Raw genomic sequence first — 57,671 nt, 5'->3', positions numbered from 1 at the left:
TATAAATTTGCGTTGAACCAGACCTGAATCCCATCCAAGGTTGTCATGCCCGTTAGATTAGAAAGTTTTGGATTGAAATCAAATTTACACGGTTTTTCATGAAGTAAAGTCCACTTATTTTGGATGAAAAGCTCCAGTAGCTCCCCTTCGATTTTTCGACTATGGGTTGCTATAAGCATAAAACGAACTTTTTTATTTATTGATTCAATTGAATGTTTTAGTGATTTAAATTCACCACCTTGAATATCCATATGGACATAATCAACTTGGTTCAAATCATTTAATATGTCTTCTATTGTATAAGATGGAACCCGACTCTTGGCGAGCTCATATCCACGATAATCCATTGCAGAGGAATCATTCGAGACAGCCCCGCCCCAATCACCAATTCCACTAGCTCCATAAAATAAAGGCCCATTACTTTCAGTAACTCCACCATAAATGCAAAGTGTAGTGATCTGGTTTTCAATTTTAATTTCATCATGTTCGGAGATAGGAAGCCCATTTTTAATAAAATGGGCTCTCATCAGCGCAAGGCGTTCTTTATCTGCCTCTACACCGATAAGAGTAATGTCATTTATTCCATTTTGTTGCGCAATTTTTGCGGCAAATACCAACCAAGGACCATAGCCTGCACCCAATTCGATGCATACGAATCGATTTCTAGCAGATTCTACTGCCTTGATGGTGCCAATATACTCAAGAGCCTCAGCATGAAGTGTATCGCAAGGAAAAGGGAGTCTACCAATAGATTGGTCATGGTGTGTATTATTAATAGAAAAAAAAGATAAATCGGTTTTAATGCCAAAATAGTCTGTATAAAATCCTTTTTCCTCTTCTGATTGTATCTGATATTTTTCAAGTCGTTTTAAATCTTCAAATGTATACCCCAAATAAATTTGATTTTCTGTCAACTCCGTTTTCCAACAGGAGGTATTTTCTAACATAGTGCAATCCTTTATTAACATCTGGTTCAAATGATTTGGCAAAGTTAATCTTTTGACGCTTATTTTTAGCAAGCACCAACGTCAAGGCATTTTTTAAATTGATAAAAAACATGACGCTCATGTTCCGATAAATGATCTAATTCAAACTCCACTTTACTCGTATTGTTTGGGAACAATATCTGTTGCCTGATTTTACTATTTTGCTTTTCATAAACTGTTCTGAAATATGGTCCAATCACAGGCCAATTTCGTCTTTTATAAAAGAACCAAGCCTTATTGAATCCCTTGACTCGAGTTTTTTTACTTCGTCCTTCAGGAGAGTTTATTAAATCTCTTAATATCAATATTTTATCGCGTCCTGCAACAAGTTGTTCAAGAAAATACTGCATTCCTTCCGGATCAGGTTCTCTATTCAATCCATAAAGATAAGCATGGTAAATAAAATCCTCTCCTTGACGATACAAAAGCGATTTGATGTGGGTTGGATTTTTTGTTGAAACATGAGCCATATGATTTTGCTGCGAAGTCTGAATATGTTTCTGTTCTTTTCTACGACGTTCTTTTTCCTCAATAAGCTCATCATTTAAGGAGTCTAATTTTTGGTTGGCACTATTTAATTCATTTTGTAATTTTTGAATATGTGCTTGTTCTTTTCTACGCTGTTCTTTTTCCTCAATAAGCTCATCACTTAAAGAAGCTAATTTTTGGTTGGCGCTATTTAATTCATTTTGTAAGTTTTGAGTATGTGCTTGCTCTTTTCTACGATATTCTTTTTCGGCTATGAGCCCATCACTCAGGGCACCTAATTTTTGGTTGGCCCTATTTACTTCACTTTGTAAATTCTGAGCACGTACTTGTTCTTCCCTATGATGTTCTTTTGTTGCGATAAGCTCTTCGTTTAAAGAACCTAATTTTTGATTAACGCTATTTAATTCGTTTTGCAAATTTTGAACGAATACTTGATGGTGGGCCAGGTATTCTTTTTGTATTCCTATCTCCTGGACTAAAGCATCCTTTTCCTGCTGTAAACTTTGAGTATGGTTTTGTAGTTGTGCCTGATATTCCTTTGCGAAATTAAGTTCGTTTGTTGTTTGCTCCAACAAAGTATTAATTTTTACTTTATAAGCAGACACCAATTCATGACAAAGCGATGAATTCTCAGTGAGCTGCCATTGATCAAAGATATTAGGCGGACTAATAAAAGCATCCATGAGTTCAGGGTGTTCTTTGGCAACATAAAAACGGTTGAGTCCATCAAAATAAGCAAATAGGTAGTCGGCTGCAATAAGCAACGGCTCCCAATGGGCAAAATTTATTTTAGATGAATGGGGAACTGTCGCTTCAATTACTATTATCCAGGGACGTAAGCTCGTATAATCCCAACCGCTCAGAACTTGTTTTTCAAATCCCTCAACATCAATTTTCATCCAATGAACATCATTCTCAACTAAAGTACTCATAGCTGATTGCAATGTGAGTGTAGGCACCTGCACTTTCTGAGAGTGAAATCCTAATTCATTGAAGTGAGACTCTGCTATCCAGTCGATAGCTGTACTTAAGCCTGTTCCGGGAATAATATGAAAGTCAAGTAATCCATTATGGTCAGATAATGCGATCTGCAAAACTGTTTCGTCGGGTCGCGCATTTCGCAAAAGCGCGACAAATTCAGGAACAGGTTCAATGTGAATACCATGCCATCCCTTATCGTAAAACGCTTTACTAACAGAATCTATGACTGGATGCTGAGCACCAATATCAATATAAAATCCGTTCTGCACATGCTTTAGTGCTCGCCACAACATGACGTCTTCAAAATTTTGTGCGAAAGACACGAAGCTCATAAAAATCCTTAATTCAATGCCAAGCAGTTAAATTGACCTCTTCCACTTATACGTATAAGCCGTTTCAATGGGGCTTAAAGGTATAAGTCTTGTCCTGTTTTTGTGAATCAATTATACTTTTTCAATTATAAATAACAATTGTTCTAGCTCAAAGATAAAGACTCTATCCCAATTCGATTTTCTCTATTTATCATTTAGAAAACGCCATTAAATAAATAGGATTTTTTATGTCGCTGGAAAAGGACTCCTTACTCAAAATACAAGCTCGGGTAATAGGCGCGCTGCTTATGCGAGAAATCTTAATTCGCTATGGCCGACACAATATAGGCTTTCTATGGATCATCGTAGAGCCGATGTTATTCACCTTGGGGGTAACTACTTTATGGACATTAACGAGGCTCACTCACGGCTCCAGTTTACCCATTACGGCCTTCGCGCTCACCGGATATTCATCGGTTCTTGTGTGGCGAAATACAGTAACTCGATGCACCATGGCGGTACGTTCAAATCGCAGTTTGTTGCATCACCGTTACATTAAAGTGCTGCACTTGTTTTTAGCACGCATAACCCTTGAAATTAGTAGCGTGACGATGTCCTTTTTGATTTTATCCATAGCATTTATCAGCATGGGGTTAATGGATTTCCCGGATAATATTTTAACAATTTTATTCGGTTGGTTATTACTTATGTGGTTTGCTGTTGCCCTGGCATTGATGATTGGTGCGATTAGCGAACACTTTGAAACGGTTGAACGATTATGGCATACCGTAGCGTACTTACTTTTTCCAATGTCTGGTGCAGCATTCATGGTCGACTGGCTGCCCCAAAAAGCACAGGAAATTGTTTTATGGTTGCCGATGATTCATGGCGTTGAATTAGTGCGTGAAGGATTTTTTGGAACCACGGTTCATACTCATTATTCAATTCAATATCTGTCTTCTTTTTGCTTGGTCTTAAGTCTATTGAGTCTTGCCATGGTAAAAGACGCGAGTAGACGCATAGGTTCAGAATGATTCATATCCATAATCTCAGCAAGGTTTATCCTATTCGCCAAGGCGTACGTACCGTTCTTGATAAGATTAATTTAACCATTGACCAAGGTCAAAAAATAGGGATTTTAGGACGCAATGGTTCTGGGAAGTCGACCTTGATTCGTCTCATTAGTGGCGCCGAACAGCCAAGTTCAGGAAAAATACACCGGGGTATGAGTGTTTCATGGCCTCTCGCTTTTGGTGATGCATTTCAAGACAATCAAACAGGACTCGATTGTCTTCGTTTTATATGCAGAATTTATGGTATTAAGAAACAACTCATGATCGACAAAATCGAATTTGTAAATGATTTTGCCGAGCTGGGTATCTATTTTCATGAGCCCATTAAATCCTATTCATCTGGAATGCGAGCGCGTTTGAGTTTCGCCATTTCAATGGCCGTGGAGTTTGATTGTTTCTTAATTGATGAAGTGATTGCTGTAGGCGATGACCGATTTCACAAAAAGTGTTATGAAGAATTATTTGAAAAAAGAAAAGACCGTGCGCTTGTAATTGTGTCTCATGATCCAACTTATATAAAAACACATTGTGAATCAGCAGCTGTCCTCAGCAAAGGCCGACTCTATTCCTTCGATAAAATAAATGATGCATACGATTTTTATCAATCAACACGAATCAATGCCCCAACCAGAGAGCATGTCATTGCTGCTTATCGTTTTATACTCGGACGCGAGCCCGAAAATGAATTTGCGATCCAATTTCAACAATCGGCCTGTGACACCGTAGAAAAATTAAGAAAATGCTTATTTTCTTCCGAGGAATTTAAAAATCAATTATTTCACGATAAGTTCGATGTGTTTTCAGACACGCTTCGTTCTATTACGCCCCAGGAAGAGGATATTACTCTTGCATTTAACCTCATTCTTGCTCGCGATCCTGAACCGAATGAGCTGAAAAAAATGAAAAAATCATATGGTTCATTTGAGCGATTACGAGCTCGTCTCCTGGAATCCAAAGAATTTCAGCTCAAGTTTAAACGGCTGCTCTTTTAAGAAGCCGCTATGGTGGTTGCATATAAAAATGGATTCAGTGGTGCTGTAGCTGTCGCTAATACTCCAAGGAATTTTTGCAGTTCCGCAACCGGAGCATTGGATACATAAAGAATATCATGATCCTTAATCGGGAAACTTTGAGCCACAAAAAAACTACGTGGATTTTTTAAATCCAGCCTATAAATAACCGGTACTTTTCCATCCGGAGTGATAAATCCAGGTTTTCGTGGCCAATGAATCGCTGAAGCCTGTTCAAAACGAAAAACGAACACCCCACTAATGTCCGCTCGGTGATCCTGAAGACCGCCCGATCGTCCTAAAGCTTGAGCTAAATTAATTCCTTGAGCTTCAAAATTAATTTCTTCACTTTTCCCAGTTGCACCCAATACAGTAAAGCTTTTAGATTGAAATAAGGCGGTAATTACATCGCCAGCCTGCAATACAATATTTTGTTTGGGATCACGAATGATAATATCCAGTGGTAAGGAGTATACTTTCTGTCCCCGGGTTACTTGAATCATGGTTTTATTCACTGGGGGTTTTACACCTTTTGCGGCAGCTAATGCATCCAGCAATCGCTCTTTACTGGGAGTTAATGGCAAGCGCAAACTCGAAACAACCTCCCCTACAATAGTCACCGCCGAGGTAGTATTTTTAGCGAGACGAACTAACACTTGGGGTTTATTTGCCTTGCCTTGTAATGCTCGTCTTATTTTATCCTGAATTTGTTGTACATTAAGCCCGGCAACATGAATCTTGCCGGCAAAAGGAAAACTGATTGTCCCCTCCTGAGAAATCACTTGTGATGGCAATGAGTTCATAGGATTTGATGTCTTCCCAGAAAGACCAACAATTGTAGGAGTAGTAAACAATGTTGCAGGGGGGATTTCCCAGATTGAAAAATCCAGCACATCTCCAGGCCCCACACTATAGCGATTTGAGCGATTCTGTTTAAATGCATCAGAAAATAAATAACTTTTATTGTTTATTGCTAATTGATGCGCAATGTCCGGGGTTATATCAAGCAACTGAACATCGCTATTTACTGGTTCAGCTGCTTGCTTGACTACTCTTGCACTAGGCCCACTCGACATCATGGTACAACCCGAAGAGATTATTGAGAGAACAACTAACGCCAAGTAAGATGGTTTAATCTTATATTTATCAATACTGCAATGCATACACTCATAATCCTAACAATTAAATTTATTCCAGATGCTCTTTAACATTTGCAATCAGAAGGGATATAACTCCCCAAGTAATAAGGCCCAAGATGAATACCGAAAAAATATTCCTGATACGATAAGGTTCAAATGAATTATCAGGCTCATTAGGATGAGCAATCATCTCTAAATATAATTGCTTGCGTTGTGCTTCGATTTGCGCTTTTTTTAATGTGGATAAAGCAAATACAAGCTGTTTATAGGCAAATTTTTTATCTAAAACCAATCGTTCATATCGTCGCAATTTATTCGTAAGCGAAGTCAGATTTCCAGTAACCTTGCTTTTTTCAGTATTGATTGAGAACCGTAGCGTTTGAATATTTTTGCGCAGCGAAGAAATATGGGGGTTATGCGGTGCCAAACTCTGAATTTGCGCTAATTGACCTTTTGCTGCAATCAATTCGGCCTCCATCTTTGATACATGCTGAAGCCTCATCGCAGACTCACGATTAGGATCAAAAACACCTTTCAAACCTCGATAGTCCGACAAAGCAAGACTGGCTTCTTTAGCTTTTTGAATCGCCAAATCCACCTCTGCTTTTGCAAAATCAACATAATCTTTTCTTGATTGAATATTAAACCGATTAATAAATTGTTCGGCCAATTCCAGCAAATTTTGATTGATTTGATATGCATCCTTGGCAGTAAAAGCACGCACTTGCAAGGTCGAAATGGAAGAGGAAGAATCAATGACAATATGGATTCGATTTTTATAATAACGATAAAGTGATTCAAAACTGGAATCCAATCCGAGTAATGCAAAACGATGAAACAAATCAATATTTCCGTCGCTATAAAGAGTTTTCAAATTAAGTCGTTTGTTCAGTTCAGACAACGCATCACGAGACAATATATAATCATGAATACTATAATCAGCATCTTCTGCCTTGGAAAGAGGAGTAGAAGCCAATAAAGCAGATAAACCAGAATTTACTGGAGGTTGCCCTGCTCTGCGCACAATAAAACGCGACTCAGACACATACACATCTGAAGCAAGGAAGCCAAAATAAAAGATAGCCAATAACGTAGGAATAATGACTGTGAGTACGAATAACTTATTTATTTTGGTTAAAAAAAGAGAAGCGCTTTGAATAGATGATTTCCAGGGTAATGCATTGACAGATAATAATCGATTAAATTGCTTCAAACTAACTCCTTTTAGTTAGGCTCGATTCCAGATAAAAACTGTTTAAATTATAATTGGGACATTCTACTGTCCTTGGCTAAAAATAACAATGACAGGCCAATTAAATGCAAGCCAAACTAGCTCTGCTTATTATCAACTTTTAAAAAAAATGCATTATATTTTTGAACAATCAATCCAGCAAATGATGTCTCCTTTTTAAACTTTTTATAAAAGCTGCCATTTAATTGGGTTTTGGTAATTATAAAATTAAGAAATTTTTTGTATAAATCGCGATCCACAGCCGTATGCGATGCTGATATCCAAAAATCATCAAGTGTACCTTGATAGGTAAGCCCTGGAATATTGTAAAAACAATCACCACACACAAAGGTAGGTACATTATGGTGTAACGCAGAAATGCCAACTGAACTATTAATAACTACGACTCCAAGTGCATTCTCGAGTAATGAAGGTAAGTGCTGATCATGAATGTACATCACTCGTTCTTTTATTTGTGCTTTAATTGCCAAACGCCTGATTACATCGGTGTAATTTACATATCCTCTGTCCATAGGATGATGTTTAAATACGAGAAAGGTATCGTTCATTGATCCCTGGGCAAAAGAATCGATGATAAGCTCTATAAATTGTTCAACTTCTTTGAACCCCGAGTGAGCGGTTACCTGGTAATCAGAAAACACTTGCAACGGAACTAAAAAATAGCGCTTACGTAATACCCCCAATAACTGTTGTTCAATATCCGCTTCTCGCCATTTATACCAATACTTTCTCCACGCAGAACGCAGCCACACCCCCGCCTCTAAAATTGTAAGTGGTCTATGGTGAACATTATTTTTAAAAAGAAACTTTCCTATCCCCCCTACAGTAAAATAGCAGAAGCCATACCAGACCATCTGCCAATATGCGCGTCCTATTTGTTGTTCCTGATATTGAAACTCTTGGTATTGCTCCTCAGTTGGATGAAAATGGGTAATCGCATGAGAGTTTGCATTCACCCCCATATACTCCAAAGTAACAAAATTAGGTCTAATATAACCCTCTTCAAAAACTGCTACTTCTATCCCGTGTCGTGCAGCGATTTCTGTCGCGATACGATGAATAGGGCGACAATCTCCATATTGAAAAATAATATCGATATCAAAACGTTGTAAAAAATCTTCCAGCCATAAAGGCCATTCTTCGATACTTTGCCTATAGGTCACTGCTCCAAACAAGAAAAAAAAGCAATCACCAGCATTGAAATTAATTTTATATACTCGGGCTCCTTGAGCTTTCAAGCTTGCGGCCAAATGAGCAAAAAAAGGTCCTACTGGTCCTTGAAGTAATAATATGTTCTTACCTTGAAAAATAGAGTTACAACTGTTCTTATACATATTTGGTTTTCCCTAATACAAGCACGTAATATACAGAAAAAACTCAAGTAATAACAACTAAAACATGACCTGAACCTAACTCATACTCTGGAATAAACTTAACGAAACCTAATCATAAATATTGCATCGCGGAATCTTCCTCTTGATATTCGTTCATGATATAAATGCCATTAATTGCAGGATACAGAGCAGCACCAATGGATCACATTGCTCAATTGGCATTGGATGTCATTGCAATCAAAGCACAAGCAATTTCCTCATTAAGCAATCTCTTATTTCTTTAGCCTTAATTGATCCATTAGGTGTTATTTCCATTCACCATTTGCAAGCTGGAATTATCTAGTATGGTTAAAACACATGTCTTATTCGCTTTATATTGACGTTACTCGTTTAATTCGAAGACAGCTTCAACAACTAAAACCAACTGGAATTGATCGGGTGATGCTGGCCTATTTAAAACATTATCAGGATTCTGCTCGTGGAGTTATTTATTATTTTGGGCGACTTTGGATTTTATCTGAACAACAATCAAAATATCTTTTCCATTCGTTGTTAGCTGGCAATTTAAGTCGTATTAGCCTGTATGCCTTTATTACTCGAGTTGCAATTCATCATTCTCTTGAGAAAAAACATGATGGCATTTTACTTCTTTTAGGACATAGCGATTTAGAACGAACCCGTTATGCCGAAGAGATTAAAAGAATACGATTGACGCCTATTTTTTTCATTCATGATTTAATTCCAATAAGCCATCCTGAGTATTGCCGCGCAGGTGAAAAGGAAAAACATACTCGACGAATGATTCATGCACTGACCTTGGGGAAAGGCATTATTGTAAACTCTAAAGATACATATAATGCTTTATTTAAGTTTGCGCTCTCCCTGGAAAAAAAATTGCCTGCCGTATGCATCGCGCCACTTGGAGTGGATTTGCCACAATCACGTTTGTATTCTCGAACGATGGATTCACCCTATTTTGTTGTGATTGGTACGATTGAACCCCGTAAAAATCATATTATGTTACTTTATGTATGGCAAAACTTAATTAAACAACTGGGTAGTAAGGCACCCAAACTGATTATTATTGGACGGAGAGGATGGGAGTGTGAGCATATTACTCGTATGCTCGATCGTTGCTCAAAACTGCGTGGCTTTGTCTTTGAATGGAATCGATGTTCCGATGAGGAGTTATCGTCTTGCTTGCAACATGCTCAAGCGCTCTTATTTCCTTCATTTGTTGAAGGATATGGCTTACCATTGATTGAAGCTTTAAATGCCGGTGTTCCGGTTATTGCCAGCACAACACCTGCTCTAGTAGAGATTGGCGACAATATTCCCGAGTATGTTGACCCCCTAGATACTGTGCAATGGATAAACATCATTACGAATTATGCACAACCAGACAGCAGGTTAAGACAAGCACAAAAAAAACGATTAACTGACTATAAAGCACCAAGCTGGAGGAAGCATTTTTTGATTTCAGAACATCTTATACAATCTATTGCGAACCAGAACATCGTACCCTCTATACCTAATAATTGTTCCGCTTTTGCTATTTCTACGGGTCCCAAGGACATCCATAGCAGCAGGCAAAATCTCACTCATTCAATGATTTATGCTTGGCGCATGCCATATTGGAAAAGACCAATTATTCGACGATTTCTAGCAGCTCATACCGTCCGCTTTGTTCGGAGAACACGCTCCATTAAACCTGGGAGCGTCCTTTTGCTTTGGGGGTCGCGCCCAACTCCACCTAAGCTACGAGGGGATGTTTCAGTTGCTCGACTGGAAGATGGCTTTCTACGCTCGGTTGGCCTAGGTGCCGCTCTGACACGCCCTTTATCGTGGGTTATTGATACCCAAGGAATCTATTATAATGGAACCAAAACCTCTGATTTAGAAAATATTTTACAATACTCCACGTTCACAGAGCCATTATTGGAACGCGCAGCTTCTTTTCATCAACGTATAGTCGCACATGGGGTAACAAAATATAATCTAAAGGGACAAGCATGGAAACCACCTGCTAATGAAAAACGTATCATTCTGGTTCCAGGCCAAGTTGAAACAGATGCTTCAATTGCATTTGGAACTGGAGTTATTAAAACAAATATAGAATTGCTTCGAGCCGTACGTGCAAAGAATCCTGACGCATGGATAATATATAAACCCCATCCAGACATTGTTGCGGGTCTGCGAGCAAAAGGAATTGATGAGCATAAAACGCATCAATATTGTGACGAATATCTTGATGATGTATCGATAGAACATCTATTAAAATACATCGATGAAGTACATGTCATGACCTCCTTGGCTGGATTTGAAGCGCTTCTTAGAGGTAAAGCCGTTACATGTTATGGATTGCCCTTTTATGCAGGCTGGGGATTAACAACAGACATGATGAGTACGCCTCGACGCACTCGAAAACTAAAGCTAGACGAATTAATTGCCGGGGCTTTATTGCTTTATCCAATGTACATTAGTTGGGATAAAGGAACACGAGTTGCTCCTGAAGAGGCCTTGGAGGAGTTAATCTCGGGAAAACAACTAATAAAAACAGGAAAAGTTCATACATTATTCAGAGTTGCTTATCGAACAGTACGTAAGTTGACGCGTTTCTATAATTAATTTTATCCTTAGTATTGGAATATTATCGGTGCTCAGAAAACCTAGAATAAGATTATTTAGATTGATGCAATAAACGATTTGCCAAAATCAAAAAGTCATCTTTATATGTAGCTATCCGGCGTTCGGCATCGTTTCCTATCCTACATTCGCTCAGGTTTAAAGGATTAAAACTCTATCAAAAATAATAATGAACTTACCTATTAACCCATCGTCAATTTGCTCTCATCCTGACTGCTATTTTTAAGTTTCGTATATAAAAGATCAGCCTTATCATGCAATTGCTTGTCGGCTTGTGAAGGAGCTTGTAAAGAAGCCGTTTTCTTTTGAACCGCAGAAAGAACCGATGTGAGCTTATCAACAACAACCGGATTATTCCGAACGCCAATAGAAAAATGATCTTGCAAGGGATGTTCTTCTAAAACATCGATGATGCGACTGATAGATTTGGCATCAAAATGAGGACGTTCCAATAACGCTTCAATAGCAAAGCTTAATGCTGTAGTTGAGTAAGAGTAGCAATTGGAGCGATACATGTTGCACATCTGTTGTTGATTAATGAGTTGATCTGCAGAATCAAGAAATTTATTAATTTCTTGCTGGCTAAAAGAAACTCCTGTTGGATAGCCAACAAAGTTATATCCCTTACTTAAGTATTTTTTTTCATTATCTTTTTGGGTATGAAATGTTACTCCATTTCGCAACCACTGTGAGAAATCCCACGGACTTTGGCGTCCATATATAGAAAAAGAACCATCCTTACTGTTTTTTAAAGCAATAGCAGAATGGCTGATCGGCATGTAAGGAAGCGGTAGCCCGGGTTTGGTCGCAAACATTAATTCAAAGGTATCGCCTTTAGATGAATCATCCAATGAGCGCATTTTATCGGGCTCTATGGATTCAGGGCGTAATGAAATTGTTTTTTCTGCATGAGCCCCTTCATCTTTAGTCAATAATTTTGGAGATTTATTTCTCATCTGAAACATAGCATACCGGCTCCATGCAGATCCATTCTTCGTATATTCTTGAGGACTTATTATCTTTGCTAACTTTGCACGCATAATTCCAACTCCATTTAATGCCAATTCAACACAGAGTGTACTTTATTTAGTATCTTTAACACAGTAATCAGTTATCGTCAACAGCACGCAATGCAAAATTAAATTCCATGGTGATCTATAATAATACAAAGCATCATTAAAAATGGATTATTGCGGAGATAATTATGTTTGGACTAATAAGTCGACATTCTGGCAAATTAATCGGCTCAGCTGGAGCTGGTACTCTTTTTCTTGCATATGATGCATACAAGTATAAACAATTACAGGAAGACATGACGGCATTGCAAACTATGATCAATGATACTTCTGATATTGTCGATGCAGATCAAAAAAATTGGCTCATATTAGGTAGGCAAAGTCCCGGTTACGTTCGAGATACTGAAAAAACCCCCAAGGAGCATCTACAGCACAAAATACATTCGAGCTCTATCTGGTTTAAGTCATTAGGAACCCAGCTAGATAACGAGAAACATTTTGATTTGTTTGCTGGCAGTGATTTTGTAGTAGAAATGTTTGCAAAAAAAGGGCAAACGCCCAAAGTACGTGTTCAACCAGAAAAGATGCTCAGTGATGACTTAGATACGATTAACGATGATGAACTGTTTGAAGTGGGTTTTGCACGTAAACAGGGTTTTGCAGATATCACACAAAAATCTCCTTTTTTTCACTCATCTATCGCATTAAGAAAAATTAATAAAGAGGATGTTGCTCATTCAGAATTTGTGGTAATTCGGGGGCAGGAAATAAAAGAGGTCATAGCGAGGACAAATAAAGCGATTTGTGATGAGCAATCGTGTAATCTTTTTCGCTCCAATTGCTATTCAGCCTCGATCTATGCCGGCGGGGAACTCATCAAAGTCATCGCTGAACGAGGTTCAAAAACAGAAGATACAAAAGAATCCATGCAGGCGATTATTGGTCTAATTTCAGTACGAGCATTCGATAATTTTGCTCGAGGTGTTAGCAATAATTCAGTGGTATTAGAACAGTTGACTACTGCAGTACCTCAAGTATTAGAACAATACGGGCTGGGAAAAACAAACATTCCCGCAAACGCAGAAGGACCCAAGTTATAAAGAACTTCGCATAAATTTTGATTTAACACATTAAGCATACCTATATAGGAGGTAGAATAATGAAATCCGCAAATATGTTTACAGTCGATGAGGATATGTTGAAAAGCCTTGGAGCCGGTACTTTGAAAGTAATTAGGGCCAAAGGAATCCAGATGGAAGCAGAAATCGCCGCAAAATTGGAGGAATTAGAGTCATTGGTTGTTGAAGGCTCTTCCAGTAATGGACTTGCTAAAGCAAAGGTGAATGGTACTCACCAAATTATAGAACTTTCCTTGGATCCCGCCTATTCAGAATTGGATAATAAAACAAAAACATGTGGGCTGATGACAGAGGCAATTAATGATGCGATCTATAAAGTTAATTTAACAATAGAAAATGAAATATCTAACATAAAATATAGATATACAGGGGAAGTTATTAAAAGCTTATCCTAAAACTCATTTACCGTGCATTTTAATTGTGTTCATTTGCCCCCTAAATGAAGATTGCTCCTGGATCCAACAATAATCTAAATTAATGCATATAATTAATTCATATGAAACTGCAACAAGGATGTTTTTATGTATGACGATCTCAGCACTCCTTATCAAACACCTAAAAGTATCGCATCCTTACAAATGGGAGGTATTCTTGTTCAAGATAAATTATTAAAAGATACCCCCGTTAATCTCGTACTCAAATCATTTAATCGCCATGGATTAATTGCTGGAGCTACAGGTAGTGGGAAAACCAAAACCATGCAAGTGCTTTCTGAGCAATTGTCTTTGGCTGGGGTTCCTTGTCTGGTCATGGATATTAAAGGGGATATTTCCGGTTTGGCAATGCCAGGCGAGGTCAATTCAGGTATTGATAAACGATGCAAATCGCTTCAATTATCGTTTAATCCACGCGGATATCCCGTAGAATTATTTACCCTAAGCAGGGTCTCTGGAATTCCTTTACGTGCAATTGTTTCTGATTTTGGTGCACTACTTTTTTCAAGGATGTTAGGAATCAATGAAACCCAGGCGGGAGTTGTCACTATTCTTTTTGAATATGCTAAAGACAATGGCATGCCACTTATTGATCTGCAAGATTTTAAAGCCTTATTGCAATATGTACAAAGTAAAGAAGGTAATTCAGAAATAGAATCTCGCTATGGTAGTGTCGCTACAGCCTCTATAGGCTCCATTATGCGTAAAATTGTTGAATTAGAATCCCAAGGTGGCGCAGATTTCTTTGGTGAACCCGCGTTTAAAATTGATGATTTATTACAATGCGACGAAAATGGCCAGGGAATTATCTCCATTGTTCGTTTAATGGACATGCAAGATCGGCCACAACTGTTTTCAACATTTATGCTCAAATTACTTACTGATATTTACCGTCAACTACCCGAGTTGGGTGATCCTGATAAGCCCAAATTAGTTTTATTTATTGATGAGGCGCACCTTATTTTCAAAAATGCCAGTAAAGCCTTATTAAATACATTAGACACGATTGTTAAATTAATTCGCTCTAAAGGTGTCGGCTTAATTTTTTGCACTCAAACTCCAAACGATATCCCGGAGGCTGTTTTGGGGCAGCTCGGATTAAAAATTCAACATGCACTACGAGCATTTACAGCAAAAGATCGGCAAGCAATGAAATTAGTTGCCCAAAACTTTCCGCCATCAACTCATTATGATACAGAGAACATGTTAACTACACTGGGTATTGGTGAGGCGCTTTTAAGTGCCCTTGATGCAGAAGGACAGCCAACCCCACTAATTCAATGTTTGATTCGACCACCAGAATCAAGAATGGGTGTCTTGACTGAGGATGAAGCACAGCACATACTAAGCAAATCTCATTTGTATCAACGCTATGCTCGTGCAGAAAATCCGCATTCGGCATCAGAAATGCTGGCAGAAAAGAAACAAAACCCAGCTATGGATTCCTCATCTGCACCTGGGCAAGAGAAAACAGCAAGCTCAGAATCTTCTATATTGGTAACAATCAGTAAGAATACTCTTGTTAGACAAGTTGTTCGGGATTTTTTTCGTTGGATATTAAAAAATTTGACCAAGAGTGGACGCTAGCATAATTACATTTTCAGTAATGACAAAAGATTCTGGCTATTGAAATGAGAAGACCTTATATGTTCATATCAAACGATACACATCGTTGAATGACTTAGAAATTATGTCCTGATTACACCTAAGATTCATCATATTGGTTTGATGGAAATTCGATCGACCCCAAGCAACCATTTATGAAGGACGAAAAGCAACGCATCGTGTGAGAGATGAACTCAAACGGTTTAAGTTTGGCACCTAAACTTTCAAATATTGGAATTAAAATATGCTCCTTAACTTTTTAAACGAATCCGTAATATCTTATTATTTAAAGCGTATCGGCGGTCTCTTGCTTATTTTGCTTGGTATCTTCGGATTCATATTAACCTCCCCCATTTCTCTTTTAGGAGGAATTTTCGGCTTGTTAAAGGGAATTATTGATAGAAAAGACCCACTGGAATCAGGTTTTGAAGGAATAAGAATAGCCTCCTTTGGTTCTATAAATATAATTCTTCTCGGAATAGAATTAGTACGTTTCAGACCCAATGTTCTAGAGTCTGGCGAACAAAAGAAACCGTTGGTAAAAAGCAAACCCACTGAATTACATGTCGAGGATAACGCTCCAATTGTCATCTCAAAAGCCACGGAAGAAACCAAAGACACGAGTCCAACGCTCAAACCAAGCACTGTTTCCGATCGCTTTTTTTCCCGAACCGAGTTAAAAATAAAAGCAGGGATACCTCAAGCTACTTCATCCCATGAGGCCAATGATTCTGCGAAAATTCAGCTATTCCTAGTTAAAGTTAATCAATTTATAGCTCAAGATGAGGCACAAGCTCCAATTAAAAGAGAAGATGATTCCTCTAAAGTAAAAGAACTCTATATCGAAACACTAGTTACCTTAATCAAAAATCCAGCCTCTGCAAAAAATGATTTCTGGGATCGCTTGGAACAGATGAGCAACAAGGACATTAAATTATTTGTAAGTAAACTCAGTGCCAACAAAAAAAACGGCAAGTTTGGTTCAACTGAACTGGATTATTTATGGCGTCAATTTAACGGATTTGAATTTGAAGTCTCAAAAAGAGAAAATAAAGCAAGCAAATTTGCAATAATGCTCGAAGCTCTTTCTGAGGAACAATTAAAAGCATCGTTTGACTCACCCGACTTCTTAAACGTATTAAATAAGGACGCCTTTGCTGATAGTGCAGTGAATACATTCACGCGTAAGCAATTGGAGTTGTTTGCAGCCAATAGCACACGGCATGAAACGCTAAACTCAATGATCAAGAAACTCAAACCCGGCCCATACTTATTAGGTAAACTTGTTTCAATTATGCCTTATGCTACAGGGAGCATCAGAATGTCGCTCATCGATCAGATAAGCCATATGGCGCATCCACCATCCTTTAAGCTCGAACTGACAAAATTGGTCGACCATTACATTCAAGTTAATTTTCAAACGCATGAAAAACAGCATGAAGCCTCGCAATCAAACACATCGCATAGCATACCAACACCCCATCCTGCAAGAAAATGGGCTCCAGTGCCGACGGCTACCAAGCCAGTCTACGCGAGCAGCGCTGTTCAAAGAAAGAATTGGAGTGATGAGGCTTTTGATGCATTCATACGCGATTTAAATGCCCCAACATTTATGTTAAATGCAGAAAGAATAATTGCAGATTTAGATAGCTTGCCCGATTATCGAATTAAAATGCTTGTAGAACAAGCCGCATCTGCAGCAAGATATACACATCTGCTAAACCACATTTGGTTACTCGATGCGAAAACATTAAACAGTAAATCAAATATAGATTGTAGAGAAAATAGGCTAAAGATTATTTTAGAGAATATAACTAAATCGCAATTAGAAAGTGCTCTGAAAGAAAATAAATTTTGGGAAATTTTTAGAAATACTCAAGAACCATTTTGTGAAATGGCCGCCCGGGTTCTATCTCCAGAACAATTTGCAACGATTATTTGCCATGCCCCACTTGAACGACATGCAGATTTTGCAATAATCATCGCTCAGATTAAGAAAGATAGCCCCATCGAAAAGGAAAGACTGCAAAAAATCTTAAAAGCAATTATTCCACATGCTACTCCTTGGGTTGCTTTGGTACTGGAGCTGCACGTAACAAATTTATTAACATTTGATAAGCATCTATTTGAGCATTTACACAACGAGTTAAAAATGTCACTAACTCAATCATTGGCAAGACCGGACGTTGATTATAATTATAATAGAGATCACAGCTTAGATAAGCAGGCCATTTCTTATCTAATTGCGCCTCATTCACACACTTATAGTGCCACAGCGGCTCTTTAAGAAAATAAAGGTGAGTAAAATGCAGCATAACCCGGGTTACGACTTGCGCCCTCACCCAGTCAACAACACGTACTCGGTGTTAAAATCAACTCAAATGGGGTCACGATAGCTGGTCCCATGAACGGGCTAAAAAGGTGTACAAACCCACGATGAATAGATAAAAGAAAAATCCTTCCTGAAACAAATATTTATATTTTTTAACTATTATATATTCTAGGTATTATATTTAAATATAAGGATGGATCTGTGAATTATTAAAAGGAGTTAAAATAATGCCAATTAAAACCTTTTTAATGGCGCTCGGTCTTCTTATCTCTTCAATGGGTTATGCCACTATTAATATTGGAACTCTTATATTTAAACCACCTTACATTTTCTCTCCAAAAAATGGATTTGATATTGATTTGGCACAATTGCTATGCCAGCGCTTAAAAGAACAATGTAACTTTATTCCAATGGGAATAAATGAGCTCTACAAAAAACTACAAGAGGGTAAAGTTGACTTGGCAATGGGAGGTATTCCGATATCTTATGACCTAAAAACTAATTTCATTTTCAGCTTGCCTTATATGTTAAGTAAGGGGCAGTTTCTCGTTTTGAAAAATAGTCAAATTGATTCAATTAACGGATTACAAGGAAAAACTGTCGGTATTTTGCAAAACCCGCTCAATGGGGGGGTGTTTTATGAATATTTACTAGAACATTATCCAAAACTATTTCAAATTAAACTCTATGAAGATGTTGAAGATGTCTTGGCAGATATACACAATAAAACCATATCGGCTGCCTTTCTCAATCGCTCATCAGTAAATTATTGGACTCATGAAGGGGGTAATCAATTTAGGCCATTAGGCGATGTAGATGAAGTTGGAGATGGCATAGTAATTCTGGCATCACCCAAGAATCAAGCATTAATCGATCGTATTAATGATGTATTAAAAGCAATAGAAAAAGATAATACATACATAAAATTATATAATACTTATTTTTCAGATGAATAAATTCGTAAAGAGAAATCTCTGACAAAAAACAAGGTACATTTTTAGAAATCAACGAGCATCTTAATTGATTATGGACACTATTGGCTCTCTATTAGGACTTTAATTAGGTGCAGTACGTGTAGCTCGCAACCAGGATTTCCCAGTGATTTTTAGCCGTCAAAATCCGGAATTATTTTGCGCCTTACTTTCATTAATTATCTTTTTAAGGACAGATTGGAATCATACCTCAGGAATTCGTAAATAATTCATTATATTGTTCTTCATTAAAACCCAAGGCAATTGTTTTGCCATTTTCGACTAAAACAGGTCTCTTAATGAGCGATGCATTTTCGATAATAAAATCTATTTTTTCCGACATACTCAATGCTTCATAATGGTCTTTATATTTTCGGTACGTCGTTCCTTTTTTATTGATGGGAAGTTCGCCCAAGTAATCAGCCCATGCTTTTATTTGTGCTGCTTTCGGGGGATTTTTTTTGAAATCGATAAACTCATAATCAATGTTATTTTTCTCCAGGAACGTTCGTGCTTTTTTTACAGTATCACAATTGGGGATTGCAAACATTGAAATCATTTTTGCTCACAGAATTCGGCGACTGACATCACTACATTTTATAATGTTGCACTCATTTCTTCCAGGAAAATAGTGCAACCAAACTATATCCTTGAATCAAAGGAAATCCTTAACCTAAACTAGGATTTGGGGGGGAATATACATGCAAGCATCATAATTTTCCATATTAACTAATTGCCTTTTACTTAAATACTCTTCAAACTTAAAAAAGCAAAGCTCTCAGAAGGTATTTTTGCTGATTTGTTTCGCTCATATTCAGCTTGGATTTTATATTAGTTACTTCTTTCCGGTAACATTTTTTAACATATCACTAGACTCCTCTAACGCATCATTAATTTTTGATACCACATCGTATTTTGAATGAAAAAATTTATGTCGTCCGGTCTTTGCAACAGGTTTAGCTAAAGTAATTGCTTCTTCTTTTGAGAGTTCCGCTGCTTTAATATAAGTCTTAATTGATTGTCGTAGAGTCTTATCTAATTGAGATATGGTTTCATAATAATTACTTGATTCGTCAATTGGCGTTATAAAATCTCTAGTGAGTTGTTCCGTGGCGCTCTTTATCTGGTTTATTTTGTTTTGGATAATCTGATATTTTTCATTACTTTCGCCATATTTTTCTTCTAGTTTATTGCGTATTGTAATAAGAGCCCTCTCTAAATTTACTGCTGCCTCAACAATCATTTGCTGTTTTTTTTGAAAAAGATCAAAAACCTCCATAATGTGTTCTTGAGTATTATATTTTCTGATGTAGTCGGTATTATAATTTCGAATCAGGCCAAAAGTATGTTTGGAAGGATTAAAATCTTCTACATGATTAGTATATGTATCTAAAACCTCGTCATAGGTCTGATAGTAATTTTTAGTTCGAGCCAGATATTCGGAGGCAGGATATACATCATCGGACCAAGGATCGCAAATATAAGCATCTTTACCCCAAGTCTCTGGTTTACGCGGATCACTCCCTTTTTGTCTTCCAACTACAAGTACCACATGATTTCCGCCCATTAATTGAAAAACTTCCGCGTTTACATGAGGAGCATAATGAGCAATATAATCCAAAGCTAATTCCGAGAGCTCATTACAATTTCCAATTGAATATTTCTTACTGCATTCAACCGATTGATAAAATTCGTAAATATAATAGTCAAACTCTAACCATGAGTTTACGGTTTTTTGAGATTGTTCTCTTACATCTTTTACTGCATCACTAAGACTTTTTTTCTTATCAATAGGATAAGTATTATTGATAAGTTGAGTTCCGCCCTCTATTATAAATTCTCTTGCATATTTATTCGCAAGAAGAGCAGCATCCTTATTTGAATAAGGAACAATGGCCTTTGGCAACTTCATAAAAAACCAAATTAATTAACTTTAAATCAAATTATAGTTCAGATATTGTCTTTATACTGAGATTATTTAATCAACTAAATGCTCAAGCGTTCAAGCATCTTGCCTCAACCTTTATGGCAATAATCTGGTACTCCAGGTTGCAGGCTAAGCTTCACCTAAATTTAAAACACATGAGATCGTTTTCTTCAACGCAGCCTAAGAAGATGGCCGGTTGTATATCAAAAGTAGCATTAGAAGTATTAGTTATCATACCAATCACCGTTTGGTTTGCCTGTTTCTCAACCTTAATAAAAAGTGTCCCTGGCCGAGTCACTAAAGTAGGTTTTTCAGCGCCATCAGCGATAATCAGCTGTACATCTAAGGACATATTGTTGTCATTAACAAAATGAGATAAAGCACTTTGCATGCTATCATAACAAATTTCAATGCCCAGTTTCAGTCCAGAAAAATCCTTAACCAAAGTATCGTTCATTCCTGATTTGAAAAAATTTCGACGCAAGTCCAGGTAGTAAGTTCACTCGAAAAGAAACCGCTTTGTTTCGTTGTATTTTTAAGCATGTCGGTAATATCTTGATGGCGCATACATCAACCTTTGACGATAAAAATGATGAGGGATTGGTTTAAATTTAACTCAAGTTGGCTCAATTATAACAATTTAATCGCATTTTTACCAATGCTCTAACCAGGCTACACTTGGATTGATTCACTTCTGCATCTCATCTATGTTCATCATCTTTGATGACGAGTCAATAGTCCTATATAATCTTGTTACATAATAATGGCTGGTAAAGGATACCAATGTTTCAATCAGCGTTAATAATTGCACTAATGACTTTTAGCATCATCGCTCAAGCAACCCTTCCTGCTGATCCGATTCAGCGCTGCTTAGATGTTAGAAGACTCGCGGACTTTACCACAAGACAGAAAATGGCTGCTAAAGAACCCGGTGTGTTGCGCTTTAAATTTCATAAAATTTCGGCATCAGAGCTACCGTTAGCTAACCCTGTGGGTAATATGGATGAAGTGATTAAAGCATTAAATAATCAGATTGAAAACTGCAATAAAAGCCGCGGTGAATTTCAGACCATGACTATCGCGGGTCATAAATTCAAACGCCAGGAATGGTGCCATAATATCAACAAAAAAATGCTCGCTCTTGCTAAAGCTGCCCGTGGTGATTTTCAAAAATATTTATCAAGCATCAAAACTGAATTTGACTGGTATAAAAGCGAAGGATGGCCTGAAAATCATGCCGGATTTAAAAAGGGTGAATTTCAATTTACTGCCTATTATGCACCAGCCCCTGTTGAAGCGCGCACTAAACGTGGCGACGGATTTTTATATCCTATGTACAGTAATCCAGGTGTTGTAAATGTAGCTTCAGAATGCAAAAAATTTAATTTGAAAGCACCTCTTTGCGGAGTCGACCCACTGACTAAAATGGCACGTGGATTTTGTCTGAAAAACGCCGATGGCACATACTCTGTAGTGCCGGACAGAGAAGAGATTGAGCATGGAGCTTTAAATCCAAAATATATAATTGGCTACGTTAAAGATCCAAATGACCCAGCATTTTTAATGCTTGAAGGCTCTGGCTCATTAATTCTTGATGGCAAATTATTCCATATCAATTACGATGGCGCCAACGGCAGGCCCCGTACTATGCTAGGTCGCATAGTCCAATGCGCACAAGACCCAACCTGCGGCGGCAACCTGGATACAATAGAACGTTGTGCTAAAGATCCTAAATGTCATGATGAAGCAAAGTTGCGCTGCAATGTGTCTAAAGCAATTAGACAAAGTGCTGCATCAGAAAAGCTAATTCGCCAATATTTGGATAACCCTCTTAACCGTGATAAAGCCGCCGACTTGCGAAATCGCGATCAAAGCTATGTATTTTTTGCTAAAGAAGATGGTGGCCCTTATGGTTCAGAAAATATTTCTCTTACGCCACATGCTTCATGTGCAACAGATCACAAGGTAATCCCTGTTGGAATGAGTTTTATCTATAATTGCAAAAAATCGACTTCATGGTGTGTCGCTCAAGACACCGGTGGCGCTATTATGGGAGCTCATGTGGACGTCTATAAGGGGGAGGGAGATCAAGCTGGTGTGGAAGCAAATCAACTAAATCACTCAGGCTCATTATTTATAGCACTACCAAAGCGTGGATAAAACTCAGAAAACTGCATCTAAAACGGAAATGTAGCCTGGTTGTTCGCAGCCAGGTTGCAACCGAAGCGTCACAATAATCTAAGCCTAAATTGTATCGTTGAAATACCCATTTCTTAAATCATCTTCAAAATCAGTTGGCCAAATAGTTGCATAACCGGTATTGTACGTTTTTGTTATATCTGTGGCTTTACATCGAATGCTAACTTTTCCAATGATGAGATAAGGATCTTGAGCATAATCAGTTTCATCTTTCTCAGTCAAATCGAAATCATTCTCATCATACCCATGTCGGGAAAGAATATCTTTATAATCATCTAAAAGGTCAACTTCCATAATCTTACCTCCTGAAATTAAATTATAGTACGTATCAACTGATTGTTTGCAAATTACTCTTATGCACCTCGCAATGACAACTCATAATCACAGCAACAGCAGAGAATTGACTATTTATTGTTTTGCGAATCATAGCAGTTACCAAATGAATGGGATAAGCCGAGTTGTGACTTATTTTTGGTACTCCCTATATCCGGGCAAATCCCGGGCGAGTATTTTTTCTTCATTCAGGATACGGGCAATTAGAATGGATAAGAAGACGGGAACCAACAGCAGTGTCCACCATGATCCAAGCGCAAGCGGTGTGCCGATAAAAAGAAAAATAGCACCAAAATACATCGGGTGACGGACGACTCCATACAGACCCGCCGTAATTACTTTTTGCCCCTCTTCAACGCGAATATTGGCGGCGGCATAGGTATTTACTTTCGATACAAGATAGAAAACGTAGAATGAAAATGCAACCAACATGTCACCCAGGATCGAAATATACCAAGGTACTAACGACCAGCCAAAACGTACATCAAGTGGTGGCAGAACGACAAGTACAAGACAGGTAACATAAAGAGAAAAGATAATGATTTTCTGAGCGGGTTCCTTTTCATACGATATGCCTACTTCGGTACGACGCTTAAGAAGAGCAGGATCATGTTTTGCTAGATATACACTGTATGCAGCGGATTCAATACCAGTCACCACCATATAAATCCAGCCTTGCCAATAGTCCAGGGTGCCCGCAGGAATAAAAAGGAGTGCCAGTATGACAAGCGTCCCTACAGTTGAAGATCGAATCAGTCGTTTATGAAGAGTGTTCATATCTACTTTTTTTCGTCGTAGTTATCTTTCAATTATAGAACTAATCTCATCTTACATTTATCCCCTTTTCAATTCCACGTCTCGAACTGTCTACATTTTACGGTCTAGATGTTCCATTTTTTTTAAGAATATCCAGTAAAATACGTTCGCCTTCAAAACGATCGACAGCATTTAATGTAACTTTACAATAAACTCCATTTTATGATCTATTCTTCCAACTATAGAAAAGGTATTAGATGGTGTTGGATAGTAGTTAAACAGGAAAAGGTAACAAAATAATCATTCAGTTATTAATAATAGGCTATATTTAAAGTTACATAGATCAAAAGGAACTGATATGGAAAATGTAACTAACAGTGCACTTCATCCCGACACAAAAATCATGCAGCAACATAGAGGATGGTTTTTAGGTTTTGGAATTCTGCTCTTGGTCTTGGGTGTTATTGGTTTAGGAATGGATATCTTCTTAACCATAGTCAGCATGTATTTTTTCGCTGCATTACTCATGATTTCAGGATTGTCGCACTTTGCTGATGCGTTTAAACATAAAGAATGGAAAGGTACGGTTTGGCAAATTCTCATTGCAATACTCTACCTTATTGGCGCCGGCATCGTCTTATATGATCCTTTATTAGCGTCAACTATCATTACTGCATTACTCGCATGGACGCTTATCGTTATCGGTATTGTTCGCATTAGCATGTCCATATCCTTACGGCACACCAAGGGGTGGGGTTGGATCTTATTTGCGGGGATATGCACTTTAATACTTGGTATCATGATTTTATCACACTGGCCAATGAGTGGATTATGGGTCATCGGATTGTTTATTGCGATTGATATGATTATCAGTGGTTGGACTTACATATTCATAGCAATTGCTTTACGCAACAAGGCGTAGTCTAGTCACTTGCAACCAGGAATATACCTACTCTCATTCTCCGCAAAATTAGTTAGGTTGAGTCACGACCCAACCTAACTTTATGAACACGCTCAATCATAAGAATAAACTGTATACAATTAGAAATAAGACTTGTGCCGCAGTGACAGTTAGTCCGTTTTGTATCATTGCTTTGACATTTTCGCTTCCAGCAAAGCCCATCGCAGCAAACATATTGGCACCAGGATAGGCATAATTAGTCACACGGGTCGCGAAGATCATGCACAAAGCGAACGATATCATGGGCAATTGCATCTGAAGGACACTAGGAGAAAAAAGCTGATGCAGCATTTTAATGGTTGCTTCCGCAGCACCCGGCATGCCAAAAGCACCTGTGAATCCAATTAACATCGATAATATGGGTTTGCCCCCTAAATTAATTAAGGGGGTTAATAATTCTGTTAATGCAATAAATCCTCCCGCCTGATGAATTAAAACCATAAAAGGATCAAACAAAATAAACAAAAAGAAGAGATGTAGGCTTTTTTGCATCCCCTCAACAAACAATTTAAAAACTTGGATTAAACTTAATTGACTCGCCAATCCCGTAATCAGCGCTAGAAATAACATGACAAAAATGACATAGGTGGTTTTTGCCTGAGCCAATAAACCATAGACGACACACGCCATAAAAGAAATTAAGAAGAGCAAAGTAGCCCGCTTTTGTTGTTTACTGGGCGCAAATGGCTCTGAAGTATCCTCATCTTCACAAGATTCATTCGCATACTTTCGTTGTAATCGGTTAGCCATCACCCACGTAGTAATTAAAGTAACCAAGGCCACTGGAAGAGATGCATAAAGAAGCACCGTCACATAATTTAGTCCTGTAACACCCAGTAACGCCACGACTGGAGGAGCAAAAGGTCCAAGAATTAAAGCCTCTTCGGCTGAAGCCTGCATTAACACAGCCAAACTGGGGCGTGATAGTCCAACAGAACCTGCAATAGGGCGTAAACTGGGAGCTAAAATAGCTAACCCTCCTGCCAAAGTGCCAAGCAAACCTACAATGATAAAAGATGAAAGTACAATGCCAATTTTAGCGCGTCGCTGAGTATTAATCCCAATCCCATAAACAACTTGGTGCACCAAGGTATGACTGACCTGAGTATGCGTTAAGATCTCACCTAAGCCATGACCCAGCATGATAATAAAACCAACTAAGGCCATGAATGAGCCTAACGCATTAGCCATAGAGTTTCCGATGTCAATTGGGCTGCTTAGATTCCACAAATAGCCCAGTCCAACACAGATTGCGGTCGCGATTAACGCATCAACATTGCGAAATAGCATTACAGCATAAAGAACAATAATACCTAAACTGGCTAACTGAATGTAAAAAGACATTAATGGATCACTCCAATCTGATTTAATCCCTGGAAAATACCTTCAATTCCCAAACCAGGTTTGTCTGATAAAATGATTTTAGCGCCAAGGCGTTGCGCCCCACCAAGTACATAATTGTCACGAATCAAATAAATAGGATCAAGGTCTGCATAGAAGATATCCGGCTTACTTAAAGCAAAACTGGCGATAGCAGCAATTCCAATGGGTGATTCCAGCATGCATCCAACCATGATTTTCATGTGTGCTGATTTAGCAATATTATAGATCGCTTGCGCATTCTCAATGCCACCCGATTTCATTAGCTTAATATTGACCCCATCACACGCATTAATTTTTGCAATATTCAGAGTATCTTCAGGGGAAAAACACGCCTCATCGGCAATAATCAGACAGTCTACCTGTTCGCTAATAGCCTTTAAGTGCAGCAGATCTTGAGCACGAATAGGTTGTTCGACCAAAGCAATATTCAAATGCTGTTGCTTCAATGACTCAATAACCTTCAAGGCATCGTCATAAGACCATCCCTGATTCGCATCAACAAGTAACGTAATAGAATCACCTACCGCTTGACGAATCGCATGGACGCGCTTGATGTCTTCAATTGGATTTAATCCCAATTTTATTTTTATAGTTTGGTGCCCTTGATTGACGAGGTCAACCGCATCCTGCACCATCGCATCAATCTCTTTAACGCTTATCGTAATACACGAGCTAATGCTGTTCGTATTACCGCCCAGCAATTTATAAAGAGGTAAGCCACAATGTTGGGCAAATAAATCATGCAATGCGATATCAATGGCCGCTTTTGCCGAGGTATTCCTTGCTATGGCCTGGTTATTCATTTGGAGTAATAAATTCAATTCTGAAATACTTCGTCCAATTAATTGCGGACCAAGAATGGTTTTAATTGCAAAGATAATAGATTCCGTACTGTCTCCAGTGATGGCAGGAGTTGAAGCAGCTGAACCATACCCCCAATTGCCACTATCCGTTTTAATCATTACCACCACATCCTCAACGCATTCAGTACGTCTTACCGCAGTTATAAATGGGCGAATTAATGGAATAGTTAATTGCGCAATATGAATCTCCATAATCTTCATCTAAGCACCTTATTTAAAAATTTATTGCGTCTCAAAATACATTCTCTTTTTTAGATTAATAGGGATATTTTAATGATAATTGACCAATATACCTTGTTTAAAACTGAAGAAACAAGCAACCAGAATCTACAATCTCAAACTTGATGAATGAGTATATTCTTTATAAATCAGGACTTACGAAAAATCTCAAGGTCGAGGCAAAAAATGTTTTTAATGAGGGAGTTTAGATAGACTAAATGACCGAATTAAAAACATTTTTTAACAAAGAGATTGGGGTTTTTCGTAAGTCCTGTAAATGTGTGTTGCGGTATGTTTATGCGGATTTAGATGGATGCTTCCAAAACCCTTTGTGCACTTTGATAGCCTCTTCTTCATAGAAGAGCATCTTAATTAATCTAATCATGGAGGCCAAACTAAAAAACTTGAGGTTCAAGTTTAAAATAATCTAATATCAGCGAGTTACTCAACAATGTCCTGTTGTAGAGTCAATCAGTTAAGGAGCATCATGATTGTTATCTTCGTCCATGGTTGGAGTGTCACACATACCAATACTTATGGGGAGCTTCCCCAATGGCTTGCAAGTCAGAGCAAAAACGGTACGCTGGATATCCGGGTTGGCAATATTTATCTCGGGCACTACATCAGCTTTGACGATACGATAACGGTTGACGATATAGCCCGTGCATTGGATGAGGCATTACGTGATGAAATTGCTGATAAGCTGCGAGATGGGGAGCGTTTTGCTTGTATTACGCACTCTACCGGTGGCCCCATTGTACGAAAATGGATGGATTTATACTTTAAGAATAATCTTGCGAAATGTCCCTTGAGCCATCTTATCATGCTGGCCCCTACCAACCACGGCTCTGCTCTTGCACAACTTGGTAAATCTCGGCTAGGCCGTATAAAGAGTTTTTTTGAAGGTGTTGAACCTGGGCAACGTGTACTTGATTGGCTTGAGCTCGGAAGCGATATGAGCTGGCAACTTAATGAAAGTTGGCTTGATTACGATTGCACAGCTTATGGTATCTATTCCTTTGTACTTACCGGCCAGAAAATTGATCGCCAACTTTATGATGCACTTAACTCCTACACGGGGGAAGCTGGGTCTGATGGAGTGGTACGCGTGGCGGCTACCAATATGAATTATAGTCTGTTGAAACTACATCAGGAGGGAAATAACGGTGAAAATCTTGCATTCTCCCAAATGATACGGTCAAAACCAATGGCATTTGGGGTTCTTCCTGGGCTTTCGCATTCCGGTAAAAATATCGGAATCATCCGTAGTGTTACTATGGCCAATGCCGCCACTCATCCCACGGCAATATGGGTTCTGCGATGCCTGCAAGTAAAAAATCCTGCCTCTTATAATACATTAGTACAAGAGCTCGATAAGATTACTAAAGAAACTCAGAACAATGAGCATAAAGAATCAGTGAACACGCTTATCTTTAAGCGCGAATATATCACCAATCGCTACTCCATGATTATTTTCCGGCTTATTGATGACCGGGGCAATCATCTTGTCGATTATGATCTCTATTTAACTGCTGGTCCCAAATATAGCGAGCAGGCACTTCCTACAGGGTTCTTCGTAGATCGCCAAAAAAACTTGAATAATCGAGGAAAACTCACTTATTTTCTTAACTACGACATCATGGAGGCAGGGATTAATACGCCCAAAATGAAAGGTAATCTGGGATTACGTATTAAGGCATACCCTGAGTCAAGTAACCAAGCCCTCGCCTATTATAGGTTGCTTGATTTTCATTCCTCGCTTACCGACATGAACAAAATTATTCATCCAAATGAAACAGTAATGGTTGAAATCACGCTTCAGCGCCGAGTAGATAAGGCAGTCTCGCGGATCACTAATAACCTTACCCCCGCAAAAATCAGTGCAAAACCGACTGGCAAAAAGGTAGATTGACATTATTTCTGTTTGAGTATTCGTATATCAAAAAAGCGAAGCCTGGTTGCTTGCAACCTGGCTATGGACTGCTTAATCTATTACTGAAAAAGGCCCAAATACTCCTCTTCAGTAAAGGCTTTTAACGGCTCATTTGCATCAGACTCATGGAATATTGATTGAGCTCGTGGAGCAACCATTTTCGTTTGCTCATGAGTTGTTAGAGAACTTTGTCTCCCGGTAATAAAGGGATATGGCAGTGGCTCAGGCTTTGGAACAACGGTCTTTTCCTTCATAAGAATTGCAGGATACGGTAGCGGTTCAGGTTTGGGAACAATCGTGTTTTCACTATTGAATGAAGATGCGCACGAAGGTTTTTGATAGGGTCCAGTTGGAATCCATTGCGGCGGGAAGAACACTGGAGCTGTTCTGCTTTGTTGCTTTAAAAGATAAGTCTGATTCCTTAATTGAACTTTTGCATCCCATTCAGCATAGATTTTATCTACAGCAGTTGCTCGTTGTTGCGCCTGTTTATCAGCAAGACCTCGCCTTACCAAATCATTGACTAGAGAGACATGAATTGGCTTACCATACATTTGTTCTAAATAATTCCCTGAAGCCAATAAAATAGGCCCCTCACACACCAGAGTAATGTGTTCACTATTAATTACCAACGGTGTTTCTTTTTGTTTCCTTTTTTCGTCATCTCTAATTTTTGCTTCCAGCATTTTAGCAATCTTATGATTCGTACATCCATAGGCAGTAAACATAGCATGCCCTTGATGAGGCTTGGCAGGTAACCAAAGTACATTAAAATTATCACCAGGTAAGAATAGTCCATTAAAATTATAGGCTGCTTTTATTTGAGCACTCCCCTTATTCCTTTTAGTATATGAAGTAGCACCCAGGTATTCTTCCGAAAAATCAATTAACTCTGACTCCTCAATTTGTTCAGGTGATATACGCTTAATTGTTAGTGAATCTTTACTGGTATTTACTATAATTAAACGGGCACGTGAATTATCATCTTGCCCCATCTTTGACTTGTATATATAGAACGATTTATTTCCGAATTTGTCTTCCGGATGAACCTCCTGAACTTTCCCGTCAAAATATCTTTCTAAAAACTTCATTGATGCAACAACATAAATTCCATGTGTTTCTAGATAATATTCCGATGATAAGGATTCTTGCTCTTCTATATCCAACTCCATAGGATAGTCCATCTTGAATGCTGACTTTATATTTTCCAGCATCTGGTTAGCCTCTTCTGGCGTAATGCATTCATAAACACACAGATAATCATCCTCATCGAATGGAGATCTGGATTCACTTACGCTCCATTTTGTTATTTCAAGGTTTATACCAATGACCAACATCAGTTTCATGTATTATCCTCTTATTATTTGGATTTTAATTCGTAGTTAACCTCTAAAACTAGTCTTAAGAGGGCTAAAATGAATTGGTTAGAACATCAACTGCCAAAAGACTTACATTTGAACACCAAAGCCTCAAATATATCAGATAAAATAATTTATGGACAACATAATTAGGCTTGGATAGCAATCAGGGAATGCTTGCTAAAAATTAATGAATTTATAAAGTAGATTATAATACTTGACCTTGCCGCAACGTTAACCCTTATTGTGTCTCTTGTGGCTTAAGAGGAATACCATATGAAGTACACAATTAAACAAATAGCGAAGCTTTCTGGTATAAGCACCCGGACTTTGCGCTTTTATGATGAAATTGGTTTATTAAAGCCTGCATTCTATGGTGATAATCAATATCGTTATTATCAGGAAGAGCAGTTACTTTTACTTCAACAAATTCTGTTTTTTCGTGAACTTGAGTTTCCTCTTAACGACATTAAGGAAATTTTGAGCTGCAATGATTTCGATAAAATAAAATCGTTACAGCAACAAAAATCCTCATTGCAGTCTAATGTTGAGCGAACACAAACACTCATACAGACGATTGATAAAACCATTTCCCATTTAAGAGGACAATATAAAATGAATATCGAAGAAATGTTTGAGGGATTTGACCCCATCAAACAACAAGAACATGAAAAATATCTGGTTGAAGCGGGCGTAATGTCACAGCAACAAATTGATGACAGTTGGGCAAAAGTTTCTCATTGGAAAAAACCTGATTGGGAGACATTTAAAGCTTCTGGAGAGCAATTAAATCTTGCACTTGCTAATGCAGTTAAACAAGGCCTTAATATAGAATCAAAGGAAGTACAGGACCTTATTCAACAGCACTATGACTGGGTCAAAAATTGTTGGACGCCAACCAAAGATACTTATTTAGGGCTTGGGCAAACTTATCTCAACCATCCTGATTTTCGTGATTTCTTTAATCGTTATCATCCTGATTTGGTCGAGTTTTTGACTGCGGCGATGGAAGTGTTTGCAAAACGCAATTTGTCTTAAATTGGATTGCCTACCACAAGGTAGGCAATCTTTAAGGTAAAATCAGCATCGATGCAGTGGGTTATATTTTAAGATCAAGGAAAAACAGAGTACTTTTAATTTTTCGGAGAGAAACCATTTCCTGTTTTTTCAGTTGGATCGTTCCCAAAACATTTCTGCAACAATGAAAGAAAATATTCAAGGAACATAAAATGTTCAAAAAAGGATGGCTTTTGTACAATCTTAAAAGATGTCGTGCAATCCTGCTTCATCTTTTCACCAAAGACTTTAAGTATATTATGCAAATCCCCATCTTGATAAATTGGGCGGCCATCAAGAATACCTTGCAAATCTTTTATAACACGCTCCATGCTTCTTTCATCACGAGTTAAGCGACAACTCTTATGACTAATACTTGGAGCAAAAATACTTCTTGATTCACCAAAATAAAAATTGGCGACGTCCTTGCCGTAAGTATTAAATGATTGGCGTGCATAACGCTTCAACAAATACAGAGCATTCTCATAATTATTACCAAACCCTGCATCCTGCCAAGCTTGTCGCCAATAAGCTAAGCCTTTACCACTCATATTAAACAAATTGTCCAAATAGTATTATGGTTGTATTATATTGGAATTATAAATAGATTGTCAAAACTCGATTTTGTGCTTGTAGAATTTTATAGCCATTATCACTGGCGAGAATGGCTGCCAAGTTGATGTAGTTCCATTTTAACTATGCAGTTGTTCTAATTTCTGCACATCGTTTTGCTTGTCATGGATGGATTTCAGAATTTCTCTAATTTTAGGATCCTGCCTACATTTTAGTAAGTACGACGTCATTTGCATGCATCCAAGATATACTGGGTTGAATATTAGGTCATGCTCTTAATTGGGCGAAAAACGTCTTACATCATATGTCAGTAATCTAAAATAATCGTATGACATATAAAACTCTCCATTATTCCCCATGTTACTCCCCCAAGAGTTACGTAGGGTTAATAATCCGGTGTGTTTCTTACCGTAATTATCAACAGCAACCGCATTATCATCGTAACCAGTAATGATCATTCCATGGGCCGCTTGTATATTTGATAAACCCATTAACACATCTGAGGTGATTAACCAAGTATCGTTCTTGGTTTTATAATTTCCAACAGCACCAACAACACCTATGTCAAGACGCGGTAGCATGATCGCAAAAACAGATCGGTCGCCCGAGCGAAGCGCTTCTTTTACTTCATTTAATGTCCAGGAAGAACTGATTCTCCAATAGATATTTGACCAATTCACTATCTTACCGAAGATTAGCTCATTCATTGTGCTGTATTCTTTGGGATCTATAAAAGTCTCAGGTTTCTTATTCGAATGATTGGGGTACTCAGTCAAACCACCACATCCTACAGTTGTTTGTTTTTCTTTGTTCACAACTCCATACTGTTCAATCTGATTTATTACTGCAATAGGATAATTGCCATCCCAACCGCTCAGAGCATATCCATATTTTTCTAAGTAATTGCCTAGCTGTAAATGACAAAGTTGACTAATGTAATCCCCTTGTCCAATCACGGCGTCAAGCGCGCCAGTTATGGCAAATGTGATGCATGTTCCATGTGGCCCTTGATCCAGAACAGGAACATGATTCATAGCCAATTGAACCATTTTAGGAGTTTCGGCATCTAGCAATGAAAGTGAAGTCTGAGAATGATCTGTGGCGATATCTTTTATGCGTCTCACCAGCAGTTTTTTAGCCTCGTCAGATAACTCAATTTTAAGCAGTTGAATGACCTTTGTATTATTTAGTCCACTGTAATTTGAAGAAGATTCGGCGGTAGGTTGTATTGTATGTTTTATTGAGCCAATAACATGCACATCACCAGAAATGGCCCCTTTAATTATCAAAAAAGTTAAAATAGCCACTTGTATTAGGGATATTATAATTCTCGCTGGCTTCATAATAATCGACTCTTTGAAACAAAATTAGGAGCCGATTATTTTCTTTTATTAATCAATTTGCAACATATGTTTAAAATGCCTTGAAATACATATTTTTGAGTGGATTTTTGTGTTGGGTCAAAATGCATCAACCTTGTATCTCCACTTTGTTATGCGGCTATAACATCATAGATAGTCCTACCCATACAACTATCAGTTAATAATTTGGCTACAACATTAATAAATAATACACACATTCTGTGTTAAGCTTGACTTATATATGAAAAAACGAGTTTGGTCATGATAAAAATTGGGCAATTTAATAAATTGAAAATGGTACGGGAAGCTCCTTTTGGAGTATATCTTCAAGGAGGAGAGTGGGGGGAAATTTTATTACCCAATAAATCGGTCCCTAAAGGCGCTTTGGTTGGTGATGTACTGGATGTTTTTGTCTATTTTGATTCAGACGACAAAATTATAGCAACAACCAGGCATCCTCTTGCCAAACTAGGCAGCTGTGCATTTTTAAAAGTAATTGATGTAAATCCTGTAGGAGCTTTTCTTGATTGGGGATTAGATAAGGATTTATTGGTGCCCAAACCAGAACAACACCGGCCCATGGAAATTGGTAAATCTTATCTTGTTTATTTAAAGCAAGATAATCAGGGACGCATTATTGCAAGCTCAAAAATCGATTATTTTTTGGATAAGACAACAGCTAACTTTAAGCCAGGTGAGGAAGTTAGTTTACTTATTGCAGAGAGTACACCGCTTGGAAGAAAAGTAATTATCAACGACAGTCACTGGGGATTAATCCATGCAGGTGATATTTTTCAAACATTAATTTATGGCCAAAAAATGAAAGGGTACATTAAAAAGGTACGTGATGATGGCAAAATTGATATTACTTTGAGACAAATAGGGCAAAACACTATTAATGAATTAGCGCAGCGCATTATATCCAAGATTGAACAATCCGGTGGTTTTTTGGCTTTACATGATAAAAGCTCTCCTGCAGAAATTCAGCAGGCATTTGCCGAGAGTAAAAAAAATTTTAAAAGTGCATTGGGACAACTTTATAAACGCGGTTTGATTGATATTGAAGAGAACGGAATTCGTTTACAGACAATAGAAAAGAAGCGTTAATAAAAAATCTTTATTAATTTTTTTTGTAATAAAATCAGCTAGGGGCTGTTGCAATTCATCTCGCGGGATGTAGGCAGTGAGATGCAGCTTGAGTTCCCTTAGCCGATCATTGAAGCAATTGAATATATTTTCTTGCATGGTTATCTCCTCGAAGCAATATATTGAAACCTTTTGTAGGAAATCTCCTATTTTAGATAAGATTTATTGAGTTTATTAAAATTTAATCTATATATAAAAGTAAGATATCAAGATCTAGCCTATAGAATTTAGAGTCTATTCGAACTGGCTCGATATTACATTGGAGAGTAAGCATGGATGCATCTAAATTTTGTAAGCATTGTGGAAATAACCTAACACAAGATGCCCAGTTTTGTAGTAAATGCGGCGCATCTATAGAAGCAGATTCTTCTTTCTCTCAGACACAAAAGCCATACACCGGCAAAGAAAGTTCTCAGAAATCCCCCATTCTTGTACTCATTTTAGGTTTATTTTTAGGAGTTTTAGGGATTCATCGAATTTATGTAGGAAAAATAACTACCGGCTTATTAATGCTCCTTACAGTAGGAGGACTTGGCATATGGTATTTAATCGATTTACTTCTTTTAGTTACTAACAAATTTGAAGATAAAAATGGCAACTTGATTCAACTAACAAAAAATCCATCTCCATTAAAAAAAGCAATGATGATAATTGGGATTATTGGCGCCTGGTTTTTACTCTTTGTTGGTACGGTATTTGCGATTGTATTGTTTCTTACAAGTGGCTTGATTTACTCCATTGATCATCAGCTTAGTGCATTAAAATCTGGTAATGTTGAAAAAGCATACTCCTATACTTCAAAAGACTTCCAAAAAGCGACCTCTCTTTCTGATTTTAAAAAATTTATAAATCAGTATCCTTCATTAACGAATAATGAGAGCGCATTTTTTAATGAACGAATCATTGAAAATAATATAGGATTTGTTAAAGGAACCCTGACGGCAAAAGATGGCGCAAAGACACCAATTGAATATCGCTTAATATGGGAAGATGGAGCATGGAAGATTTTAAATATTAAGGTAAGTTATACTGGGGCAGGAATAGATATAGATCATAAAAAATTCACTCCACCAAACTTATCGACATCTGAGGAATTTACATGGGTGAATTTCGATAATAAAAACAGTAGATACTCCCTAAAATATCCTAGTAACTGGGAATATATTAAACCAGGAAAAGGAACTGTTCACTTTAAAGGTAAAAAAGGCACTGATTCTTACAACACAACAATTACCATCCAGACGCTGTTGACCAAAAAAAATAAAGGAACATACTCAACCATTCAAGAATTAAAAGATGATTTAAAATCTCAGATTTTTGCGAATACCAAAGACCCTAAGTTATTACAACAAGGAGAGATAAATCTGCCCCAAAATCCTAAGAGATTTCATGGAGAATTCTTGGTTTTTACTTACAAATATAAAAATAAAGAATTTAAGCAAATGTATATAATCTTCTTAAGGGATGATGGATTAGCTTTTTATACCTGGAGCTATGCTTCACCAATAAAACAATATGAAAAAGATCTCTCTACCGCCAAGGGGATGTTTGAGTCATGGATTATTAACTAAGAAAGGTTAAAAGGAATAGCAATAAGAATAAAAAAGCTGCTTTCTCAGGTCACTATTCCTTTTCTATATTGTGTAAAACTCATGCTAAATAGAGCGTTTCTTGCTAATCACCACAGCCTTGAACACAACTATCTCGTGTATCAGAGCAGTTTAATATGCAATCGGTATTCCCATCGCATCCTTTGGTACAACTTTTAGAGTTGACTTCGCATTTTGCTTTGCATGCATCATCAGCAACTGCCAAATTACTAAAGCCAATAGTAATTACTGCTCCCAGCAAGATGGTACAAATTTTATTCCATGACTTATCCATAACATGCTCCTTCACTATTTTTTCGTGTCAATTTAAAATTTAGGCTAAATTTTAATTTTTTATTCATTGCTGCGTTAATGCATCGCATTGAGACAACCTTGACAGCAGGCTTTGATTTGCTCTTTTAGGGTTGCATCACTCGCTGTCGAGGTGACTCCTAGACCACAACCAGCAAGGCATTGAAGAATATCTTTACTCAACCCTCGCGTAGTATCCTTCGAAACGCAATTATCAACACAGCCTTTATTTCCTTTACAAGCTGCCATACATTGTGACAGGTGGTCAACATTTACCGATGCAGCCTGAGCTTCTGTAAAAATGAAGCATGAAGAAATTAAAAGTGTTAATACTATCGACCAAATGTTCTTTTTATGCATTTCTATTCCTCCTTGAAGTTTAACCATCATGGTTAAATATAGAACATTTTAGCGATTTTTGACTTTTAACGCATTTAGGCACACTTGCTCACGCCACTTATATTGCACTTCTTTTTATAAGGTTTTGAGTCCTTCCTCAATGATAGAAAGTCCAATTTCCAAATCTTTTATCTCTGTCGAAAGAGGCATAAGGAGGCGAATTACATTTCCATATCCTCCGCAGCTAAGAATTACCAGTCCACGCTCTAAACAAAATCTTGTTAATCTGTCCGCCATTTCTTTATTTGGTACCTTCGTACTCTTATCTTCCACCAGTTCGAGCGCCTGCATAACACCTAAACCACGAACATCACCTACTATTTTATATTTTTCTTTAAATCCAGAAAGCCTGGAATGAAGTACTTTTGAAAGACTCGCAACATGACGCAAAAGCCCTTCCTCTTCAAAGATTTTGAATACTTCAAGAGCTGCTGCACAACTCAGTGGATTTCCGCCAAAGGTTCCACCCAACCCACCCACCATTGCAGCATCCATCATTTCAGCTTTTCCTGTTACACCAGCAATCACTGTTCCACCACCCAACCCCTTTGCTGTCAGCGTAAGATCAGGCTCCACGCCCATTGTTTTCATTGCAAATAGATTTCCTGTACGACCAAAACCTGATTGAATTTCATCGGCGATGAAAACAATTTTGTTTGCAGAACAAAACTCGCGAAGCTTTTGTAAAAATGGAACTGGGAATTGTATGAATCCCCCTTCCCCTAACACGGGTTCTAAAATCACTGCAGCGGTATTTTCAACACCCACACGCAAATTAACGAGTTCAGAAAAATCGTTGAAACATTCTTCGACACAATTTTTTCCCTGCCAACGATACTCATATGGAATGGGAGCACGATAAACCTCTGAAAGAAATGGACCAAATCCATGCTTATAGGGTTTATTCTTTGCGGTAAGTGCCATAGCCATGTAAGTACGACCATGGTAAGCATGATCAAAACAAATCACGGCTTGCTTTCCAGTATAGGCACGAGCAACTTTAATCGCATTTTCTACAGCCTCAGCTCCCGAATTCAATAGGATTGATTTTTTTTCGAAACAACCGGGAGTGTGATAATTTAATTTTTCACACACCTTGATATAGCCTTCATAAGGAAGAATATTAAAACTCGTGTGCATGAATTTATCAACCTGTGCCTTGACTGCATTGACCAGCGTATCGGGACAGTGCCCTGTATTCACCACACCAATTCCAGATGAGAAATCCAAGAATACATTTCCATCTACATCCTCTACAAATGAACCTTTTGCTCGTTCCACAAAGATGGGAGTAGCGTGAAATGGACCTCGCGCAACATGTTTATAACGCTGCTCCATTAATTTTTGTGATTTTGGTCCCGGTATTTGTGTTTTAATATTAATTTGATTCATTAATACCACCCAATTGGTTCATCATCTAGATTAATATTCACCTGCTTGATTTCAAGATAGCTTTCGATTCCATACAAACCTAACTCACGTCCTGATCCACTTTGTTTGTATCCGCCCCAAGGCATTTCATTATGAGTTGGATGGTAGTGGTTTACCCAAAGAATTCCGGCACGAATTTGAGAGGTCACGCGATGAGCACGAGTAAGATCCTTAGTCCACACAGCTGCTGCCAAACCATAATCGGTATCGTTTGCAATTTGAATTGCTTCTTCTTCCGTATCAAAAGGGATGACTGCGAGTACCGGACCAAAAATTTCTTCTCGAGCGATACGCATTGTAGGCTTCACCTCATCAAAAATAGTTGGCTCAAAAAAATTTCCTTTTTCAAAAACGTCACCTGTAGGACGCTTCCCGCCACAAATCAATTTTGCACCTTCATCAATCCCTATCTTGATGTACTGTTCTACTTTTTCACGGTGAGCACCTGAAACCAGTGAGCCCATTTTGACACCACAATCTAAACCATGGCCAAGCTTGATATTTGGAATTTTTTTCAACATCCCTTCCACCATTTTCTTGTGAATAGAACGCTCAACGATTAAACGAGATCCAGAGGAACAAACTTCACCTTGATTGGCAAAAGCGCCGAAAAGAGCACCATCAATTGCCATCTCAAGATCACAGTCTGCAAATACAATATTTGGATTTTTTCCACCCAGCTCCAAGGATATTTTCTTCAAATTTCCTGTAGCGGCCTGCATTATTTTTTTGCCAGTAACTGTCCCACCTGTGAATGCAACTTTATCCACCATTGGATTCATTGCTAATTCTTCACCCACTTCCACGCCGGGGCCAGTAACAAGATTCACTACACCAGCTGGAAATCCGCATTGATCAATAAGTTTGAATAACTCAAGTGCAGTTATCGGTGTCAATTCTGAAGGTTTTAATATTATGGTATTTCCTGCTGCAAGTGCTGGAGCAATCTTCCAGGCAGCCATAACGAGTGGGAAATTCCAGGGAATAATTTGTCCGCATACCCCTATAGGCTCCCGTATAACATAACTAAAAGAGTTTGCTGGAACCGACATGGTTTCGCCATGAATTTTAGTAGTGAGCCCAGCATAAAATTCAAAGCAATTGGCTGCATCGATCACATCATATTCTGCCTCTAACAAAGGTTTTCCACAATTTCGTGTTTCAAGCTCCGCTAACATTTTTGCATTAGCACGAATCAAATCAGCAACCTTGAACAATAGTTTACTTCGATCAAGCGCTGATGTTTTTCTCCAACCACCTTCATCGAAAGCCTTACGTGCAGCCTTGATGGCGAGCAAAACATCTTCTTTGGCACTTTCTGGAACTTTTGCAAGCAATTGGCCATTACCGGGATCAATAATGTCGCGAGTGTTCCCGCTTATGGCTAAAGTAAATTTTCCATCAATATACATTTCATAATTTTTCATTTATTGAGTCCCTTTTTATTGAGCGCGATAAGTTCCTTTACCACTTGAGTTTGGTTCTGTCGCAGAATAGTTTACAGTCTACAAGGAAAGTCAACTCGGCGAAATTTAAACTGTAAATCTGTAGATCCGTTCGGATTATAAAATTAATTTTTCCTTGTGAGGAAAAATCACCGCCGAATCAGAAAAACCTACATTCACCAATTAGTGGACCTAATCAGCATATCATTTCACTATGCCGCATCAAATAGTTAAAATTTTAGAATTAGATTATCTTTGTGAGCTAAACTTAAAATATGATGGTTAAGTAAATTGATTTGGTTAAACACTCTGGAAACCTCTTTTTTCATAATTATAGATGTTTCTATTTGGGGGAATTATGGATAAATTTGAGACTCAAATAGCATTTAAAAATAAAATTCTGATTCTTGGATTCGGAAGTATTGGCCAAGCAATATTGCCACTCTTATTTCAATGTCTTAAATTAGATCCATCGCAAATTTACATCCTCTCAAAACATAATCTTGGCGCAGATGTAGCAAAAAATTATAACGTTTCATTCCAAAAAATTGCTGTTGAAGAACAGAATTACCAAGAACTTTTGTCCTCTATTCTTAAACCTGGTGATTTTTTGTTAAATTTATCCGTAGGGGTATCGACTATTGATTTAATAAAATATTGCCAGTTAAATAAAATATTGTATTTGGATGCTGCCGCTGAATCTTGGGAGAAAAGGTATAGCGATTCGAATCAACTACTTTCTAATTATGCTCTGCGAGATGCGACATTACAACATAAAAAGCAGGGCCCTACCGCAGTTTTAACCCATGGAGCTAATCCTGGGCTGGTCTCTCACTTTCTTAAACAAGCGTTATGGAATGTCGCTAACGATAACAAGTGGCAGGGTAATCTACCACAAAAACCTGTGGAATGGGCTCAATTAGCCCATGATCTTGATATAAAAACGATCCATATTTCTGAACATGATACTCAAATTTCCTCTCAAACTAAAAAAACAGATGAATTTATAAATACATGGTCCGTCGATGCCTTAATTTCTGAAGCGCTTCGACCTGCCGAACTGGGCTGGGGAAGCCATGAACGTCATTGGCCGCATGATGCAAATCATCACGACTTTGGCTCAAATTGCGGCATATATCTTAGTCAGCCAGGAGCCGAGACTCTAGTCCGTACCTGGACCCCAAACTCTGGCCCTATTAATGGTTTTTTAATTACTCACGCTGAGTCTTTATCTATTGCAGAATATTTAACTTTGAAAAAAGATAATAAAGTATATTACAGACCCACAGTTCATTATGCTTATCATCCCTGCCCTGATGCTATTTTATCTTTAAAAGAACTCGTGCAAAGAAAATACAGACCACAAAAAGAAAAACGAATTATTTTAAAAGAGATTGTTGATGGCACTGATGAACTCGGAGTGTTATTAATGGGAAATAAAAATGGAGCTTATTGGTATGGCTCTTATCTATCTATACATGAAGCCAGAAAATTAGTTAATCATAATAATGCTACAAGCTTACAAGTTGCAGCTGGAGTTTTATCGGGTTTGATTTGGGCTATTAAAAACCCAGAGCGTGGAATTATAGAGCCTGAAGATATGGACCATGAGTATATTTTGAGTCTCGCCCTCCCTTATCTTGGTAAAGTCGGGGGTTATTATACAAATTGGAATCCCCTACAGGACCGGAGCAATTCAAATAATAAAGATACGGACCAAAGCGACCCTTGGCAGTTTATTAATATTCGAATTTAATGACGCGAGATAGAGGATCTTAGCAAATTAAAGCCATCATATTTTATGAGTAAATTAAGCAAGTATTTTGGACTATTGAAATATTAGTTTATTCTAATATAATGTAGGAATGATAACATTAACTAATAATCGCCTTGAAGTCATGAAAAATAATGCTTCTAAGGCAGCAAAAATGCTTAAACTCTTGGCAAACTCCAAGAGGCTTCTTATTTTATGCCATTTATTGAAAAATGAGCGTACTGTTAGTGAACTTCAGGAATTGATAGGATTATCCCAGTCTGCACTATCTCAACATCTGGCAAAAATGAAAAAAGATGGCTTTTTATCCGTTACAAAGCAAGGGAAGTATGTTCATTACCACATCAACAAGCCTGAAGTGGAAGCGATTTTATCAACTTTGTATTTAATTTATTGCAAAGATTAAATTTTAACCAATATATTAGTAAAATCTAATATAATGACCAAGGATATTTAATGTTGCTCAGTTGTCATATAATAAAAAAATGCATCATATTCATTGTTATCGCATGCTCTCTTTCGACCACACTCTGGGCACATACAGAACAACCTATTTCCTACCCTAATGCGGTAAGGCGGGCCTTAAATCATAATCCATCCATACAGAGCTCTAAGACTTCAATTGAAGCAGCTTATGGTGCTTTGAAACAAGCAAATAGCATGCGTTGGCCTCAGCTTGGGTTAGAATTCAATGGAGCGCGGAGCAATAATCCTCTGTCTGTATTTGGGTATAAATTAAGTCAAGGGAATGCATCATTTGCTGATTTTGGTGCCGATCAATATACAGGGCCAAGTACCTTATTTACGAGACCTAATGCGTTAAATCATCCTGGTTATTACAGCAATTTAGATACCGCGTTTAAATTGACTCTACCCATTTATTCAGGTGGAAAAATAAAAGCACAACAAGAAAATACTCGCGCATTACTGATATCCGCTCAGCATGGGAATCAACAAGCACAAAACCAATTAGCCTATCAGCTTTATATGTCTTATGAAGGTTTTTTAACAGCCAATCAATTAATCCATGTTGCCCAACAACAAGTTACTCGCGCACAAGAATTTTTAGCAACCACCAAAGCGTTAAGAAAGCAATCAATAACTTTAGATAGCGATGTATTGATGGCTGAAGCTTATTTAAATAGCTCCTCTCTTGGGTTATCAAGCGCCCGATTACAAGCAGAAAATGAGCTGGATAACTTCAGAACGCTTATGGGCAATCCTAATAGTTCTCTTATTCCGAGTCAGCATACTCCGTTGAGGAAAAGAAACAGTGGATTAAACTCTCTAATATCAAAGGCGCTGGAAGAAAATGCCTCGCTTAAAGCGCTTCGTTCTCATATAAAAGCCGAAAAGGCAAATATTCTTGCTTCGCAATCTTTATATAAACCACAAGTAAATCTTCAACTAAGACATGATTGGAATGGCTACACCCTCGGTTCAGGATTACCCTCAGATACAATCGCTTTAGGTGCTAATTGGACACTCTTTAGTGCAGGAGAACGTGCAGGAGCTGTTCAATCGGCTACAGCCAAGGCGAAAAAGGCACAATTTGAATTGGATGAACAACGTAATCAACTCAAACTACTTCTTAGACAATTAACACGTAATGAGATGCAATTTAACTATGAATTGCAATTAAGCCGTCAAATGGCTCAAAAAGAAGAAGAGGCCATCAAAAAATTAAGCAAACGATTTGGCCGAGGCTTAATACCATTAAGTGCATTATTAGAAAGCCAAATGAAATTGACTCAAAGCAAAGCGCAAGAACTTCAAGCCTTACATCAATTAAGACTCACTCAAGCACATATTTTGATGCTAACGAATCAATTAATTCCCAAGGCAACCACGAAAGCCTGATTAACTGATACCTCTAAGGGAGACGTATTGTGAATTATATTCCTTATTCAAAGGATAAATTAAATAAAGCAGGGCAACTGGCAAGAACGTTTATTCAGTCAAAGCTTACTCTTCTGTTAATCATTAGTATTTTGTTATTTGGTGCCCTGGCTTTAGAGCGCACACCAAGAACCTATAACCCTGAAATTATTGTCCCAGTGGTAACCATTTCGGTGAGCAGGCCTGGCAGTGACACCCAGGAAATACTTAATCAAATCGTTCGCCCCTTAGAAGGGCTGATGGCTTCTATCCCCGGAGTGGAACATACCTACGGAATGGCTATAGATGACAGCGCTTTGGTAACGGTACGCTTTAAAGTAAATGAAAATGAAGAGAGTAGTCTGGTTAAGGTTTATAACCAGATTAACAGTAACATGGACAAAATGCCTCCGGGCACGTTGATGCCCTTAATCCGTTCAGTTAGTTTGTATGATGTTCCATTGGTAACAGTTACCTTGCATGCCAAAGGTGAAAATCCACTCAAGCTTCGCACACTCGCAAATAAAGTGTTAGAGCAATTACGTGCAGTACCTCAGGTAGGAAAAAGTTGGGTAATGGGCGCATCGCCCAAAGCCATTCGCGTATGGCTTAATCCCCAAAAAATGGCAGAGCATGGCATTTCAATTGCCAATATCCAACAAGCGTTATCCATTAACAACATCAGCCTTGATGCGGGTACTCTGGAGCATCGATTCAGTGAAACCCCTTTACGCATTGAGGGCTCATTGATTTCCAACAAGGATTTAGCCAACATCATCATTGGCACTGATGGTGCAAAACCCATTCTGTTAAAGGAAATTGCCGCTATTGAGGAAGGTCCTGAACAAGAATCCATTGCTTCTTATTTTTCTTATGGATCACATGTGAAGCAAAACAACCCTGATTTAGAACCTGCTGTAACCATTGCGTTAGCACGTCAAAAAGGAAGTAATGGGGTAGATGTGGCTCAAGCAATCCTAAAAAAACTTGAACTGATGCAACATGATAAATTGATTCCAGAGACCATTGGGGTCTCAATCACCCGTAACTATGGTGATGAAGCAAATGATGCAGTCAATACCCTGGTCGAGCATTTAGGTATTGCGATTGCCAGTGTTGTTGTTTTACTCATGCTATTTTTAGGTTGGCGAGAAGCATCCATCGTAATTTTTTCCATCCCACTCATTTTATGTTTAGTTCTTGGGATTGGCTGGTTGTCGGGACAAACGATTAATCGTATTACCTTGTTTGCCCTGATTCTATCCTTGGGCTTATTAGTTGATGACAGTATTGTGGTGATTGAAAACATTCATCGCCACATAATGAAAGGAGTACAACGGAATTTTACCCGTTTAGTAATTTATGCCGCCAATGAAATTGGCAAACCAACAATTATTGCCACCTTTACGGTGATGTTGGCTTTGCTACCTATGGCTTTTGTTGGTGGAATGATGGGCCCTTTTATGGCCCCTATTCCGTTTAATGCGCCTTTAGCGATGATAGTCTCGCTTTTTATTGCCTACAGTGTCGCGCCCTATCTGGCATATCGCTGGCTCAGAAAAAAAGCACATAGCCAAATTAATCAAGAACATCATGCGCATACAACGCTATTGCAGCGCATTTATCTTTATTTATTCAAGGGATTACTCGTCTCATCTAAAAAGCGACATTTATTTTATCTAAGTATCGTGATTCTTTTGGGTGTCGTGTTATTGCAGCCTTTATGGCAATTTATTCGTCCTGCGGGCGCGAATGGCCCATTAAGTCCTCTCGGCGTTGAAATTAAAATGCTACCCGATGATAACGTCAATACATTTTTAATTTCCGTTGATGCTGGGCCTAATGCCACTTTAGAAAAAACAACCGCTGTAGTAAAAGCGATGAGCCAAATAATTAAACAAAATCCTTATGTCTGTGACTATGAGCTGTATTTAGGGGAAACAGCACCTGAGGATTTTGCCGCCATGGTGCGTGGAGATAGTCTGTTACGAGGAAATCAGTACAGTCAGATTCGTATTAATTTGCTTAATAAACATGACCGTAGCGTAGGCTCTCATGAAATAGCCGAAGCGGTATATCAAAGCCTTATGCCGATTAAAAAGCAATACCCTGAAAGTACTATTAAACTTTTTGAAAGTCCTCCAGGCCCTCCTGTTCGCTCACAAATGGAAGCTGGTCTTTATGGTCCTAATTATAATGACTTAAGAATAATTGCTAATAAAATCACTCAATTGGTATATCCTCGAATCTACGGCATGATTAATATTGATAATTCCGTCATGTCAGATGCAAACCAATACCGTATTGAAATCAATCACAACGCAGCAATGCTCGCTGGACTACCGCCACAAACAGTAGCGCAAGAAGTTGCATCTTTTTTCAAAGGAGTTTATGTAGGTAATGGGCATGAGTCAAACGCCAGAGAGCCAGAACATATTATCTTGAGATTGCCACGTGAAGCCCGGGAAGATGCTCATGTCTTAAATCATCTCTATCTTAAAAACCACCAGCAACAACTAATTCCGCTGGCACAAATTGCCAGGTTACATCTTGGTAAAGAGCAAAAACCTATTCTTACTAAAGATCAAACTCCTATTGTTTATGTGACAGGTGAAGTTTTAGGTTCCAGTCCTGCGTATGCAGTCACTTCTGCGACACAAATGCTTAAAAACCCACCATTCTCGCTCGAGATAGGTAATTTAGGCTTTCATGAAGAGCAACCACAAAACTTGACCAAGAATCAATTATTATGGCTTGGAGAAATGCGTTTAACCCTTGATGTATTTCGTGATCTCGGCTCGGCCTTTATTGTGGCTATTGTATTAATTTACATTTTACTGACTGCTTTTTATCAATCTTTTTTTATTCCTCTTATTATTATGGGGGCCATTCCTCTGACGATTATTGGTGTATTCCCAGGCCATTGGCTCATGCACCAACCGTTTACAGCAACGTCCATGATTGGCGTAATTGCTTTAGCAGGGATTGTAGTTCGTAATTCCCTATTATTGATTGATTTTATTTTGGAGCATCAACATCGAGGATATTCGATTGAACAGTCAGTGATTGAATCAGGAGTTGAGCGTCTCTTGCCTATTATTTTGACTGCTTTAGCAATTATTTTAGGCTCCGCCGTCATGTTATCGGATCCAGTATTTGGTGGGCTTGCCATATCCTTAATGTTTGGTTCTTTTGCCTCAACTGTTCTTACCTTATTCTTAATTCCTTTAATTTATTTAAGTTGGTGGAAAAGAATGCATAAGACGAGACAATGACTAGGAGAAAAATATGAGTATTGAACGCATTATTCGAATTGTTGCAGGTTTTTTCATTTTGATTTCGCTAAGTCTTGGAGTTCCTGCTAGCCCAGTCTACATCAGTTCTAAGTTTTTATGGTTTACCGCTTTTGTCGGTGCAAATTTGTTGCAAAGTGGATTTACTCAATTTTGCCCACTTGAAATGATTTTAAAAAAATTCATTAAATAAATTCGATATAAATTAGGGTCTGTTGACAATTGCTTTTTTAGCCTACGTTCCATTCCTTATGCGCGAAATCCAGTAAAGGCGCATTAAAAAAAGGTACATTTATGTGTGCTCTGTATAAAGACCACGCGGAAACTAGGCGGAATTAAATTAATGTCAACAACCTCTAATTAAAATAGGTACCGTTCAAGTTGAATTAATTATTTTCCTATTTTTACTATGTGGCGTTTTTCTTCAGTTTATGAGCCCACCATAATAATGCTATGGTAATAACTGCATTAATTGCTATTGTCCAATAATTAAAAGTTGCAGTTAATTGCATGAATTTCATATCGATAGGCAATGTTATAAAGTATGGCAATAAAATATGGCTAATGGTATGAAAGAACTCTGCTCCTGCAAAAGAGATCACTATATCTCTGAGACTACACATTAGAATCTCCTCATAAATTGCAACCCCATTATTTAAATTATAATATAAATGATTCAAAAATGTTCATGAACTTATCGATTGAAATTAAGAAGTAAAGCAGTGGGGCAGGCCATGCCCTCTTTAGTGATAAGTGTTAATACCGCTTCGACCGCTTTGCATCTTAATAATTCTAATTCTTTTCGCGAAAGCCTTCTGTTACTCATCTGAATAGTGGTGCTTTTTAAAAGCTAGTCACAAAATATATTAACTCAAACAAAACAAGCCGTAACAAAATAAAAATGAAAGATTAGTGCACATTTAGTTTAACTTAAGTAATGTTTTTGTGATTATTTACTATAATAAAAGTAATTCATAATCAACTGGACTTTTATAAATGAAAGTAAAGTGCTCATCTCTAATGCTTAGCATATTGTTAGCCAATTCAGCTCAAGCAGGTATGTTAATTTGTGGTAAACAACTTGGTGTTTAGTCTTGTACAGCTGGCCAAGAACGCTTAATGCTCAAAGGTGTAGCCTTTCAGCCGCAAGAAAATGTTGATCCACTCAGCGATGATCAATTAAGTTATGTACAAAATACTTTAATTCCAACGCTAAAAACTATCGGTGTTAATAGCATTCGTGTCTATCAAGTATGCCCAGGTGGCACTTGCGCTTCCCACCGTAAAGTTATGAATTTATTAAGTGCTAATAATATTTCTGTTTTAGTAGGATTAGCTGATTATAAAAAGTGAACAACGTGTACTGTGAATAGAGATACAGGTGATTATCCATCAACATTATATAAATGCTACACAGCTTAAATCGATGAATTTAGCCAATATCCTAATGTGTTAGGGTTTTCTGTTGGCAATGAAGTATGGTTACAACCGAGTAAAGTAGATGAAAATTATTTAAGACCCTCACCTACGATGAAGGCATTAATCAGAGATATGAAGGCTTATATTAAAGCGAGTTCTAATCTTAAATATAAGCTTCCAGTAGGTATTGTGCTTAGAGATACCCCAGATGTCACCATTCCTTTAGCGTACTATTACGCCTGCCATTTACCAGAGGAAGCACAAGATACATCAGCAGATTTTATTGGCTACAATGTCTATCGTTGGGGAGCAGGCTCTGACCCGGGTTCCTACCCCTCTTTATTAAAAACTTATATCGGATATAAACCCGTCTTACCTGGGGGCAATGGCGATAGTCAAAGCAATGGGTTTGCTGGTATTAACGTACCCGTCATTTTGACAGAATTTGGCAGAATAGACTCGCCTCGTTTGTTTGCTCAAGTAGATTGGATGTTTAATAACGGAGCGAAGGTGGTGAGTGGCGGTATGGTTTTTCGTTTAATTCAGCGACCTAATGAGGGTAATTTTGGCTTATATACGGATCAAACATTACAAACACCCACAACCAATGGAGGTTTATCTAATTTAATCGCGGAATTTAATGGAACTCCCCAGTTGAGTTTAGATGCCGATGCAATCGCAGTAAAAAAAAATCACTTGTGATCCGGCGCAATTTCCAGGGATGGATCAATTTCAATTAGATCCTAATCAGCTTCCGCCTTCACCTTCAAAACCTTCGGGGGAAATGACATTGCAATTTAATGTAGATGATTTAAAACTTCCCTTACAGGATATTTCATTAAATACTCAAGATAAAGGTAATAATTGGACATCAGCTAAGACAGTAAACGATCCAACCAGTACGAATTATACAGTTCAAATAGCTAACCCCAAAAACAATTTGCAAGCCATTGGAATTAATTATAACGGTAAAAATGGTGCTTGCATCATTAGGCCTGCGAACCTCATTTGTACAAATAATAATTGTGATAAATTATATCCTGTCGCTGCAAAATGGTCCCCTAACGGCCAAGGTCCATGTACGATAATTAAGAATTAATCAAATAAATAATTTGAGCATCAGTGGGGTCAGGCCCTGACCCCGTAAATATGGCCCCATAAGTAGAAGTGTAAGGAGGCTCAACAGGAGATTTTGATTCACATCGCGATGCCTTTATAACTGCCACAAATTGCGCTCTTAGGATATTTAAGCCCGAATCAATTTGAAAAATATAGTATTTTTTTAACACTTGGGAATAAAATTTTGCTTCCCCACATTAGACTGATTAGAGATCTCAGATAATTGTTTCTGAGGCATTTTATCAAAAAAAGCTACTGGTTTATCTTGCCCATCAACTAAGTAAGAATTATCAGCAACAACGTTTAACAACCTATCCTTGTACGCTTTTTGTGAAATAGAATTCTGCGTATCGTGTTGCACATTAGTAGATTTAAACAAGCGTATGACTTCTGCAGCCTCTACGTTATTCCTAGATAATGCTATATCCAATGCGGTGGTACCATCGTCTATTTGATAGTTTACATTTGCACCAGTATTAATTAATGCAACTACTATCTCAGGGTTGCCGATAAATGCAGCAATGAATAGGGGTGAGAATTGATCCTTATCAAGAACATTAACATCAGCTCCATTTTTTAATAAACTTAAAACAGACTTTTCTTTATTGTTGAAAATCGCGCTTATTAATGGGGTATTAAAATTAAAGTCTTCTTCTTCAAGATCTAAATCTAATGAAATTAAATATTCTATAAGCTCAGAATGGCCCATCACTGCTGCACAATGGAGTATGGATTCACCCCTCTCATTACAATGATTTATATCTGCGCCGTTACTAATTAAAAATTTTACCGCTTCAATATGGCCTTCCTGTACCGCGATCGATAATGGAGTTTCACCATCATATCGCTCCTCATCAATATCGTTTATTTTTGGAAGCAGTACCTTCATTGCTTCAATATCACCAGATTGGGCAGCAAGAAAAAAAATCGATACATGATCTTCATTTGCTCTATGTAAGATCTTTTTATCAATAGGGAGAGGGCAAGTAGAGTTAAGTCGGTATGTCAGCGTTGGGTCAAACTCTAAACCAAAACAGCTCATACTAAAAACAGTGAATTCAGAGGGCTTGTACTCCGCTTTCTCTTCCTCATCAATTTCGATCTGAGGGTTAAATGCTTGATACAACGCCTCAGCTAACTCAATACTATTTAGTTCTTGGTGATAAAATCCAGTAATTTCAGACCTAATCAAATTATCCGCATTTAATAATTCCCATACGTCATGTTCTTGATTGTAGCTTAAAGCAATCGCATGTTCATCAGATTCTAGAATAAAGCCAACCACTTGTTCACATGATTGGAGTAGCGATTTTAATTCTTCAAAATAAATAGTAAGTTCATCTTTATTTTTAGCATGATAAGAGCGATGCAAAAGTTTGGGGGCTGCATTCTCTAATTGTTTGGGGGCCGAAACTTTATGGTTTGCAGCGTAGTTTTGCATTACATGTTGATCATAAATTTCAGGATAAAAATCAGGGTGAAGCTGTAAGATAATGCTTTCAAAAAAAGGACGAATTTCAAGGCATGCAAATTCTTCATGGGTTAGAACTGGATTATCTTTGATTGATTGTTTAATTTTATCATATGCCATTTGAATATTTTGTAATAACTCATCTGGGTTTTCTTGGTATCGTTCAATTAGTTCGAACCGGCTATAGAGAGTAGCTCTATCGTTACAAAATAACGCATCTAAATATTTACATGAGAGACCATAACATACTCCTTTACTTTTCCCTTTTTTGGGGTTCATAAATAATCCATTAATAGCAACTAAATGTTCATGATTAAGCATAGAAGACTACAAGGTTAAGGCAATAGATAATTGCCACGCCAACGACATATGCATAATACACAATGATTATTAATTAACTATTAAGTGTTTTATACCTCCAGTTTTTTTTCTTACGAATTATTAGGGTGTGTTTGTACACGACCATATTTCTTCATCTTGCATAGAACCAAATTGTGGGCGAAAGAAGAGTATTTTTTCGAGTGTAACCCCACTCATTAGACAAGCGGATCGCATTGAATCAAACCTTTTTGAATATTGAATTCTTTGTAATCTGCGTCACTCCATAATGCATTATGGAAAAATGGATTGATTCAATACTCACATCTATACTTCCAATATGGAGGGCAAAAGAAAATATCATGGTTTTAAAAGAGAATATAAATAGATTGCTTTCTGATTTATCCAAAATAAATCAAGCAAATCAGGAAAAAATATTTAAAGACAAGAGATTGTCAGAACTCTGCTTATCTTTAAAAAACTGTTTAGAGCGGATGAACGAAACTGGTGAAGATAATCTAAATCACGAGCTATTAAATTCTCTCGAACAAAACCTCATTATGTTATCAGTACACTGGCAAAACAATTATCTTAAATCAACAAAATTATCACCCTTGTTTCATAGTTTTATATCGCATTCGGCTAAGTTCCTGGTTTTATGCAACCCTAATCCGTCTATAGAAGAGCTGGTTGATCAAGTCTCATCGAATACTATAAGTACAGAAAAGAAAATAAGCACCAGACAGCTCATAAATAAATCTCTGTTAAGAGATCGAGATTCTGAAGAACAATTGATTTTACTCCGCAAACTGAAGTTTGCCCAAGTATTCCTTGGAATTCCTCGTGGACAACTGCCTTATGACCTTATTTTGTCCATAAACGAATCCTTATCAGACAGACTTAAAAGAACAACAGAAGTAAAAAACTTTACTCAATACATTGATCTTTTGAATAATTCTGATTGCTTATATCTCACTAATCCCAATTTGCAATCCTGGTATACAAAACAAATGCCTGATGAATTGAAAGGAAAAAAAATTGTACCCTTAGGATCTACACAAGATGAACTCACTCGTTTAGAGAGCGCTAACCATGTGGTGTATTGCTTGGAGCGTATTACCAATTGTGTTGCTTTAATTGTTATAACCGATGATCTGCTGTTTGTTTCCCATGTTTACTCTAGAGACAGCTGTGATGGAAAAACAATGAATGAGTTTAGATCAAAGATTATGGAACATCTTGGTAATCCAGAAAACCTTCAAGTTTGCATTGTTGGATATCAGATAATGTTCCCAAATCATTTTACACTTAGAGCCGATCAAAAAACCCTTCAAATTAATGAGTTTAAGTCGGTTGATCACCGAGGTGATATGGATGTTTATTTCGATGCGGAAAATAACCAGATAGTTGTTAACTCAAAATTTGATGACAAATGGCATGTATATAAAGGTGTGTTCTTAACCCCAGAACAAATGAAATTAGAACAAAATGTCGAACAGCAAGATTTTAGACACCAATAAGTATCAATAACGTCCAGACCCATGAAGAACAATCTAACCGCACTTATGAGATCATTAATGCCTTACACAACTAATGTTCTTGCTTACAGACCATATCAATTATAAGATATTTAAAAATTACACCTCGTGATTTTCTATACAGGAAAATAATTTTTTTTCTCAAAGTTTAGGGATAAATATATGAATCAATTTTTAAAAGTAAGTTGTGGTTTGGGGATAATGACCGCTTTAATAGGTGCTACTGCTCAAGCAGGAACAATGGGTCCTGTGCAAGTAAATCATGCGGTTATACCCTTTGTCAGTGCTGAAGCTTCTTGGACTGCATTTGATTTGGATTTTTTACATTCTACCGTTACTGCCATTTCTTCAAATAAAGATGCTTGGGGTGGTCGTGTGGCTGGTGGTTTAATTTATTCCTACTTGAATAATTTTAGTTTTACAGCAGAAACCGGTTGGTCTTATTTAGGTAAGAAGAATGAGTCTAAAAACAATGGTTCAAGCACCGGGTCTCTTTCTTTAGATGGCGCAGACCTTTTATTGGGGGTTTTATATAAACCTACCCATTTTGGTGTGTTTCTCAAAGGCGGAACGTTTTTTGAAAATGCACGGTACAAATTCGCTAATAGTAAAGTAAGTACATTATCAATAAGCGGTTCAAATGTTGTTATAAACAGTGGATTTACCGGCAATTTAAATCAAAGCTATATTTTACCTGAAGTGAAGGTAGGCGCGGTTTATGATATGCAGCGTTGGGGAGTATCAGTAGCTTATACCCATGCTTTTGGTATCACGAATCCACAATTTGATTTTAACGTTGATTCTCCAGCTAATAACGTTATCAACATTAACGCGGTGCCTAATTTAAAAGGTGTACAAGTTAATTCTGTTCTTTTTGGTGCTTATTATAAATTTGCATAATGTTCTTCTAAGAACATTTAAATTTATCTGTGAAATCTCAAAGAATAAAATAAGTGAGTTATTCCGCTTCTTAGAAATATTATTCTTAGGCATGATTAATCAAAATCATGCCTTCGCTCTAATTAAAGACGAACTCCTTCCAACAATTCATTAGTTGAGATAATAAGTCGTTTATTTTCTCGATCCACTGCAAAATAAAATTAGTTATCTGATTGGGAGCTGTAATCAGAATTTATGTACCCAAATAAATAGGAAATTAGTATAATTTGTACTTAGGCCGGCAATGTTGCCTCATTTTTTATTCAATTTTTGATAATATAAATGAAATTTTGAGCAAATCAAAACAGGAGAGGAAATGCTACAATTTTTTAAAACAAAAAAACACCATTCTCAAGGTAGAAATTACGAGGGAGAAAAACACCTGAATACCTATGCAGACTATCTTGATAAGGTTATAAAAGACCCAACTCCAGAAAATATTAAACAACTAAAAGATACTGGTAATAATTTTATTGCTGCAATTGATGCTGAATCTCGCGAGACTCAGTCCTTGACATGTACATTAAAATAATATTTGTCAAAAGTTGTCATTCATTTATGACTATTCCCATTTTTCTGGCAGTTCAAAGATATATGGAGTAGATTTTTCTACAGTTGTTAATTTATAGAGATAGGCGCATTCCTTTTCAATACAGGATGAATTTCTTTTATAGATTATTGTGTACCTGAAAAGAAACAAACTGCACTTAGTGCAGTTTGCAAAAGGATTGTTTTTCTTTACTCAAGAGAGGGGATATGGGTATTGTACTGTTCGGTTTCTTTTGGCTCCGATGGCTGCTTAAAAAATACCCCCAGGTATTTTGTTTTTTCTTTTAACTTGGCCTGCGTTTTATCCAGGTTTGTACCAACTTCCTCGACAAGTGCCTTCTTTTTCATTGTTCTTTCTTGTACTTCCTGAAGCCTTTCATTAATCCCATTTATATCACTGCTTAGTTTTTTGACCTGGTCTTCACAATGAAATATTGCACCATCAACGCTACCTATTTTGGCCATTTCCCGATATCCAGGCGACTCGATGCTGTCGCTGGTATTTTTCAAATGCTCTTTAACCTCAAAATTCCTGTGCGCTTCATTAGTGATGTTACTATGAATATAATTAGTTAATAATTTTTGAACATAACTTTTTTCTCCTTCATCGAGTTCACGAACCACTGTGCTAATCTCGTGCAGCGCTTTCTCGTAATATTCTTTTTGTTTCGCAATGGCTTCTAATTTTGTTAATATTTGATTAACAGCTGCAACATCTCCTCCATGTTGTAAAAGGGCTTGATCATAACGCTTCTGGAGCTCGTTGACTTCAGAAAACAATTTTTCCAACTCTTTAAGCTTCTCGTAAATGAATATATTGGCTACAATTATCAGTAAAGCAATTAGTATATATTTTGATTTACAAGATATTGTTGCATACATTTCCGGTGTAACTTCTCTTTCTTTTTTAGCAAAAACATAAGCAGCAATAAGACGTTCTAACCAAGGATTTGCTTTGGAGCGGAACATTGGTTCGAGCAGATTTACTGCAACTGCAAAGCTGCCAGCTTTCTCGCGGACATCATAAAACATTTGGTCCAATAATAATTTGCAGGCTGCGCTTATAGCGAGATTGTCTCTTGGATTGGCTGGCCGTCTTCTAGGAGCAGTTGATGTTGCGTCAGAATCGGTAGAGTTGTTACTTTGCGAACCAGTAGAATTAGTACTCTGCGAATCAGTAGAATTAGTACTCTGCGAACCAGCAGAATTAGTACTTTGCGAATCAGCAGAATTAGTACTTTGCGAATCAGCAGAATTAGTACTTTGCGAATCAGTAGAATTAGTACTTTGCGAATCAGCAGAATTAGTACTTTGCGAAGTAGAATTAGTACTTTGCGAATCCGCTGTCTGTCCGCTGGAATAAGAAGCACCATTCTGTACTGTCTGGCCTGAGTTTGAAGAATCTACACTTGTTGTACTGTAGTTTAAATTATTCTGATCGAACTCATGCGCCATACGATCAAGGCGTCTATCTGCCTCTCTCGTTGCTTCAAAAATTTCTTTTAGTTCTTCGTATCCTTCCTTATAAAGTTCTGCCACTAATTTTTGCTCGTCTGATAATCGCTCTTTCAATCCACGTGTCTGTATTAAAGGTCGTGATGGTGTTTTAGTTGGACGTTTATAACCACCAAAAAATTGCCTATAGTCCTTTCTCGTATACATAAATCACCTCATAAAAGAATATCTAACCTAATAGACTTAATAAAATTGGTGATTGCGAGAAATACTAAAAGCCAGGTTTGCTGAGCCAGGCTTAATGAGTATGTAACGAATACACTTTCCTTCATTAAGTCTTATCAGCGACGAACCCGTTTAGTGATTAAAACTAGGTAGTACCAGTCCTCCTTAAATCCTTTGGGAGAAGATAGGCCGCTATAACTGAAGTTTTAATTACAATCAGTTATTGTTCAATAATTATACCACTGGACATTTTATTATGCAATACAAAATTTATAAATAGCAGGGAGAATATAAATGATTCAAAATTTCCGTGAAGAGATGCTTTAGAAACTGCAATTAGAAAAGCTAGAGATGTTTAGGTTTCTTTACCATTTTAAGCGACCTAATAAACTATCATTTTTATCCTATACTAATAAAAACACTGGAATTTATAGGCCGTATTATGAATTCAGATCCTCTTAATCCTGATTCTGAAGAGTCTCAGACATTACCATTAGACTCACAAACAGGTCCAAGAATGGAAAAGAAACCTGTTCCGGCTCCTGATTCAGATCTGATCGATTACAGTGTTGATCCTGAGCAAGAATGGCGAGTTTTTCAAAATAACTCAAAAAGTCTTAGTAATGCATGGAATAGCGATCAGGAACATTACGCCCAGCTTTGTCATGCTGCGGTTGAACAATCGCTGCAAAAGCTAAATACTGAACCCATGACTGTTAAATCGTTATATGAGTTTTTAGCCGAGCAAAGACATGCGATTGCGCTACAATTGAACCAACCCTCAAAGAAGAGAGTTGGGATCATGAGATCCTATGATGAACCGGGCAATCCAACTACTCCAGTTTATCCAAATGGCAAGTATCAAGATTTCTTTCCAGAAGTTAAAGAACGAATCCGGTCGTTATACAATAAAGTGCCACAGGCACAGGGTGGATATGTAATTCAGAAAGATACTAACAAGGGAAATTTCAGGCGAGGTGACTGGGTAGTCATAACCGATGGCGATTTGCCCTTGACAGGAATTACCTATCCCAAAGAACCGCTGCCACATATGATGGGGTTCGATCCGAGTTTTAATTTTCTTCACACCGAAGCCCAACATATTCCCAAAGTTTATGAAAAAATTAATAAGCTGTTTCATGCAGTTCTTGAACATCCGGAGCCAACAAAAGAAAACATGCAAAAAATAGGTGAAATGGTATGGTATTTGGCTCATGCCATGCCTTGTGATCGCGGTAGTGCTGCAACGACAGAATTGTTTGCCAGAACGATGATGAAAAAAATTGGTTTACCGGTTATACCCTATGAGCATCCAATCCCCTTGGACTTTGAGGCTTTAATTGAACCAGATAAAACAAAATTTATTGAACGTTTTACCACAGATTTCTATCCCAAACTTAATCAATATTATGCACTGACTGCTGAGAAAGAAACATCACAAGATATTAAACAAAGCACCGATCTTTCTTTATCTAACTCTTCTATTTTTAAAAATTTTAAGCAGGAATTAAACAAAATTGTCCAAACAGCAGGTGAAATTTTGGAAAATTGGAGTTCGCCAAAAAATCGATAACAGTTATTCAGCATAGCTTGCACTTATGGGGTCAGGCCCCTTCCCCACTAAAGTCTGTTGACATTTCATTTAATTACGCCTATTTCCAGCGCTTTATGCCTGAGAGATGGTCACAAAAAGTGACCATTATTTTTAAAAAAAGAATAATTTTTTTTGAA

General features: G+C 37.6%; 49 protein-coding genes and 1 pseudogene (1 of these 50 running past the window's edge). 25 read left to right on the top strand and 25 right to left on the bottom strand.

What is annotated here, in order from left to right:
• Positions 1–947, bottom strand: the 5' portion of a protein-coding gene (locus DGG96_RS11860; protein ID WP_158618882.1) for an FkbM family methyltransferase. The gene continues 1 nt to the left of window position 1, outside the view; only the first 947 of its 948 coding nucleotides appear in the window; its start codon is at positions 945–947; only part of the stop codon is in view: it crosses the left edge, with 2 bases visible at positions 1–2.
• Between the two features lie 65 nt (positions 948–1,012).
• Positions 1,013–2,788 (bottom strand): FkbM family methyltransferase, encoded by a 1,776-nt coding sequence (locus DGG96_RS11855; RefSeq protein WP_110142873.1) that lies wholly within the window; start codon positions 2,786–2,788, stop codon positions 1,013–1,015.
• Between the two features lie 227 nt (positions 2,789–3,015).
• Between DGG96_RS11855 and DGG96_RS11850 the strand changes: the two genes are divergently transcribed.
• The gene (locus DGG96_RS11850; protein WP_110142872.1) at positions 3,016–3,801 is read left to right on the top strand and encodes an ABC transporter permease; all 786 of its coding nucleotides are present in this window, start codon (positions 3,016–3,018) and stop codon (positions 3,799–3,801) included.
• A complete protein-coding gene (locus DGG96_RS11845) occupies positions 3,798–4,832 on the top strand; it encodes an ABC transporter ATP-binding protein (RefSeq protein WP_110142871.1) in 1,035 nt (344 codons plus the stop codon). The genes DGG96_RS11850 and DGG96_RS11845 overlap by 4 nt, the downstream gene beginning before the upstream one ends.
• Here DGG96_RS11845 and DGG96_RS11840 read toward each other — a convergent pair.
• The 3 genes from DGG96_RS11840 to DGG96_RS11830 form a co-directional block, all read right to left on the bottom strand.
• A complete protein-coding gene (locus tag DGG96_RS11840) occupies positions 4,829–6,013 on the bottom strand; it encodes a polysaccharide biosynthesis/export family protein (RefSeq protein WP_110142870.1) in 1,185 nt (394 codons plus the stop codon). The genes DGG96_RS11845 and DGG96_RS11840 overlap by 4 nt on opposite strands.
• Positions 6,014–6,038: 25 nt before the next feature.
• Positions 6,039–7,202: a KpsE/RkpR family capsule polysaccharide export protein gene (locus tag DGG96_RS11835; protein ID WP_199739237.1), complete on the bottom strand. Its 1,164-nt coding sequence runs from the start codon at positions 7,200–7,202 to the stop codon at positions 6,039–6,041.
• Between the two features lie 116 nt (positions 7,203–7,318).
• The gene (locus DGG96_RS11830) at positions 7,319–8,575 is read right to left on the bottom strand and encodes a capsule biosynthesis protein (RefSeq protein ID WP_110142869.1); all 1,257 of its coding nucleotides are present in this window, start codon (positions 8,573–8,575) and stop codon (positions 7,319–7,321) included.
• Between the two features lie 357 nt (positions 8,576–8,932).
• Here DGG96_RS11830 and DGG96_RS11825 point away from each other — a divergent pair, with 357 nt between their 5' ends.
• Positions 8,933–11,203, top strand: a complete 2,271-nt coding sequence (locus DGG96_RS11825) for a capsular polysaccharide export protein, LipB/KpsS family (protein ID WP_110142868.1) — start codon at positions 8,933–8,935, stop codon at positions 11,201–11,203.
• Between the two features lie 200 nt (positions 11,204–11,403).
• On the opposite strand, the gene DGG96_RS11820 is transcribed toward DGG96_RS11825, so the two are convergent.
• Positions 11,404–12,261: a hypothetical protein gene (locus DGG96_RS11820; RefSeq protein ID WP_110142867.1), complete on the bottom strand. Its 858-nt coding sequence runs from the start codon at positions 12,259–12,261 to the stop codon at positions 11,404–11,406.
• Positions 12,262–12,425: 164 nt separating this feature from the next.
• On the opposite strand from DGG96_RS11820, the gene DGG96_RS11815 reads away from it, so the two are divergent.
• The 5 genes from DGG96_RS11815 (at position 12,426) to DGG96_RS11795 (ending at position 18,703) form a co-directional block, all read left to right on the top strand.
• The gene (locus DGG96_RS11815) at positions 12,426–13,337 is read left to right on the top strand and encodes a hypothetical protein (RefSeq protein ID WP_110142866.1); all 912 of its coding nucleotides are present in this window, start codon (positions 12,426–12,428) and stop codon (positions 13,335–13,337) included.
• A gap of 59 nt (positions 13,338–13,396) precedes the next feature.
• Entirely contained in the window at positions 13,397–13,771 is a 375-nt protein-coding gene (locus tag DGG96_RS11810) for a YbaB/EbfC family nucleoid-associated protein (protein ID WP_110142865.1), read from the top strand.
• A 126-nt stretch (positions 13,772–13,897) separates the two neighbouring features.
• Entirely contained in the window at positions 13,898–15,397 is a 1,500-nt protein-coding gene (locus tag DGG96_RS11805; protein ID WP_110142864.1) for a helicase HerA-like domain-containing protein, read from the top strand.
• A 262-nt stretch (positions 15,398–15,659) separates the two neighbouring features.
• The gene (locus tag DGG96_RS11800) at positions 15,660–17,702 is read left to right on the top strand and encodes a hypothetical protein (protein ID WP_110142863.1); all 2,043 of its coding nucleotides are present in this window, start codon (positions 15,660–15,662) and stop codon (positions 17,700–17,702) included.
• Positions 17,703–17,974: 272 nt separating this feature from the next.
• Positions 17,975–18,703: a transporter substrate-binding domain-containing protein gene (locus DGG96_RS11795; protein WP_110142862.1), complete on the top strand. Its 729-nt coding sequence runs from the start codon at positions 17,975–17,977 to the stop codon at positions 18,701–18,703.
• A 226-nt stretch (positions 18,704–18,929) separates the two neighbouring features.
• Here DGG96_RS11795 and DGG96_RS11790 read toward each other — a convergent pair whose 3' ends face one another.
• From DGG96_RS11790 to DGG96_RS11780, 3 genes are all read right to left on the bottom strand, one after another.
• On the bottom strand, positions 18,930–19,277 hold the full coding sequence (locus tag DGG96_RS11790) for an arsenate reductase family protein (protein ID WP_110142861.1): 348 nt from the start codon (positions 19,275–19,277) through the stop codon (positions 18,930–18,932).
• Between the two features lie 276 nt (positions 19,278–19,553).
• Positions 19,554–20,630 carry a hypothetical protein gene (locus DGG96_RS11785; RefSeq protein ID WP_110142860.1) on the bottom strand — a complete coding sequence of 359 codons (1,077 nt, stop codon included), beginning with the start codon at positions 20,628–20,630 and terminating at the stop codon, positions 19,554–19,556.
• Positions 20,631–20,781: 151 nt separating this feature from the next.
• The gene (locus DGG96_RS11780; RefSeq protein ID WP_133249335.1) at positions 20,782–21,129 is read right to left on the bottom strand and encodes a hypothetical protein; all 348 of its coding nucleotides are present in this window, start codon (positions 21,127–21,129) and stop codon (positions 20,782–20,784) included.
• Between the two features lie 299 nt (positions 21,130–21,428).
• On the opposite strand from DGG96_RS11780, the gene DGG96_RS11775 reads away from it, so the two are divergent.
• On the top strand, positions 21,429–22,805 hold the full coding sequence (locus DGG96_RS11775) for an MltA domain-containing protein (RefSeq protein ID WP_110142858.1): 1,377 nt from the start codon (positions 21,429–21,431) through the stop codon (positions 22,803–22,805).
• Positions 22,806–22,889: 84 nt separating this feature from the next.
• On the opposite strand, the gene DGG96_RS11770 is transcribed toward DGG96_RS11775, so the two are convergent.
• A complete protein-coding gene (locus tag DGG96_RS11770) occupies positions 22,890–23,138 on the bottom strand; it encodes a hypothetical protein (protein ID WP_110142857.1) in 249 nt (82 codons plus the stop codon).
• Between the two features lie 171 nt (positions 23,139–23,309).
• Entirely contained in the window at positions 23,310–23,954 is a 645-nt protein-coding gene (locus tag DGG96_RS11765) for a methyltransferase family protein (RefSeq protein ID WP_110142856.1), read from the bottom strand.
• 337 nt (positions 23,955–24,291) lie between these two features.
• Here DGG96_RS11765 and DGG96_RS11760 point away from each other — a divergent pair, with 337 nt between their 5' ends.
• A complete protein-coding gene (locus tag DGG96_RS11760; RefSeq protein WP_110142855.1) occupies positions 24,292–24,855 on the top strand; it encodes an HdeD family acid-resistance protein in 564 nt (187 codons plus the stop codon).
• Positions 24,856–24,951: 96 nt separating this feature from the next.
• Here DGG96_RS11760 and DGG96_RS11755 read toward each other — a convergent pair whose 3' ends face one another.
• Positions 24,952–26,238, bottom strand: coding sequence for a Na+/H+ antiporter NhaC family protein (locus tag DGG96_RS11755; RefSeq protein WP_110142854.1), 1,287 nt, complete (start codon positions 26,236–26,238; stop codon positions 24,952–24,954).
• Complete coding sequence (locus DGG96_RS11750; protein WP_110142853.1) at positions 26,238–27,341, bottom strand: dipeptide epimerase; 1,104 nt, start codon at positions 27,339–27,341, stop codon at positions 26,238–26,240. The genes DGG96_RS11755 and DGG96_RS11750 overlap by 1 nt, the downstream gene beginning before the upstream one ends.
• Positions 27,342–27,846: 505 nt before the next feature.
• On the opposite strand from DGG96_RS11750, the gene plaB reads away from it, so the two are divergent.
• Positions 27,847–29,271 (top strand): phospholipase PlaB, encoded by a 1,425-nt coding sequence (plaB, locus tag DGG96_RS11745; protein WP_110142852.1) that lies wholly within the window; start codon positions 27,847–27,849, stop codon positions 29,269–29,271.
• A gap of 80 nt (positions 29,272–29,351) precedes the next feature.
• Here plaB and DGG96_RS11740 read toward each other — a convergent pair whose 3' ends face one another.
• A complete protein-coding gene (locus DGG96_RS11740) occupies positions 29,352–30,638 on the bottom strand; it encodes a hypothetical protein (protein ID WP_110142851.1) in 1,287 nt (428 codons plus the stop codon).
• A 288-nt stretch (positions 30,639–30,926) separates the two neighbouring features.
• On the opposite strand from DGG96_RS11740, the gene DGG96_RS11735 reads away from it, so the two are divergent.
• The gene (locus DGG96_RS11735; RefSeq protein ID WP_110142850.1) at positions 30,927–31,688 is read left to right on the top strand and encodes a MerR family transcriptional regulator; all 762 of its coding nucleotides are present in this window, start codon (positions 30,927–30,929) and stop codon (positions 31,686–31,688) included.
• A gap of 95 nt (positions 31,689–31,783) precedes the next feature.
• Here DGG96_RS11735 and DGG96_RS11730 read toward each other — a convergent pair whose 3' ends face one another.
• Both DGG96_RS11730 and DGG96_RS11725 read right to left on the bottom strand, forming a co-directional pair.
• Entirely contained in the window at positions 31,784–32,257 is a 474-nt protein-coding gene (locus DGG96_RS11730) for a hypothetical protein (RefSeq protein WP_110142849.1), read from the bottom strand.
• Between the two features lie 297 nt (positions 32,258–32,554).
• Positions 32,555–33,622, bottom strand: coding sequence for a C1 family peptidase (locus DGG96_RS11725; protein ID WP_110142848.1), 1,068 nt, complete (start codon positions 33,620–33,622; stop codon positions 32,555–32,557).
• A gap of 279 nt (positions 33,623–33,901) precedes the next feature.
• On the opposite strand from DGG96_RS11725, the gene DGG96_RS11720 reads away from it, so the two are divergent.
• Complete coding sequence (locus DGG96_RS11720) at positions 33,902–34,747, top strand: CvfB family protein (protein WP_110142847.1); 846 nt, start codon at positions 33,902–33,904, stop codon at positions 34,745–34,747.
• Here the strand turns inward: DGG96_RS11720 and DGG96_RS20850 are convergent.
• On the bottom strand, positions 34,721–34,885 hold the full coding sequence (locus DGG96_RS20850; protein ID WP_165831606.1) for a hypothetical protein: 165 nt from the start codon (positions 34,883–34,885) through the stop codon (positions 34,721–34,723). The two genes, DGG96_RS11720 and DGG96_RS20850, sit on opposite strands and share 27 nt — an antisense overlap.
• Before the next feature lie 173 nt (positions 34,886–35,058).
• On the opposite strand from DGG96_RS20850, the gene DGG96_RS11715 reads away from it, so the two are divergent.
• Entirely contained in the window at positions 35,059–36,357 is a 1,299-nt protein-coding gene (locus tag DGG96_RS11715) for a DUF4864 domain-containing protein (protein ID WP_110142846.1), read from the top strand.
• 103 nt (positions 36,358–36,460) lie between these two features.
• On the opposite strand, the gene DGG96_RS11710 is transcribed toward DGG96_RS11715, so the two are convergent.
• The 4 genes from DGG96_RS11710 to DGG96_RS11695 form a co-directional block, all read right to left on the bottom strand.
• Complete coding sequence (locus DGG96_RS11710) at positions 36,461–36,670, bottom strand: hypothetical protein (RefSeq protein ID WP_110142845.1); 210 nt, start codon at positions 36,668–36,670, stop codon at positions 36,461–36,463.
• A gap of 74 nt (positions 36,671–36,744) precedes the next feature.
• On the bottom strand, positions 36,745–37,047 hold the full coding sequence (locus tag DGG96_RS11705; protein WP_110142844.1) for a hypothetical protein: 303 nt from the start codon (positions 37,045–37,047) through the stop codon (positions 36,745–36,747).
• 114 nt (positions 37,048–37,161) lie between these two features.
• Entirely contained in the window at positions 37,162–38,478 is a 1,317-nt protein-coding gene (gene gabT / locus DGG96_RS11700; RefSeq protein WP_110142843.1) for a 4-aminobutyrate--2-oxoglutarate transaminase, read from the bottom strand.
• Complete coding sequence (locus DGG96_RS11695; protein ID WP_110142842.1) at positions 38,478–39,944, bottom strand: aldehyde dehydrogenase family protein; 1,467 nt, start codon at positions 39,942–39,944, stop codon at positions 38,478–38,480. The genes gabT and DGG96_RS11695 overlap by 1 nt, the downstream gene beginning before the upstream one ends.
• Before the next feature lie 376 nt (positions 39,945–40,320).
• Between DGG96_RS11695 and DGG96_RS11690 the strand changes: the two genes are divergently transcribed.
• From DGG96_RS11690 to DGG96_RS11670, 5 genes are all read left to right on the top strand, one after another.
• Positions 40,321–41,718 carry a saccharopine dehydrogenase C-terminal domain-containing protein gene (locus tag DGG96_RS11690; RefSeq protein ID WP_110142841.1) on the top strand — a complete coding sequence of 466 codons (1,398 nt, stop codon included), beginning with the start codon at positions 40,321–40,323 and terminating at the stop codon, positions 41,716–41,718.
• A 109-nt stretch (positions 41,719–41,827) separates the two neighbouring features.
• Positions 41,828–42,142: an ArsR/SmtB family transcription factor gene (locus tag DGG96_RS11685; protein ID WP_165831605.1), complete on the top strand. Its 315-nt coding sequence runs from the start codon at positions 41,828–41,830 to the stop codon at positions 42,140–42,142.
• 50 nt (positions 42,143–42,192) lie between these two features.
• The gene (locus tag DGG96_RS11680) at positions 42,193–43,596 is read left to right on the top strand and encodes a TolC family protein (protein WP_110142840.1); all 1,404 of its coding nucleotides are present in this window, start codon (positions 42,193–42,195) and stop codon (positions 43,594–43,596) included.
• 29 nt (positions 43,597–43,625) lie between these two features.
• Complete coding sequence (locus DGG96_RS11675; protein WP_199739238.1) at positions 43,626–46,889, top strand: efflux RND transporter permease subunit; 3,264 nt, start codon at positions 43,626–43,628, stop codon at positions 46,887–46,889.
• Positions 46,890–46,902: 13 nt separating this feature from the next.
• Entirely contained in the window at positions 46,903–47,100 is a 198-nt protein-coding gene (locus DGG96_RS11670; RefSeq protein ID WP_110142839.1) for a YgaP family membrane protein, read from the top strand.
• Between the two features lie 214 nt (positions 47,101–47,314).
• On the opposite strand, the gene DGG96_RS11665 is transcribed toward DGG96_RS11670, so the two are convergent.
• The gene (locus tag DGG96_RS11665) at positions 47,315–47,530 is read right to left on the bottom strand and encodes a hypothetical protein (protein ID WP_110142838.1); all 216 of its coding nucleotides are present in this window, start codon (positions 47,528–47,530) and stop codon (positions 47,315–47,317) included.
• A 493-nt stretch (positions 47,531–48,023) separates the two neighbouring features.
• Here DGG96_RS11665 and DGG96_RS11655 point away from each other — a divergent pair.
• Together DGG96_RS11655 and DGG96_RS11650 are read left to right on the top strand one after the other, a co-directional pair.
• Positions 48,024–49,028: pseudogene (locus DGG96_RS11655) on the top strand (glycoside hydrolase family protein); the annotation flags it as partial.
• Positions 49,029–49,047: 19 nt separating this feature from the next.
• Positions 49,048–49,425 carry a hypothetical protein gene (locus DGG96_RS11650; RefSeq protein WP_110142835.1) on the top strand — a complete coding sequence of 126 codons (378 nt, stop codon included), beginning with the start codon at positions 49,048–49,050 and terminating at the stop codon, positions 49,423–49,425.
• Here DGG96_RS11650 and DGG96_RS21045 read toward each other — a convergent pair.
• A complete protein-coding gene (locus DGG96_RS21045; RefSeq protein ID WP_205872617.1) occupies positions 49,415–49,552 on the bottom strand; it encodes a hypothetical protein in 138 nt (45 codons plus the stop codon). The genes DGG96_RS11650 and DGG96_RS21045 overlap by 11 nt on opposite strands.
• A gap of 56 nt (positions 49,553–49,608) precedes the next feature.
• Positions 49,609–51,237: an ankyrin repeat domain-containing protein gene (locus DGG96_RS11640; protein ID WP_110142833.1), complete on the bottom strand. Its 1,629-nt coding sequence runs from the start codon at positions 51,235–51,237 to the stop codon at positions 49,609–49,611.
• A gap of 293 nt (positions 51,238–51,530) precedes the next feature.
• Between DGG96_RS11640 and DGG96_RS11635 the strand changes: the two genes are divergently transcribed.
• The 3 genes from DGG96_RS11635 (at position 51,531) to DGG96_RS11625 (ending at position 54,243) form a co-directional block, all read left to right on the top strand.
• On the top strand, positions 51,531–52,754 hold the full coding sequence (locus DGG96_RS11635) for a hypothetical protein (protein WP_127059488.1): 1,224 nt from the start codon (positions 51,531–51,533) through the stop codon (positions 52,752–52,754).
• A 180-nt stretch (positions 52,755–52,934) separates the two neighbouring features.
• Positions 52,935–53,672, top strand: a complete 738-nt coding sequence (locus DGG96_RS11630) for a hypothetical protein (protein WP_110142831.1) — start codon at positions 52,935–52,937, stop codon at positions 53,670–53,672.
• 355 nt (positions 53,673–54,027) lie between these two features.
• Entirely contained in the window at positions 54,028–54,243 is a 216-nt protein-coding gene (locus tag DGG96_RS11625; protein ID WP_110142830.1) for a hypothetical protein, read from the top strand.
• 206 nt (positions 54,244–54,449) lie between these two features.
• Here DGG96_RS11625 and DGG96_RS11620 read toward each other — a convergent pair whose 3' ends face one another.
• The gene (locus DGG96_RS11620) at positions 54,450–55,922 is read right to left on the bottom strand and encodes a hypothetical protein (protein WP_110142829.1); all 1,473 of its coding nucleotides are present in this window, start codon (positions 55,920–55,922) and stop codon (positions 54,450–54,452) included.
• Positions 55,923–56,382: 460 nt separating this feature from the next.
• On the opposite strand from DGG96_RS11620, the gene DGG96_RS11615 reads away from it, so the two are divergent.
• Positions 56,383–57,513: a type III effector AvrB4-1 gene (locus DGG96_RS11615; protein WP_110142828.1), complete on the top strand. Its 1,131-nt coding sequence runs from the start codon at positions 56,383–56,385 to the stop codon at positions 57,511–57,513.
• Positions 57,514–57,671: the final 158 nt, after the last annotated feature.

This window comes from Legionella qingyii (assembly GCF_003184185.1).
This window is presented reverse-complemented; position numbering and strand designations above follow the sequence as displayed.

Bases quoted from the DNA above. Each gene is read 5' to 3' on its own strand.
- DGG96_RS11855 (WP_110142873.1), bottom strand. From the start codon at position 2,788: ATGAGCTTCGTGTCTTTCGCACAAAATTTTGAAGACGTCATGTTGTGG.
- DGG96_RS11850 (WP_110142872.1), top strand. From the start codon at position 3,016: ATGTCGCTGGAAAAGGACTCCTTACTCAAAATACAAGCTCGGGTAATA.
- DGG96_RS11845 (WP_110142871.1), top strand. From the start codon at position 3,798: ATGATTCATATCCATAATCTCAGCAAGGTTTATCCTATTCGCCAAGGC.
- DGG96_RS11840 (WP_110142870.1), bottom strand. From the start codon at position 6,013: ATGCATTGCAGTATTGATAAATATAAGATTAAACCATCTTACTTGGCG.
- DGG96_RS11830 (WP_110142869.1), bottom strand. From the start codon at position 8,575: ATGTATAAGAACAGTTGTAACTCTATTTTTCAAGGTAAGAACATATTA.
- DGG96_RS11825 (WP_110142868.1), top strand. From the start codon at position 8,933: ATGTCTTATTCGCTTTATATTGACGTTACTCGTTTAATTCGAAGACAG.
- DGG96_RS11820 (WP_110142867.1), bottom strand. From the start codon at position 12,261: ATGCGTGCAAAGTTAGCAAAGATAATAAGTCCTCAAGAATATACGAAG.
- DGG96_RS11815 (WP_110142866.1), top strand. From the start codon at position 12,426: ATGTTTGGACTAATAAGTCGACATTCTGGCAAATTAATCGGCTCAGCT.
- DGG96_RS11810 (WP_110142865.1), top strand. From the start codon at position 13,397: ATGAAATCCGCAAATATGTTTACAGTCGATGAGGATATGTTGAAAAGC.
- DGG96_RS11805 (WP_110142864.1), top strand. From the start codon at position 13,898: ATGTATGACGATCTCAGCACTCCTTATCAAACACCTAAAAGTATCGCA.
- DGG96_RS11800 (WP_110142863.1), top strand. From the start codon at position 15,660: ATGCTCCTTAACTTTTTAAACGAATCCGTAATATCTTATTATTTAAAG.
- DGG96_RS11795 (WP_110142862.1), top strand. From the start codon at position 17,975: ATGCCAATTAAAACCTTTTTAATGGCGCTCGGTCTTCTTATCTCTTCA.
- DGG96_RS11790 (WP_110142861.1), bottom strand. From the start codon at position 19,277: ATGATTTCAATGTTTGCAATCCCCAATTGTGATACTGTAAAAAAAGCA.
- DGG96_RS11785 (WP_110142860.1), bottom strand. From the start codon at position 20,630: ATGAAGTTGCCAAAGGCCATTGTTCCTTATTCAAATAAGGATGCTGCT.
- DGG96_RS11775 (WP_110142858.1), top strand. From the start codon at position 21,429: ATGTTTCAATCAGCGTTAATAATTGCACTAATGACTTTTAGCATCATC.
- DGG96_RS11770 (WP_110142857.1), bottom strand. From the start codon at position 23,138: ATGGAAGTTGACCTTTTAGATGATTATAAAGATATTCTTTCCCGACAT.
- DGG96_RS11765 (WP_110142856.1), bottom strand. From the start codon at position 23,954: ATGAACACTCTTCATAAACGACTGATTCGATCTTCAACTGTAGGGACG.
- DGG96_RS11760 (WP_110142855.1), top strand. From the start codon at position 24,292: ATGGAAAATGTAACTAACAGTGCACTTCATCCCGACACAAAAATCATG.
- DGG96_RS11755 (WP_110142854.1), bottom strand. From the start codon at position 26,238: ATGTCTTTTTACATTCAGTTAGCCAGTTTAGGTATTATTGTTCTTTAT.
- DGG96_RS11750 (WP_110142853.1), bottom strand. From the start codon at position 27,341: ATGAAGATTATGGAGATTCATATTGCGCAATTAACTATTCCATTAATT.
- plaB (WP_110142852.1), top strand. From the start codon at position 27,847: ATGATTGTTATCTTCGTCCATGGTTGGAGTGTCACACATACCAATACT.
- DGG96_RS11740 (WP_110142851.1), bottom strand. From the start codon at position 30,638: ATGAAACTGATGTTGGTCATTGGTATAAACCTTGAAATAACAAAATGG.
- DGG96_RS11735 (WP_110142850.1), top strand. From the start codon at position 30,927: ATGAAGTACACAATTAAACAAATAGCGAAGCTTTCTGGTATAAGCACC.
- DGG96_RS11730 (WP_110142849.1), bottom strand. From the start codon at position 32,257: ATGAGTGGTAAAGGCTTAGCTTATTGGCGACAAGCTTGGCAGGATGCA.
- DGG96_RS11725 (WP_110142848.1), bottom strand. From the start codon at position 33,622: ATGAAGCCAGCGAGAATTATAATATCCCTAATACAAGTGGCTATTTTA.
- DGG96_RS11720 (WP_110142847.1), top strand. From the start codon at position 33,902: ATGATAAAAATTGGGCAATTTAATAAATTGAAAATGGTACGGGAAGCT.
- DGG96_RS20850 (WP_165831606.1), bottom strand. From the start codon at position 34,885: ATGCAAGAAAATATATTCAATTGCTTCAATGATCGGCTAAGGGAACTC.
- DGG96_RS11715 (WP_110142846.1), top strand. From the start codon at position 35,059: ATGGATGCATCTAAATTTTGTAAGCATTGTGGAAATAACCTAACACAA.
- DGG96_RS11710 (WP_110142845.1), bottom strand. From the start codon at position 36,670: ATGGATAAGTCATGGAATAAAATTTGTACCATCTTGCTGGGAGCAGTA.
- DGG96_RS11705 (WP_110142844.1), bottom strand. From the start codon at position 37,047: ATGCATAAAAAGAACATTTGGTCGATAGTATTAACACTTTTAATTTCT.
- gabT (WP_110142843.1), bottom strand. From the start codon at position 38,478: ATGAATCAAATTAATATTAAAACACAAATACCGGGACCAAAATCACAA.
- DGG96_RS11695 (WP_110142842.1), bottom strand. From the start codon at position 39,944: ATGAAAAATTATGAAATGTATATTGATGGAAAATTTACTTTAGCCATA.
- DGG96_RS11690 (WP_110142841.1), top strand. From the start codon at position 40,321: ATGGATAAATTTGAGACTCAAATAGCATTTAAAAATAAAATTCTGATT.
- DGG96_RS11685 (WP_165831605.1), top strand. From the start codon at position 41,828: ATGATAACATTAACTAATAATCGCCTTGAAGTCATGAAAAATAATGCT.
- DGG96_RS11680 (WP_110142840.1), top strand. From the start codon at position 42,193: ATGTTGCTCAGTTGTCATATAATAAAAAAATGCATCATATTCATTGTT.
- DGG96_RS11670 (WP_110142839.1), top strand. From the start codon at position 46,903: ATGAGTATTGAACGCATTATTCGAATTGTTGCAGGTTTTTTCATTTTG.
- DGG96_RS11665 (WP_110142838.1), bottom strand. From the start codon at position 47,530: ATGTGTAGTCTCAGAGATATAGTGATCTCTTTTGCAGGAGCAGAGTTC.
- DGG96_RS11650 (WP_110142835.1), top strand. From the start codon at position 49,048: ATGGATCAATTTCAATTAGATCCTAATCAGCTTCCGCCTTCACCTTCA.
- DGG96_RS11640 (WP_110142833.1), bottom strand. From the start codon at position 51,237: ATGCTTAATCATGAACATTTAGTTGCTATTAATGGATTATTTATGAAC.
- DGG96_RS11635 (WP_127059488.1), top strand. From the start codon at position 51,531: ATGGAAAAATGGATTGATTCAATACTCACATCTATACTTCCAATATGG.
- DGG96_RS11630 (WP_110142831.1), top strand. From the start codon at position 52,935: ATGAATCAATTTTTAAAAGTAAGTTGTGGTTTGGGGATAATGACCGCT.
- DGG96_RS11625 (WP_110142830.1), top strand. From the start codon at position 54,028: ATGCTACAATTTTTTAAAACAAAAAAACACCATTCTCAAGGTAGAAAT.
- DGG96_RS11620 (WP_110142829.1), bottom strand. From the start codon at position 55,922: ATGTATACGAGAAAGGACTATAGGCAATTTTTTGGTGGTTATAAACGT.
- DGG96_RS11615 (WP_110142828.1), top strand. From the start codon at position 56,383: ATGAATTCAGATCCTCTTAATCCTGATTCTGAAGAGTCTCAGACATTA.